The sequence below is a fragment of the Streptomyces sp. NPDC029122 genome, assembly GCF_055569445.1.
Genome location: NZ_JBVHWK010000015.1, coordinates 87,786 through 138,997, shown reverse-complemented (window position 1 = coordinate 138,997; position 51,212 = coordinate 87,786). Strand labels below are relative to the sequence as shown.

Below are 51,212 nucleotides of genomic sequence, written 5' to 3'. Positions count from 1 at the left end.
CCGGCCTCCATGTCACCACCACCCCCATCCTGCAGAAAGACCCCGACCCCCCCCCCCCCCCCCCTTTCCGGGGGGCGTCCGTGCCCGGCCCCCCCCCCCCCCCCCCCCCCCCCCCCGTCCCGCGTTCCCGGGCGGCTCGGGCCCCTCACTTAAATGATCGCGACTGTTGTCAGGGGCGGCGGGTAGGCTCGAGAGCAAGATGACCGAAGAACTCTCACCCGCCGAGCGGTACGCCGCTGCCCGGATCCGCGCCGCCGAAGAGGCCTCCGCCCTGGCCCCCTTCCGCGAGATGTACGCATTCGACCTGGATCCGTACCAGATCGAGGCCTGTAAGGCACTGGAGGCCGGCAAGGGCGTCCTGGTGGCCGCCCCGACCGGCTCGGGCAAGACCATCGTGGGCGAGTTCGCCGTGCACCTCGCCCTCCAGCAGGGCCGCAAGTGCTTCTACACGACCCCGATCAAGGCCCTGTCGAACCAGAAGTACGCCGACCTCGTCAAGCGCTACGGCGCCGCGAAGGTGGGCCTGCTGACCGGTGACAACAGCGTCAACGGCGACGCCCCCGTGGTCGTGATGACCACCGAGGTGCTCCGCAACATGCTCTACGCGGGCTCGCAGGCGCTCAGCGGCCTCGGCTACGTCGTGATGGACGAGGTGCACTACCTCTCCGACCGGTTCCGCGGCGCCGTGTGGGAGGAAGTGATCATCCACCTCCCCGAGTCGGTGACGCTGGTCTCGCTCTCCGCGACCGTCTCCAACGCCGAGGAGTTCGGCGACTGGCTCGACACCGTGCGCGGCGACACGGAGGTCATCGTCTCCGAGGAGCGGCCCGTACCGCTGTGGCAGCACGTCATGGCCGGCCGCCGGATCTACGACCTCTTCGAGGAGGAGTCCGACCACGGAGGCCGCGGCTCCGCCCGCCGCGAGGTCAATCCCGACCTGCTGCGCATGGCCCGCGAGGAGAACAGCCGCGGCTACAGCCCCAAGGACCGGCGGCGCGGCAAGATGGTCCGCGAGGCCGACCGCGAGCGCGAGCGCCGCTCCCGCAGCCGGATCTGGACCCCCGGCCGCCCCGAGGTGATCGCGCGGCTCGACAACGACGACCTGCTGCCCGCCATCAACTTCATCTTCAGCCGGGCAGGGTGCGAAGCCGCCGTCCAGCAGTGCCTGTACGCGGGCCTGCGGCTCAACGACGACACCGCGCGCCTGAGGGTCCGGGAGATCGTCGAGGAGCGGACCGCCTCCATCCCCGCCGAGGACCTGCACGTCCTGGGCTACTACGAGTGGCTCGAAGGCCTGGAGCGCGGCATCGCCGCGCACCACGCGGGCATGCTGCCCACCTTCAAGGAGGTCGTCGAGGAGCTGTTCGTACGCGGCCTCGTCAAGGCCGTCTTCGCCACCGAGACCCTCGCGCTCGGCATCAACATGCCCGCGCGCACGGTCATCCTGGAGAAGCTGGTCAAGTGGAACGGCGAGCAGCACGCCGACATCACCCCCGGCGAGTACACGCAGCTCACCGGCCGGGCCGGGCGGCGCGGCATCGACGTCGAGGGCCACGCGGTGGTGCTGTGGCAGCGCGGCATGGACCCGGTGCAGCTCGCCGGGCTCGCCGGAACCCGCACCTATCCGCTGCGCTCCAGCTTCAGGCCCTCGTACAACATGGCCGTCAACCTGGTCTCCCAGTTCGGCCGGCACCGCTCCCGGGAACTGCTGGAGACCTCCTTCGCGCAGTTCCAGGCGGACCGCGCGGTCGTCGGGATCTCCCGGCAGGTCCAGCGCAACGAGGAGGGCCTGGAGGGCTACCGGGAGGGCATGACCTGCCACCTCGGCGACTTCGAGGAGTACGCGCGGCTGCGCCGCGAGCTCAAGGACCGGGAGACCGACCTCGCCAAGCAGGGCGCGGCCCAGCGCCGGGCGCAGGCGGCCGGTTCGCTGGAGAAGCTGAGGCCGGGCGACGTCATCCACGTGCCGACGGGCAAGTTCGCCGGGCTGGCCCTGGTCCTGGACCCGGGCGTGCCGGGCGGGCGCGTCAACGGACACCGCGGGCACGACTACCACGAGGGCCCCCGCCCGCTGGTGCTCACCGCCGAACGGCAGGTCAAGCGGCTCGCCGCGATCGACTTCCCGGTGCCGGTCGAGGCCATCGACCGGATGCGGATCCCCAAGTCCTTCAACGCGCGCTCCCCGCAGTCCCGCAGGGACCTGGCGACGGCGCTGCGCAACAAGGCCGGGCACATCCACCCGCAGCGGCACCGGCCGGGCCGGGCCGCCGCGGCCGACGACCGCGAGATCGCCCGGCTGCGGACCGAGCTGCGGGCGCACCCCTGCCACGGCTGCGACGAGCGCGAGGACCACGCCCGCTGGGCGGAGCGCTACCACCGCCTCAAGCGGGACACGCAGCAGCTGGAGCGGCGCATCGAGGGCCGGACGAACACTATCGCCCGCACCTTCGACCGGATCCACGCCCTGCTGACCGAACTGGACTACCTGCGCGAGGACGAGGTCACCGCGCACGGCAAGCGTCTGGCCCGGCTCTACGGGGAGCTGGACCTGCTGGCCTCGGAGTGCCTGCGCGAAGGCGTCTGGGAGGGGCTGAGCCCCGCCGAACTGGCCGCCTGTGTCTCGGCGTTGGTCTTCGAGGCCCGGCAGTCCGACGACGCGGTCCCGCCGAAGGTGCCGGGCGGCGCGGCGAAGGCGGCGCTGGGCGAGATGGTCCGCATCTGGGGCCGGCTCGACGCGCTGGAGGAGGAGCACCGCATCAACCAGGCGGAGGGCGTCGGCCAGCGCGAGCCGGACCTCGGATTCGCGTGGGCGGCCTACCAGTGGGCCTCCGACAAGAGCCTGGACGAGGTGCTGCGGGAGGCGGAGATGCCGGCCGGTGACTTCGTGCGCTGGTGCAAGCAGGTCATCGACGTCCTCGGGCAGATCGCGCAGGCGGCCCCCGCCTCCACGGCCCCGCCCTCCTCGGCGGGCGGCAGCACGGTGGCGCGCAACGCCCGCAAGGCCGTCGACGCCCTGTTGCGGGGTGTCGTGGCCTACAGCTCCGTCGGGTAGCCGGGTCTTGGGGCTTCCTCCGAAGCCCGTGAAGGCCCGGTCTCATCTCCTGCCATGATCGTCGCCGCGTTTCCTGTGCGACGATCGGCGTATGAGCGGGGGAACGGGCGAAGGCCCGAGACGGGTCGGCCGGCCGCGCGCCGACCGGCTGAGAGCGGACAGCGGCCGGCCGCCGCGCGAGGAACTCCTCCGCGCGGCGGCCGAACTGTTCACGGTCCGCGGGTACGCCGCCACCACCACCCGGGCGGTGGCCGAACGGGCCGGAATGCGCCAGGCCACGATGTACCACTACTTCGGCGGCAAGGAGGAACTCCTCGCCGAACTCCTGGAGTCCACGGTCGCGCCCTCGCTGGAGCTCTCCCGCCGGCTGCTGGCCGACACCGCCCGGCCCGCCGCCGTACGGCTGTGGGAGCTGTGCCGCTCGGACGTGCTGCTGCTGTGCGGCGGACCGTACGACCTGGGCGCCCTCTACCTGCTGCCCGAGCTGCGGGGCCGGCGGCTGGCGGGGTTCCGGCGGATGCGCGGGGAGCTGCGCGACGGCTACCGGGCGTTGCTCGCGGCGACCCCGGCCGGGGCCGCACTGGCCGCGGACGGGGACGGGGCCGGGCTGGCCCTGCGCAACGACCTGGTCTTCGGCCTGATCGAGGGCGTCATGCTGGTCCGCCGCTCCGATCCGGGGCGCCCGGTCGCGGCCTTCGCGGAGGCCGCCGCCGATGCCGCCCTGCGGATCGCGGGGCTCACACCGCCGGCCCCGCTTCCCAGCCCGCGCGGTCCCGCCAGGCCCGGAGGGTGAGTCCGCTCTCCAGCCGGTGCCGGGCGCCCGTGACGGGGTCGGTGAAGGCCAGGACGCGGGCCAGCAGCTGGAGCGGGCGCCGGTAGTCCGCCGGGCCGGCCGCCTCGGCCACCACCGGGTAGACGGGATCGCCCAGGATGGGCAGGCCCAGACCGTTCATGTGCACCCGCAGCTGGTGGGTGCGCCCGGTGTGCGGGGTGAGCCGGTAGCGGCCCAGCCCGTCGCGGGCCTCGGCGAGCTCGATCAGGCTCTCGGCGTTCGGCTCGGCACCCGGCACCTCGACCGCGGCCATCACCCCGCGGGTCTTCTCGATGTGGCTGCGGACCAGCCGGGGCAGCTCCAGCGACGGGTCGTGGGCCGCGAGGGCCTCGTACTCCTTGTGCACCCGCCGCTGCTGGAACAGCGTCTGGTAGGCGCCGCGGTCCTCGGGCCGGATGCTGAACATCACCAGCCCGGCCGTCATCCGGTCCAGGCGGTGCGCCGGGCTCAGGGCGGGCAGGTCCAGTTCCCGGCGCAGCCGCGCCAGGGCGGTCTCGGTGACGTGGGTGCCGCGCGGGGTGGTCGCCAGGAAGTGCGGCTTGTCCACCACCAGGAGGTGCCGGTCGCGGTGGACCACGCGGATCGGGAAGGGCACGGGCGGCTCGGGCGGCATGTCCCGGTGGAACCAGAGCCAGCCGCCCGGCTCGTACGGGTCCTCGTGCCGCAGCACCCGGCCGCCCTCGCCGAGCACCCGGCCGTCCGCGAGCAGCCGCGCCATGGACTCGGAGCCGCGCGTGCCGGCGTACCGCTCGGTCAGGTAGTCGCCGAGCCGGGGCCACCTGCCCTCGTGGTCGGGGGGCAGGCGCATCCGGACCGGGTCGATGCCGGCCTGCTGGGGGAGGGGTGCGGGCGGGATGTGGGATCTGCGGCTCATCGGGACCAGGGTAGGCGGCTACTTCCGGGTGAAGGTGCCGAGGCGGTTCTGGTCGAGGTACTCGACGCGGACCGTCCCGTCGGAGAAGAACACCCCGGTGCGGCCGACGGCGTTCTCGCCGGCCGTCTCGAAGCTGAACGTGTCGCCGTCGTAGTGGGTCAGGGGGAAGCGCATCGGCTTCGGTCCGAGGGAGAGGACCAGACCCTTGCCGGAGGGGTCGGCGGCGACGGTGAGGGGGCCGTAGTACGGGTTCTCGTAGGTACCGGTGTAGACGCTGTCGTCGCGGGCGGGCTTCGCGCCGGCCGGGGGGCGGGAGTAGTCGGTGTCGGACCGGGCCGCGGCGTCGAGCTGCTCGTACGTGGCGGCGACGAGCGCCAGCCAGTCGGTGGTCGGCTTGCCGTGCTCGGCGATGTCGAAGAAGTCCAGGGCGACGGAGTCCGCCAGGCCGACGGGGGAGCCGTTGGTCAGGACGACGATGCCGAGGCGCTCCAGCGGGACCATCGTGACGTTGGTGTTGGCGCCGAGCTCGAAGCCCCCGGAGTGGCTCAGGCGCAGCCGGCCGGCGTCGTCGTAGCTGACGTTCCAGCCGAGCCCGTAGAACTGCGGGGTGCCGCGGGGGGTCCGGGCCTGGGAGACGATCTGGGGCAGGCGGGTGTGGTCGAGGGTGTCCTCGGGGATGACGCGCTTCCCGTCGAGGGTGCCGGTGTTCAGCTGGAGCCGCAGCCAGCGGGCCATGTCGCGGGCGGTGGAGCTGGTCCCGCCCGCCGGGGTCTGGGCGTCGGCGTCGCGGACGTAGCGGGGGCTCCAGGTGCCGTCGGCGTTCTTCACGTGGCCGGAGGCCCGGTCCGGGGCCTTGGCGTAGGCGGAGAACTCGGTGCTGGTGCGGGTCATCCCGGCGGGCTTGAAGAGGGTGTCCTCGCTGAGCTTCTGCCAGCTCACGCCGTGGTCGCGGGCGACGGCCTCGGCGGCGGCGGTGAACCCGAAGTTGGTGTACGCGTAGCTCGCGCGGAAGGGGGTCAGCGGCTCCTCGCGGAGGTGGCCGAGGATGTACGCCCGGTCGTAGCCGAGGTCTTCCAGGAGGTCCCCGGCGTGGTCGGGGAGGCCGCTGCGGTGCGAGAGCAGGTCGGCGGCCGTGACGTGTGAGGTGACCCAGGGGTCTTTGAGGGCGAAGCCGGGGAGGGTTCCGGCGAGGGGTTCGTCCCAGGCCTCGGGGGAGGTGAGGGTCCCGGCGATGACGGTGGAGGTGACCGGCTTGGAGACGGAGGCCAGCTGGAAGACGGTGTCGGGGCCGACCCTGGCGGTGTCGCCGGTGCGGCGGAGCCCGAAGCCCTTGAGGTAGACGACCTTGTCGTCGTGGACGACGGCGACGGAGACGCCCGGGACGCCGGTCCGGCGCATGCCGGCGGCGACGGTGGCGTCGAGCCGGGCGATCGCGGCGGCGACGGCGGCGTCGGTGAGGCGCGGCGCGGGGGGCGGGGGCGGAGCGGGCGCCGCCGACGCGGCCGCGGTCACCACCAGCACCGCGGCTGCGGCGAGTCCGGCCGCGCGGAACGTACGCATGGGGCCATTGTCCGCCCGGCGCCGCCGCCGTGCCGCTCGGGCGGGGGCGGCCGTACCGGACTCCGGCCGGCGGGGGCGGTGCGGGACCGCGTCGTGCCAGGGGCCCTGTCCTGGCCGTCCTCGGGGGTGCGGCCCGCCCTGGTCCGGCGGACGGCCCCGCGGCCGGCACGGGGCGTCGTGCGGTCCGGCGCCGCGGCGGGGGTGCCGTGCCGGGCGGCATCGGCCCGCGAAGACCGCCCGGACAGGGCTTAGGCGGCGGCCCGGGCCGGGAGGTCCTGTTCGGCTTCGACCGTGGCGTTCCAGTCGCGCTTGATGGCGCGCCAGCCCTCGTCCGTCTCGCCCAGGCGCCAGTAGCCCGAGATCGACAGCCGCTCGCGCGCCACGCCGCGGTCCAGGCGGAGGTGGCGGCGGAGCTCCTTGACGAAGCCCGCCTCGCCGTGGACGAAGGCGTGCACGTCGGTGGAGGGGAAGTGCAGGGAGGTGACCGCCTCGACCAGGGCCGCGCCCACCGGGCGGTCGCCGCGGTGCAGCCATACCGGGGAGACGCCGTCCGGGGTGCGGATGTCCTGCTCGTCCGCCGGGCCGTCGATCTCGATGAAGGCGTGCACCAGCGCGCCCCGCGGCATGCGTTCCATCGACGCCGCGATCCCCGGCAGTGCGCTCTCGTCGCCGGCGAGGAGGTGCCAGCCCGCCAGGGGGTCCGGGGCGTAGGAGCCGCCGGGGCCGAGGAAGTGGACCCGTTCGCCGGGCTGTACGCGGGCCGCCCAGGGGCCGGCCAGGCCCTCGTCGCCGTGGACGACGAAGTCCAGGGTCAGCTCCCGGCGGGCCGGGTCCCAGGCGCGGACCGTGTACGCGCGCTGGCGGGGCCAGGCCTCGCGGCGGTGGGTCGCGCGGATGACGTCGAGGTCCCAGGGCTCGGCGTACCGCACGCCCTCGGGTGCGAAGAGGAGTTTCACGTAGTGGTCCGTGTGCGCGCCCGCGTCGAAGCCGGCCAGCCCGTCGCCGCCGAGTACGAGGCGGACCATGTGCGGCGTGAGTCGTTCGGTGCGTACGACGACTGCGGTGCCGACGGTGCGGGCGCGTCCTTCTGCCACGGTATCTCCCCTTACGCCTACGAAGCTTAGGATTACCTAACTTAGCATCTCAGGGGCGCAGCGCGCTGCTCAGACGTGACACCGCTCCTCCCAGACCCCACCGATGGGCGAGTGCCTCGACCATCTCGGGCCGGGCGGGCGCCTTCGGGAGGGCCGCTTCGAAGGCCGGGAGCGGGACGTCGGAGGCCACCCGGACCACCTTGGGGGCGACCTCGAGGTAGGCGCGGGACTCGTCCAGGCGCTTGCGCTGGGTGGGGGTCAGCCCCGACTTCGGATCGCCGACCGCCGCGATGATCCCGGCCAGGTCCCCGTACGCGTCCAGCAGCTTGGCCGCCGTCTTCTCGCCGATGCCCGGCACGCCCGGCAGGCCGTCGCTCGGGTCGCCGCGCAGCAGCGCGAGGTCCGCGTACCCGGGGCCGTCCACCCCGTACTTCTCGCGCAGCCAGGCCTCGTCCGTCACCTGGAGGCTGCCCACGCCCTTGAGCGGGTACAGGACGCGGCGCCGGCGGGCGTCGTCCACCAGCTGGTAGAGGTCCCGGTCACCGGTGACGATGTCCACCGGGCCGGTGGCGCGGGCCGTGAGCGTGCCGATCACGTCGTCCGCCTCGTACCCGGCGACCCCCACCCGGGCGATGCCGAACGCGTCCAGTGCCGCCTCGATGATCGGCACCTGCGGGGCCAGGGTGTCCGGGGTCTCCTCCACGTCCGGGCCGGTCTCCGTCGCCTCCGCGACCCGGTGCGCCTTGTAGGAGGGGATCAGCTCCACCCGCCAGTGCGGCCGCCAGTCGGCGTCCATGCAGGCCACCAGGTCGTCCGGGCGGTGGTCCTGCACCAGCCGGCCGATGAAGTCGAGCAGTCCGCGCACGGCGTTGACGGGGGTGCCGTCGGGGGCCTTCACGGAGTCGGGCACGCCGAAGTAGGCGCGGTAGTAGAGGGAGGCGGTGTCCAGGAGCATCAGGCGTCGTGTCGTCACGCAGACGATGATGCCGCACCGCCGTCGAGGTGCGGGGGTCACCCAAAGTGACGCGACGGTCACTCAAACAGTCGCTCCGGCGCGCGCGTTCGCGATCGCTCGCGGAGGGTTTGATCACCGGCCGGGTCCGGTGCCCGTCCGGTCCCGGTCGGTCCCGCCCGCCCCCGTCCTGTGAGGGTTCCGCATGCCCCGTCGCGGAGTCGCCCGCGCCCTCGTCGCGAGCACCGTGCTGTCCCTGCTGCCCGCCGGACCCGTCGCCGCCCACGACGGTTCCCCCGGTCCGGCCACCGCCACCGCCACCGCCGCCGTCCGGCAGGGCCCCGGCGAGGTGCGCGAGCGGGTCCGGCGGGAGGTCTTCCCGGCGGAGGCGCGCGCCCTCGGCCCCGAGCGTGCCGAGGCGCACGCGCGCACCCGCCTCGCGGTGCGGGAGGAGGCCGGCCGTCCCGACACCGTCAGGGCCGCGCGCCTCGCGTCCCTGACGGAGTCTCAAGCCCGGGCGAACGCAGGTTTCCGCCCCGCCCTCTACGGCGCGTTCACGGAGTACTTCGACTCGCCGGAGTCCGGCGCGCACACCGCCCTGCTGCCCACCGGCAAGGTGCTGCTGTTCTCCTTCGAGCACACCGGCGCCGGCCGTGCCTTCCTGTGGGACCCGGCGAAGGGCACCGGTGCCGGGTCGTTCGAGAAGGTCACCCCGCCCCGGGCCGCCGCGCCCTTCTTCCCCACCGGCCACGCGCTCCTCCCCAGCGGCAGGCTCGTCGTGCGCGGGGCCCCCGGCGCGCACGCGGACGGCGGGCCCACGCTGGTCTTCGACCCCTGGACCGAGGCCTGGAGCCGCGGCCCGGCGACCCCCGCCGGCCGGGCGCCCTTCCCGGACGGGGCCGGGCCGCTCTGGGGCACCCGGGCCCCGGCGGTGGAACGTTTCCCCGCGCGCGTCCATCCCGTGGCGGCGGGCGGCCCCTCGTACGCGCCCTCCGCCGGCCGCCCCCACGACAACACCCTCCTGACGCCCGACGGAACCCTGCTGACCGTGAGCGGCGCGTACGACATCCACGACTACGCGAGCGGCCTGCTCAGCCCCGCCCCCGACCCGAAGTACCGGCAGCTGGAGCTGCGCGACACCAAGGGCGGCTGGCGGCTGGGCCCGTTGCAGCGGCTGCCGCGCGGCCACCACTCCAACGCCCTGGTCCTGCCCGACGGCCGGGTCGCGATCACCGGCGACGAGCTCCAGCAGACCGCCCACGACGCGGACCCCGGCGACGGCGCGCACGGCACCATCGAGATCTACGAGCCCGCCTACCTGCACCAGGGGCCCCGGCCCGTGCTCGACGAGGTGCCCGCCGTGCCCCTCGCCCCCGGCGACCGCTTCCGGGTCCGCACCAGCACCCCGGACCGGGTCCGCAGGGCCGTGCTGCTGGCGCCGGCCGGCGCCCCCCGTCCCGCCGGGGCCTCCCGGCGGCAGGTCGAACTGCGCATCGAGCGGCGCCAGGGCGGACTCCTCACCCTCCAGGCCCCGCCGACGCGGGCGGCCGCCCCGTCCGGCCACCACCTGCTCTTCCTCCTCGACGAGAAGGGCGTGCCCAGCGTCGCGCGCTGGGTCCGGCTGACCTGACCCACCCCGCCCCGGCCCGCTCCCCGCCCTCCCGCCCCGCACCCTGGAGACCCGATGGACGACGCGGCCCCTCACCCCCGCCCGCAGGAACGTCATCAGGGCCGGGGCGGCGGCCGCCGCCTCGCTCGCCGTGTGCCCGTACGCCGCCGGCCCGGTCGGCGACGCGGTGATCCTCGCCGGTGACCGTGCGCTGTGGCGCCAGGGCGGCGGACACGTAGGGTGACCGGGTGGCCACGGGAATCCACCGGGTCGCGGGCCGGTGGCCTCCTGCGCGCGAATCACGGGGCGGTTGCTGCGTAAGGTGCTTACAGCACACCGATGTGCGTTGAGGACAGGGGAGGGCAGCCCCGACATGAACGACAAGGAAGACGGAAGCATCGCGGACGCCACGGACGGCACGGAGTACGAGCCCGCGCGGGCGGGCTCGGCCGAGAGCCACGACAAGGAGAAGGACTCCAAGGAGCCGCTGCGGGTGGGCATCGCCGTACGCAAACGGCGCCGCGCGCTGCACCTCACCCTCGCCGCCGTCTCGGCGCGCAGCGGCCTGTCCGTCCCCTTCCTGAGCCAGATAGAGAACGAGCGCGCCCGCCCCAGCATGCGTTCGCTGGAGCGGGTCGCCGACGCGCTGGAGACCACGGCCGTGGAGCTGCTGGCCGCCTCGGACACGGCGCGCACCGTGGACCTCGTGCGGGCCGGTGACGAGTCCGGCTTCGCTCCGGTGATGGGCGTACGCCCCCTCGTGCGCGGACACCACCAGCTGCACGCCCTGGAGTTCACCGGGGACCAGGACGCCGGCCGCGAGTACCAGCACCGCAACGACGAGCTGATGTACGTGGTCTCCGGCGCCTGCCAGGTGGAGGCCGAGGGGCGGGCGTACCGGCTGGAGAGCGGGGACGCGCTGTTCCTCTCCGGCGGGGTGCGCCACCGCTGGCGGGCGGTCAGCGAGGACACCCGGCTGCTGGTGGTCGCCGTCGGGGACCACATCCACGCCACCTCCGAGCCGCCCTCGCCGGGACGCTGAGCGGGTGCGCGTCGTCTCGCTGGTGCCGTCCCTGACCGAGGCGGTGGCCGTCAGCGCGCCCGGCCTGCTGGCGGGGGTCACCGACTGGTGCACGCACCCCGCGGACCTGGGGGACGCGGTGCGGATCGGCGGCACGAAGAACCCCGACGTACGGGCCGTCGCGGAGCTGCGCCCGGACCTGGTGATCGCCAACGAGGAGGAGAACCGGGCCCCGGACCTGGAGGCGCTGCGCGCGGCCGGACTGGAGGTGCTGGTCACCGTGATCCGGGACCTGCCGCAGGCCCTGAGCGAGCTCGACCGGCTGCTGGTGGGGGCCCTGGGGCTGGAGCGGCCCGAGTGGCTGGACCGGGCCGGGGAGGCCTGGGCGGACGTGGAGCCCGTCGGCCCCCTCACCGCCTTCGTGCCCGTCTGGCGCCGTCCCTGGATGGTGCTGGGCCGCGACACCTTCGCCGGTGACCTCCTCGCCCGGCTCGGGGTGCGCAACGTGTACGCCGGACACCCTGAGCGGTACCCGAAGGTGCCGCTCCCCGAGCTGACGGCGAGCGGCTGCGACCTGGTGGTGCTGCCCGACGAGCCCTACGCCTTCACGGCCTCGGACGGCCCGGAGGCCTTCCCGGGCCTGCGGGCCGCCCTGGTGAGCGGCCGTCACCTGACCTGGTACGGGCCTTCGCTGGCCGAGGCCCCGGCGGTACTCGGCAGGGCGCTCAGCGGGTAGCGGGCAGCAGCCGGCCGGTGAACAGGCCGCGCAGGGTGTGGGCGGCGGCGACCACCCAGGCGGTGACCAGGGCCAGGAAGAGGGCGGCGGCCAGCCGGCCGAAGGCGTCGAGCCCGGTGTGGCGGGCCAGCCCGGCAGCGCCGGTGGCGCAGGTGCCGACGGGGAAGGTCAGCGCCCACCAGGTCATCGCGAAGCCCATGCCGGCGCGGGCGGCCCGGACCAGCATCGCGGTGGCCAGCGCCAGCCACAGCAGCGCGAAGCCCATCACGGGCACCCCGTAGACGACCGCGAAGGCGCCGAGCGCGTGGGCGTAGGGGGCGTCGATGGCGCCGGGCGCCACGTCGGCGAGCTGGTTGACGGCGGTGGTCGACTGTCCGAGGGGCCCGAGGACCAGGAACAGGGCGGGCGTCAGCGCCAGGGGCAGGGGGCCGCTCACGATCAGCCGGCCGAAGACCAGGGGGAGCAGCAGCAGGGTGGCCATCAGGCTCACGCCGAACATGGCGTAGCAGGCCAGCAGCAGCGCCTCGCGGGGCTGGCCGGCGGGCAGGTGGGGGACCAGCAGGGGGCCGACGGCGGCGGAGACCATGGGGGAGACCACGGGCAGCAGCCACACGGGGGTGGCCTGGGCGGCCTCGACCTGGTGGCGGACCACCATCAGGTAGGGCACCACCACGGCCATGACCAGGCCGATCACGGTACCGGCGGTGAACAGCACGGTGTCCGCGGCCAGGGCGGCGCCGGTCCCGATCAGGTCCTTGCCGACGATCATGGTGCCGCCGCCGACGGCCAGCAGCGCCATCGCCAGGCAGCCGTAGAAGGGGGCGACGGCCGGGTCGAGGAGGTGCGCGCGGGCCTGGTCGCGGTGGTGCAGCCAGTGGCCCGCGCGGGCGGTGAGCAGGACGGCGAGGGCGACGGCGGACAGCGCCCAGACGATCTGGCAGGCCACCCGCTGGCCGGGGAGCTGGTACGGGAGGGTGGCTCCGGCGTTCGCGATGATCGCCGTTCCCATGACGGGGGCGTACCAGTTGGGGCCGAGGTGGCGCAGCGCGGGGGCCTTGTGGGTCCGGGGCGCGGGTTCGGTGAAGGTGCGGGGTCGCACGACGGTGGTGGCCATGGATCCAGCGTCGCCCCAGGTGGGAGCCGGTGGCAGGGGTCATCACCCTATGAGGCCATAAACTGATGTTATGGGTAATGAGGAGACGGTTCCGCTGGCGCACCGCGTGCCGGACCTGGGCGCGCTGGAACTGCTGCTCACGGTGGCCCGGGTCGGCAGCCTCAGCGCCGCCGCCCGGCACCTGGGCATCACGCAGCCGGCGGCGAGCAGCCGCATCCGGGCGATGGAGACACGTCTCGGCGTCGCCCTGGTGGACCGCTCCCCGCGCGGCTCGACGCTGACGGCGGAGGGCGCGCTCGTCACGGACTGGGCCCGGCGGGTGGTGGAGGCCGCCGAGGCCTTCGACGCCGGGGCGCAGGCGCTACGGGGACGGCGGGATTCGCGGCTGCGGGTCGCGGCCAGCATGACCATCGCGGAGTACCTGCTCCCGGGTTGGCTGATCGCCCTGCGCGGGGAACGGCCCGACACGGCGGTGTCCCTGCACGCCGGGAACTCGGCCGACGTCGCCCAGCGCGTCCTCGCGCACGAGGCCGACCTCGGCTTCGTGGAGGGGCTGTCGGTCCCGGACGGCCTGGACTCGGTGGTCATCGCCCAGGACCGCCTGCTGGTGGCGGTGGCGCCGGGGCACCCGTGGGCGCGGCGCTCGCGCGGGGTGGACCCGGCGGAGCTGGCCCGCAGTCCGCTGATCCTGCGCGAACGGGGCTCGGGCACCCGCCAGGTCCTGGACGCCGCCCTGGCCGCGTCCGGGGGGCTGGCCCAGCCGCTGCTGGAGCTGGCCTCGACCACCGCCGTCAAGGCGGCGGCGCTCAGCGGTGCCGGGCCGTGCGTCCTGTCGGAGCTGGCGCTGCGGGACGAGCTGGCGGCCCGCCGGCTGGTGGAGGTGCCGGTGCCGGGCGCCGCCCTGGCCCGCGCCCTGCGCGCCGTCTGGCCCACCGGCGCCCGCCCGGCGGGCCCGGCGCGCGACCTGCTGTCGCTGACCCGGCGGAGGGCGTAGGCCGTCCGGACGCCGGACCCGGAGGCGCGGTCCGGGACGCGCGAGGGCCCCGGCGCCCGGGAGGAGGCGCCGGGGCCCCGTGGGGGGATCCGGGGTCAGGACACCGGCACCGGCACCGGTACCGCGCGACGGTCGGCGGCGGCCTCGATCAGGGAGTCCATCACCCGGGTGTCCTTGTCCCGCTCCGGGTGCCACTGGACGCCCAGGACGTAGCGGGAGCGGTCGGGGTCCTCGATGGCCTCCACCGTGCCGTCGTCCGCGTACGCCGAGACGACCAGCCCCCGGCCCAGGAGGTCCACGGCCTGGTGGTGGTAGGTCGGGACGTCCGCCTTCTCGGGGACCAGCTCCGCGTAACGGGTGCCCGCGACGGGGGTGACGGGGTGCCAGGAGGTGACGCCCGGGGTGTGGACGTGCCCGTCGATGTGCTGGATCAGCGTTCCGCCCAGGGCCACGTTCAGGGCCTGCATGCCCCGGCAGATCCCGAGCACGGGCAGGTCCGCCTCCAGGGCCGCCCCGATCAGGGCGAGTTCCCACTCGTCGCGGACGCGCGCGGGGGGACCCGTACGGGGGTCGCGCGCGGCTCCGTAGAGGCGCGGGTCCACGTCCGGGCCGCCCGAGACGATCAGTCCGTCCAGCCGGCCCAGCACCTCCGCCGCCCGCTCCGGTTCGTCCGGCGGCAGCAGGACGGCCGCCCCGCCCGCCGCCTGGACGAGCTCGTAGTACCCGGAGGGCACGAGCGACGTGGGCAGGTCCCACACGTTGTAGCGGGTGGATTCCTCCACGTAGGTGGTGATGCCGATGAGCGGCCTGGGCACGGATTACCTCCAGGGTGGTGCCGGACAGCGTGCGGGGTAAAGGATTTCAGTCGCGGGTCAACTCCGCCTCGGCTTCCGCCAGCGCGGCGGCTTCTTCCTCAGGTGCCGAGGCCACGAGGCGGTGGCGGCTGTAGAAGGCGAAGTAGGCCAGGGCGACGGCGTACACGGCGAGGGCGATGAGCGCCGCGTCCTGGTCCACCAGGAAGGTGGCGACCAGCGCCGACAGGGCCAGGACGAAGGCGACGGACGAGGTCAGGACCCCTCCGGGGGTGCGGTACGGCCGCTGCAGGCCGGGCTCCCGGCGGCGCAGCACGATGTGCGAGAGGGCCATCAGGGCGTACGAGATGGTCGCCCCGAACACCGCGATGTTCAGCATCCGCGCACCGTTGCCGGTGGCCGCCGCCAGGGCGAATCCGATGGCGCCGGGGATCACCAGTCCGAGGTACGGGGCCTTGCGCTTGGAGGTGAGCGAGAGGAAGCGCGGCAGGTACCCGGCCCGGGAGAGGGCGAAGAGCTGGCGCGAGCCCGCGTAGATGAGGGAGAAGAAGGAGGCGACCAGGCCGGCGAGTCCGGCGTAGTTGACGAAGCGGCTGAGCACGGTCGGTCCGCCGTCCCCCTCCAGGGCCACGACCAAGGGGTTTCCGGCGGTCCTGACGGCGTCGGCGCCCTGGGCGCCGGTGGCGGCGAAGAAGGTGATCAGGGCGAGGAGGGCGAGGACGCCCATGGAGATGGCGAGGGCCTTCGGCATGGCGCGGACCGGATCCTTGGCCTCCTCGGCGGCCAGCGGCACGCCCTCGACACCGAGGAAGAACCACATGCCGAAGGGGAAGGCCGCCCAGATGCCGAGGACCCCGAAGGGCAGCCAGGAACTGGAGCCGAACGCGCCCGTGTCCACGGCGATGTCGTCCAGCGAGCCCGCGTCGAACTCGGTGAGGGCCCCGAGTGCGAAGATCAGCAGCGCGGCCACGGCCACGGCGGTGACGACGAGGCTGAAGCGCAGCGCCTCGCCCACGCCCCACAGGTGCACGCCGATGAAGACGACGAAGCAGCCGAGGTAGACCGGCCAGCTGGAGGTCAGTCCGAACAGGCCGAGCGATTCGACGTAGTCGCCGATGAAGATGACGATCGCCGCCGGGGCCAGGATGTACTCGATGAGGATGGCCGTGCCGGTGAGGAAGCCGCCCCACGGGCCGAGCGCGCGGCGGGCGAAGCCGTAGCCGCCGCCCGCCGTCGGCAGGATCGTGGACAGCTCGGCGAGGGAGAACACCAGGCAGGCGTACATCGCGCCCATGAGGACCGTGGCGATGGCCAGCCCGCCGAAACCGCCCTTGTCCAAGCCCACGTTCCAGCCGGAGAAGTCGCCGGAGACGACGTACGCGACGCCGAGCCCGGTCAGCAGCAGCCAGCCGGCGCTGCCGCGGCGCAGGGTGCGGCGCTCCAGGTACTCCGCGTCGGCGTCCTTCGCGGAGGCCGGTGGTGCGGATACGGGCACGGGTGCGGTGTCGTCGGCCATGTGCGCTCCTGCCTAGGGCAATGCAATGGTTGTGAGGCGTACCTTTGCGTCATGGGCGGGGAACGCGCAAGACCCCCGGCGTTAAACGGGGGTTACGAAAACCTCTCCGGCCCCGCCGGAACCACCGGCTCTGCCGGCCCCGCCGGACCCGTCGCCCCCGCCCGCGCGCCGCCTCAGGCCAGGAACCCGCGCAGCAGGGCCGCCGTCCCGCAGCAGTGCTCGCGCATCACCGCGCGGGCGCCCTCGGCGTCGCGTTCGAGCACCGCCTCCACCAGGGCCGTGTGCTGCTGCTGCGAGTGCTCCAGGTTGCGCACCAGCAGCGGGATGCAGTCCAGCAGCTCGTTCACCGTCGCCCGGACGGCGGCGTACTGGGCCGTCAGGGTGGCGGAGCCGGCCAGCTCGCACAGGGTCAGGTGGAAGAGGGTGTCCTGGCGGCGGTACTCGGCGAGCGGGGCGTCGTGGGTGGCGGCGAGCGCGGTCAGCAGCCGTTCCGCCTGCTCCTCGGAGAGCCCCTGCGAGGCGCACAGCCCGGCCGCGCCCACCTCCAGCACCTCGCGGAAGCGCAGCGCGTCCTCGATGTCCACTCCCGCCACGCGCCTCCGCAGCTCCTCCTCGGCGCCGCCGGCCGGCGTGTCGGGACGGGCCAGCACGAACGTTCCGCCGTACCGTCCGCGCCGGGCCTCCACCAGTCCCTGGTCCTGCAGCACCTTGAGCACCTCGCGCAGGGTGACCCGGCTGATCCCCATCCGCTCCGCCAGCTCCCGCTCGGGCGGCAGGCGCTCCCCGCCCGGCACCAGGCCCAGCCGGACCACCTGGAGGATCTGCTCCAGCGCCTCCTCGAAGCCGTTGCCCGCCCGCACCTGGCGCAGTACGGGATTCAGCCGCGCGATCGCGCCACCGCCATCCGCCGTGTCGGTCATCTCGGCTCCTCCCCTTCCCAAGCAATGGTTCTATTCAATACCTTAGGCCTCCTCGGCTCACCGAAGGAGAGATTCCAGTGGTAGACCGCATGCCGCCGCTCGCGCCCGAGGAGCTCCGTGCCCTCGTCGCGAGCGGTGAGATCGACACAGTCGTCCTGGCCTTCCCCGACATGCAGGGACGTCTTCAGGGCAAGCGGTTCGCCGCACAGTTCTTCCTCGACGAGGTCCTCGCCCACGGCACCGAGGGCTGCAACTACCTCCTCGCCGTCGACACCGACATGAACACCGTCGACGGCTACGAGATGTCCTCCTGGGACCGCGGCTACGGCGACTTCGCCATGCACCCCGACCCCGCCACCCTGCGCCGCATCCCGTGGAACCCCGGCAGCGCCTTCATCATGGCCGACCTGGCCTGGAGCGACGGCACGCCCGTCGTCGCCGCACCCCGCCAGATCCTGCGCCGCCAGCTGGAGCGCCTCGCCGAACTCGGCTACACCGCCATGGTCGGCACCGAGCTGGAGTTCATGGTCTTCCAGGACACCTACGAACAGGCCTGGAACGCCAACTACCGCGGCCTGACCCCCGCCAACCAGTACAACATCGACTACTCCGTCCTCGGCACCGGCCGCGTCGAACCCCTCCTGCGCCGCATCCGCAACGAGATGCAGGCCGCCGGCCTGGTCGTCGAGTCCGCCAAGGGCGAGTGCAACCTCGGCCAGCACGAGATCGCCTTCCGCTACGACGAGGCGCTCACCACCTGCGACCAGCACGCCGTCTACAAGACCGGCGCCAAGGAGATCGCCGCCCAGGAGGGCGTCTCGCTCACCTTCATGGCCAAGTACGACGAGCGCGAGGGCAACTCCTGCCACATCCACCTCTCGCTCGCCGACACCGAAGGACGCAACGCCATGGCCGGGGACGGCCCGGACGGGATGTCACCGCTGATGCGGCACTTCCTGGCCGGCCAGCTGGCGGCGCTGCGCGACTTCTCCCTTCTCTACGCCCCGAACATCAATTCGTACAAGCGCTTCCGCCCCGGATCCTTCGCCCCCACCGCCGTCGCCTGGGGCGTCGACAACCGCACCTGCGCCCTGCGCGTGGTCGGCCACGGCCGCTCCACCCGCTTCGAGAACCGCCTCCCCGGCGGCGACGTCAACCCGTACCTCGCCGTCGCCGGCCTGGTCGCGGCCGGACTCTACGGCGTCGAGAACCGCCTCGAACTGCCGGACGCCTGCGCCGGCAACGCCTACACCGCCGACTACGCCCACGTCCCCACCACCCTGCGCGAGGCCGCGGAACTGTGGGAGAACAGCGAGATCGCCAAGGCGGCCTTCGGCCCCGAGGTCGTCGCCCACTACCGCAACATGGCCCGCGTCGAACTCGACGCCTACGACTCCGCGGTCACCGACTGGGAGCTGCGCCGCTCCTTCGAACGCCTGTAGAAGCCACCCCCAACCGAACATCAGGAAGGCACCCACGTGTCCGATGTGCTGGAAGTACTGAATCCGGCCACCGAGGAAACCGTCGCCACCGTCCCGGCCGCCACACGGGACGATGTCGACGCCGCCGTCGCCCGGGCCGCCAGAGCCCAGCGCGCCTGGGCGGCGGCACCCCCCGCGGACCGGGCCCGACTCCTGCGCCGCTTCGCGGCGGTGGTCGACGGACACATCGAGGAACTGGCCCGCCTGGAGGTCGCCGAGGCCGGCCACACCCTCGGCAACGCCCGCTGGGAGGCCGGCAACGTACGCGACCTCCTCGACTTCGCCGCCGGGGGAGTGGAACGCCTCTCCGGCCGCCAGATCCCCGTCGCCGGTGGCATCGACGTCACCTTCCTCGAACCCCTCGGCGTCATCGGCGTGATCGCGCCGTGGAACTTCCCCATGCCGATCGCCGCCTGGGGCCTGGCACCCGCCCTCGCCGCGGGCAACGCCGTCATCCTCAAGCCCGCCGAGACCACCCCCCTCACCGCCCTGCGCCTCGCCGAACTCGCCCTCGAAGCCGGGATCCCCGAACACCTCTTCCAGGTGCTCCCCGGCCACGGAGCGGTCGCCGGCGACGCGCTGGTCGAACACCCCGGCGTCGCGAAGATCGTCTTCACCGGCTCCACCCGCGTCGGCAAGCAGATCATGGCCAAGTGCGCCGACCGCGTGAAGCGCCTCACCCTCGAACTCGGCGGCAAGAGCCCCAACATCGTCTTCGCCGACGCCGACCTCGAGGCCGCCGCCGCGGCCGCGCCCATGGCCTTCCTGGACAACACCGGCCAGGACTGCTGCGCCCGCACCCGGATCCTCGTACAGCGCTCCGTCCACGACCGCTTCCTGGAGCTCGTCGCCCCCGGCATCGAGTCCGTCGTCGTCGGCGACCCCCTGGACGAGAAGACGCAGATGGGCCCGCTCATTTCCCGCGGCCAGCTGGAGCGCGTCCGCTCGTACGTCACCGACGACCTCACCACCATCCGCGGCAAGGCCCCCGAGGGCCCCGGCTTCTGGTACCCGCCGACCCTCGTCACGGACGTGGACCCCACCGCGCCCGTCGCCACCGAAGAGGTCTTCGGCCCCGTCGCCGTCATCCTCCCCTTCGAGGACGAGGAGGACGCCGTACGCCTGGCCAACGCGACCGAGTACGGACTCTCCGGCTCCCTCTGGACCCGCGACGTCGGCCGCGCCCTGCGCGTGTCCCGCGCCGTCCGGGCCGGCAACCTCTCCGTCAACTCCCACAGCAGCGTCCGCTACTGGACCCCCTTCGGCGGATACAAGCAGTCCGGACTCGGCCGCGAGCTCGGACCCGACGCCCTCACCGCTTTCACCGAGACCAAGAACGTCTTCATCAGCACGGAGGCCTGAACCCCATGACCGACCGCACCGAAGAGATCGTCTGCCGCCGCCTGGTCGGCCGCACCGCCGTCATCACCGGAGCCGGCAGCGGCATCGGCCTCGCCACCGCCCGCCGCCTCGCCTCCGAAGGCGCCAACGTCGTCTGCGCCGACATCGACCCGGCCGCCGGCAAGGCCGCCGCCGAGGAGGTCGGCGGCACCTTCGTCCAGGTCGACGTCACCGACAAGGACCAGGTGGAGGCCCTCTTCAAGACGGCCTTCGACACCTACGGCTCCGTCGACATCGCCTTCAACAACGCCGGCATCTCGCCCCCGGACGACGACTCCATCCTCACCACCGAGCTCGACGCCTGGCGCCGCGTCCAGGACGTCAACCTCACCTCCGTCTACCTCTGCTGCAAGGCGGCCCTCCCCTACATGCAGCGCCAGGGACGCGGCTCCATCATCAACACCGCCTCCTTCGTGGCCATCATGGGCGCCGCCACCTCCCAGATCTCCTACACCGCCTCCAAGGGCGGCGTCCTCGCCATGTCCCGCGAACTCGGCGTCCAGTTCGCCCGCGAGGGCATCCGCGTCAACGCCCTCTGCCCGGGTCCCGTCAACACCCCCCTGCTCCAGGAGCTGTTCGCCAAGGACCCCGAGCGCGCCGCCCGCCGCCTCGTCCACATCCCGCTCGGCCGGTTCGCCGAACCCACCGAGATCGCCGCCGCCGTCGCCTTCCTCGCCAGCGACGACTCCTCCTTCATCAACGCCACCGACTTCCTGGTCGACGGCGGCATCTCCGGCGCGTACGTCACCCCCCTGTAGGCCGGCTCACCCCCTCGACGGCGGCCGGGCGTCCACGACGCCCGGCCGCCGTGCTCCACCGTCCCCGGCGATCCCGTACGAGAACAGGAGCACCAGCCCCCGTGACCCGTCCCTCCCCCGCCCGACGGCTCCAGACCCTCGCCGCCGCCGTCGCGACGGCCGCCGCGACCCTCACCGCCGCCGCCCCCGCCCAGGCCGCACCCACCGCCTGCACCACCCCGAAACCCGCCGCGGGCTGGTACGGGGACAACCAGGCCCGCCTCCAGCAGCTCATCGACCGCTACGGCGACTGCGACCCGCACCGCCCGCGCCGGGCCAGACCCGTCGCCGTCTTCGACTGGGACAACACCGTCGTCAAGAACGACGTCGGCGACGCCACCATGTTCTGGCTCCTGCGCAACGGGAAGGTCCGCCAGCCCGCCGGCGGCGACTGGAGCACCACCAGCCGCCACCTCACCCCGGCCGCCGCCCAGGCCCTCGCCACCGCCTGCGGCCCCCTCGCCCGCCCCGGCGCCCCCCTGCCCACCGGCACCCCCGAGGGCGCCGCCTGCGCCGACGAACTCAACGCCGTCTACGGCACCTCCGCCACCCGCACCGGCGCCGCCGCCTTCGCCGGCTGGGACCGCCGTACGACCGACCCCGCCTACGCCTGGCTGCCGCAGCTGATGCAGGGCTGGACCGCCCACGAGGTACGCGGCTTCGCGGCCGCCGCCCGCACCGAGAACCTCGCCGCCCCCATCGGCGCCGTGCAGCGGGTCGGCACCGGCACCGCCACCGCCTGGATCCGCTACTACGACCAGCAGCGCGACCTGATCGAGAGGCTCCGGCGCGCCGGCTTCGACGTCTGGATCAGCTCCGCCTCCCCGCAGCCCGTCGTCGAGGTCTGGGCCCAGGACGTCGGCATCGGGGCGGACCACGTCATCGGCATCCGCAACACCACCCGCGACGGCAGGCTGACCAGCCACCTCCAGGGCTGCGGATCCGTCCCCGACGGCGCCGACACGATGACCACCTACATCGACGGCAAGCGCTGCTGGATCAACCAGGAGGTCTTCGGCGTCCGCGGCCGCGCCGCCGAGAAGGTCCAGCCGCCCTCCCGCCGCCAGGTCTTCGCCGCGGGCGACTCGGACACCGACATCTCCTTCCTGCGCGACGCCACCGCCCTGCGCCTGGTCATCAACCGCAACAAGAACGAACTCATGTGCCGCGCCTACGACAACAGCGACGGCAAGTGGATCGTGAACCCGATGTTCATCGAGCCCAAGAAGCAGAAGCCCGGCCCCTACCCCTGCTCCACCACCGGCTACACCGACCACGACGGCACACCGGCCCCCGTCCGCCGCCCCGACACGAGCATCGTCCCCGACCAGACGGACACGGTCTTCTAGAGGAAGGTCCGCCCCTCACCCCGGTACGTCGGAACGGACCCGGTCACCCGGTCCCCCTCCACCAGGTGCAGGGTGTCGAACCGCTCGCACAGCTCACCGGCCTTCGCGTGCCGGAACCAGACCCGGTCGCCGATCAGCAGGTCGTCGGCCGGGCTCCCCAGCAGCGGGGTCTGCACCTCGCCCGCGCCCTCCCGCGGGTCGTAGCGCAGCCCGGCCGGCAGGTACGGCACCGGCAGCCGGTCGGCCCCCGCCGCCCCGGAAGCCGGATAGCCACCGCCCAGCACCGTCACCACACCCACCCCCGGCCGCCGGACCACCGGCTGCGCGAACAGCGCCGCCGGACGCCCCCGGAACGTCGTGTAGTTGTCGAACAGCCGGGGCACGTACAGCCCCGACCCGGCGGCGATCTCCGTCACCGCCTCCTCCGCCGCCGTCTCCGCGACGCTCCCCGTCCCGCCGCCGTTGACGAACTCCAGCTCCCCCACCACCGCCCGGACGGCCCGCACCGCCTCGGCGCGCCGCACCGCCAGCTCCTTGCGCGCCGCGCCCTGCATCAGCCGGATCATCCGCGAGCGCACCGGCCGCCCGGCCAGCGCGTCCCCGACGCCGGCCACGTGCCCCTCGTAGCCCATCAGCCCCACCACCCGGAACCCCGGCCGCGCCGCCACCGCCGCCGCCAGCTCCGCCAGCTGCCCCGGCTCCCGCAGCGGCGACCGCCGCGCCCCGACCCGCACCCGCCCGCCGAGCAACCGCAGGGCCGTGTCCAGCTCCAGGCAGACGCGCACCACCTCGGCCCCGCCGCCCCGCGCCCGGTCGATGAGGTCCAACTGCGCGGGGTCGTCCACCATCACCGTCACCGCGGAAGCCAACTTCGCGTCACCGGCCAGCTCCGCGAATCCGCCCCGGTCGGCGGACGGGTAGGCGAGCAGCACGTCCTCGAACCCGGACCGGGCGAGCCACAGCGACTCGGCCAGGGTGTACGACATGACCCCGGCGAACCCCGGCCGGGCCAGCACCCGTTCGAGCAGCGCCCGGCACCGCACGGACTTGCTGGCGACCCGGACGGGCTTCCCGCCGGCCCGCCGCACGAGATCGTCGGCGTTGGCGTCGAAGGCGTCCAGGTCCACGATGGCCAGGGGCGCGTCGAGATGCGCGGTCGCCCGGTCGTACCGGGCCCGGTCCGAAGTCATGGGCGGCAGCTTGCCAGACGGCTTTACCGGTGGGTAGGCCCTTGCCCTCGCCCTGGCCGGGCGGTGTGCCCGCCGCCCCTGCGCGGCCCCCCGTGCCCCGGAGCTCCGCCCCGGCCCCCTCCTGGGGGCCAGCCCCCAGACCCCCGCGCCTCAAACGCCGGCGGGGCTGAAGTCGCCGACCAGGCTGGAGTTGCAGGCCAAACCGGAGTTGCAGGTCAAGCCGGGACTGCAGACGAGGAGGCCGGCGAGGCGGAGTCGCCAGCGGCAGCACGCCGGCGCCGGCAAAGACACGGGCGGCCGGAGAACCACGTGAGGGGGCGGGGACGGGGTGGGGTGCCGTCCGGGGCCAAAACGAGATGAATTCGGCGCCCGGTGCCCCGTACAACCGGACCCTGAACGGGCGCCGAACATCGAAGCCCGCCCCGGACGACACCCCCACCCCGGCACCGCCCCCGACCCGAAACCACCCCACCGAACCCCGCCCGACGGGGCAACACCCCACCCGCACCCCGCCCGAACAAGGCCACCCCGCCGCCCCCCAACCGCCCGGCCAGGGCAACGGCCCGGCCAGGGCAACGGCAACCGCCCCGTAGAGTACGGGCAGGCAGCCGTACGGAACGGGGGGCGGAGCCGCCGGATGACCACGACGACACCACGGACCGAGGTCCTGGGCGACCCCGAGCAGCCGCCGGCCCCGACACCACTGCACCGACCGCCCCGCCGCCACCCCGCCCGGGTCGTCAGCGCCACCCTCTGCGCCCTCCTCGGCACCGCCCTCCTCGCCGGCGCCGCCACCACCGCCTGGCGCGACCACCGCGCCTCGCACCGCCCCCTGCCCCCCGACGCGGCCTACCGCCAGGCCGCCTCGCTGTGGCGGTCGGCCCCCGTGGACGGCCTCCTGCCCCCCGTGCTGGACGCCCCCGGATCCGGCCCCGGCGGCGCCGACCGCAGCTGGATCCGGATCGCCCTCGCACCGGACGCCGACTGCGCGGCCGTCCTGCCCGCCGACTGGCGGGCGGCTCTCGCCGCCACCGGCTGCACCCGCGTGCTCCGCGCCACCTACACCGACGCCACCCGCAGCTCCCTCGTCACCGTCGGCCTGGTCTTCACCCCCGCCGACGCCACCGCCATGGACGGCCTCCGGGGCCGGCTGACCGTCCCGCCCGCCTACGAGTACGCCGACGCGCGCCGCGCCGCCTGGACCGCGACGGTCTCCGCCGAGGCCCCCGCCGTCGTCTACGCCGTCTCCGCCTTCGCCGACGGCCGCACCGTCGACGCGCCGGTCCCCGCCGAGGAGGCGGTCCGGTCCGGCGCCACCGGGACCGTCGCCGAGGCGGGGCTCGGCCACACGGCGAAGGCCGCCGCCGACCGGGCCGCACAGGCCCTCACCGGCCTCGCCGCCCCCGCCTCGAGCACGGCCCCCGTCCCGCCCCCGCCGACGAAGGGGTCCGCCCGATGAAACCGGCCCCCCTGCGCACGGCGGCCGCCGCCGCCCTCGCCGCCGCCCTCCTCGCCGGGTCCGCCGCCCACCCCGCCGCCGCCGACACCATCCGCGACCGGCAGTGGGGCCTGCTCGCCCTGCGCGCCGAGGAGGCCTGGGGCACCACCCAGGGCGACGGGGTCACCGTCGCCGTCCTCGACACCGGCGTGGACGCCAGCCACCCCGACCTCGCCGGCCAGGTCCTCGAGGGCGCCGACCTCGTCGGCATGGGCGCCGGCCGCGGCGACCGCGCCTGGGCCCGCCACGGCACGGCGATGGCCGGCATCATCGCGGGCCGGGGCCACGGCCCCGACCGCTCGCAAGGAGTCCTCGGGATCGCGCCCCACGCGAAGATCCTGCCCGTCCGCGTCATCCTCGAAGAGGGCGACCCCGGCCGGGCCGAGGCCCGGGACAGCAAGGCCGGCGCCCTCGCCGAAGGCATCCGCTGGGCCGCCGACCACGGCGCCGACGTGATCAACCTCTCGCTCGGCGACGACAGCGACTCCGCGCACCACGAGGCCGCCGAGGACGAGGCCGTGCGGTACGCCCTCGGCAAGGGCGTGGTCGTCGTCGCCTCCGCGGGCAACGGCGGCGAGCGCGGCGACCACACCTCCTACCCCGCCGCCTACCCCGGCGTCATCGCCGTCGCGGCCGTGGACCGCCAGGGCCGCAAGGCACCCTTCTCCACCCGCCACTGGTACGCCACCGTCAGCGCCCCCGGCGTCGACGTGGTCATCGCCGACCCGGACCGCTCCTACTACGAGGGCTGGGGCACCAGCGCCGCCGCGGCCTTCGTCTCCGGCGCCGTGGCCCTCGTCAGGGCCGCCCACCCGGGCCTGTCCCCGGCACAGGTCAAGAAGCTGCTGGAGGACACCGCCGCCGACCGCCCGCCCGGCGGCCGCGACGACGCCCGGGGCCACGGCACGGTCGACCCCGTCGCCGCACTCCAGGCCGGCGCCGCGCTGCGCCCCGAGGCGGCCGTCCCCGCCGCCGTCCCGGCCGGGCGGCGGTACTTCGGCCCGGGACCCGAACCGGTCCGGCCGTCCGGGCGCCGGACGGTGCCCGGTGTGCCGGCGGCCGCGGCCGGGGGAGCGGCCCTGCTGGTGCTGGCCGCCGTACTGGCCCGGCGTCCGCGCGCCGCACGGCGGGATAGAGTCGCGTAACTGTGGCGACCAAGAACATTCCAGACCCCGGTTTCTCCGACGACGACGGCACCGCCGACCCCCGGCTGAGCGCCGCCCTGGCCGCCTGGGCGGCCGACCGGGCGGCCGAACCGCAGCTGCTGGCGGCGCTGAAGGACGCCCGGCTGCTGGTGCCCGTCGTGGCGATGCTCGGCGAGGTCGAGACGGACCCCGAGACCGGCCTCAAGCGCGAGAAGACCAGCGACATGGCCGTGCCCACCCTGACGGCGGGGAACCGCCGGGCGCTGCCCGCCTTCACCTCGATCGCCTCGCTGGCCCTGTGGGACCCGGCGGCCCGCCCGGTGGCGGTCCCGCTGCACCAGGCGCTCGCCGCCGCCGCGCACGAGAAGGCCGACACGGTCGTCATCGACCTGGCCGGCCCGGTCCCGTACCAGCTGACGGGCCCGGCCCTGCTCGCGCTGGCCGAGGGCCGCACGGACGCCGACCCGCTGGCCGACCCGGCCGTGCGCGAGGCCGTACGGGCGGCCGTGGCCGCCGAGCCCGCCGTGCTCCGCGCCCACCTGGGGCGGGGCGGAGCCGACGCCGACGGCACCCTGGCCGTCGTGCTCTCGGCCGACGCCGAGCCCGCCCCGGCGGCCCGCCGCGTGGCCGAAGCGCTGGCGGCGGACGAGACCCTGCGCGGCCGGCTCGTACGCGGCCTGGACCTGGCCCTGCTCCCGGCCGGCGGCCCGGTCCCGCCGGGGGAGCCGCTCTTCGCGCGCTGAGGTCAGCCCGCCCGGATCCCGTACGCCGAAGGGCCGCCGCGACGCGTCGCGGCGGCCCTTCGGCGTACGGAAGCGGAACGTGCGGGAGGACGGTCAGGCGTAGACCGGGCCCGTGAACTTCTCGCCCGGGCCCTGGCCCGGCTCGTCCTGCACGATCGAGGCCTCGCGGAAGGCCAGCTGGAGCGACTTCAGGCCGTCGCGCAGCGGGGCCGCGTGGAAGGAGCTGATCTCGGTGGCGCTGGCGGTGACCAGGCCGGCCAGGGCGGTGATCAGCTTGCGGGCCTCGTCGAGGTCCTTGTGCTCGGAGTCCGGCTTGTCCAGGCCCAGGTTGACCGCCGCGGCGCTCAGCAGGTGGACGGCCACCGTGGTGATGACCTCGACGGCCGGGACGTCCGCGATGTCGCGGGTCATCTCGTCGTAGTCGGGAGGGGTGGAATCGGAGGGCGTCGCGTCAGTCATGCGCTCCACGATAGGTCGTGCGGCGGCCTTGCCATGCGTGGGGTAGTATGGAACTCGACCGGCCGGACACATGCGTGCCCGGCCCACAAGTGGAGGCTCCGATCTCCCACCCGACCACCCTCCGGGGAGGCGGGTCATCCGGTCAGACGGTATCCATCGTTCCGTACGGACGATGGAAAGCCGTCGATCTGCGCCCCGCGGTTCGCACGCGGCGGTGCTCCGGTTGTTTTGGAGCCCCTGCCTGTGCCCGGCGGGGCATTTTTCATTCTCCGCCGCGGTTGAGGTCTGACGACAAAAGACGTCAGCGGTTGTCTGCCAGGCAACCGTGTGGTGCTACCGAGGAGGATCCATCAGCACCGAGCCCCGCATCAACGATCGGATTCGAGTCCCTGAGGTGCGACTCGTCGGTCCCAGCGGCGAACAGGTGGGCATCGTCCCGCTTGCGAAGGCGCTTGAGCTCGCACAGGAATACGACCTGGACCTGGTCGAGGTCGCGGCTTCCGCGCGCCCGCCGGTCTGCAAGCTCATGGACTACGGCAAGTTCAAGTACGAGTCGGCCATGAAGGCCCGTGAGGCGCGCAAGAACCAGGCGCACACGGTCATCAAGGAGATGAAGCTCCGGCCGAAGATCGACCCGCACGACTATGACACCAAGAAGGGTCACGTCGTTCGGTTCCTCAAGCAGGGCGACAAGGTCAAGATCACGATCATGTTCCGTGGTCGCGAGCAGTCCCGGCCGGAGCTCGGCTACCGACTGCTGCAGCGTCTCGCCTCCGACGTCGAGGACCTCGGCTTCATCGAGTCGAACCCGAAGCAGGACGGCCGAAACATGATCATGGTTCTCGGTCCGCACAAGAAGAAGACCGAGGCGATGGCCGAAGCCCGCGAGGCGCAGGCCGCGCGCAAGGCCGAGCGCCAGGGCACCGCCGCCGAGGCCGCTCCGGCCGAGGAGGAGGCCCCGGAGGCCGCCGCCGAGGCCGAGGTCGAGGCCGAGGGCTCCGCCGAGGCGAACGCCGAGGCCTGATCCCGGACAGCCCGTCCCGGATCACCCAACAACATGACGCTCCCGCGAGCCGGTCCCGCCGGACCGGCGGGGGCGCCACCGACGAGGAGATAACGGCGCCATGCCGAAGAACAAGACGCACAGCGGTACCAAGAAGCGCTTCAAGGTCACCGGCTCCGGCAAGGTGCTCCGTGAGCGCGCCGGCAAGCGCCACCTGCTCGAGCACAAGTCGTCCCGCATCACCCGTCGCCTGACCGGCAACGCGGAGATGGCTCCCGGCGACGCCGCGAAGATCAAGAAGCTTCTCGGCATCTGATGTCCTCCGCTCCCCCCGGGGGAGCGGGACGTCAAGACCGGGACCCCATCGAATTTCGGGCCGTGTGAAGACAACCACGGCCCCGCTACAAGGAGTAAAAAGTGGCACGCGTCAAGCGGGCAGTAAACGCCCACAAGAAGCGCCGGGCGATCCTCGAGGCGGCCTCCGGCTACCGCGGTCAGCGTTCGCGCCTGTACCGCAAGGCCAAGGAGCAGGTCACCCACTCGCTGGTCTACAACTTCAACGACCGCAAGAAGCGCAAGGGCGACTTCCGTCAGCTGTGGATCCAGCGCATCAACGCCGCTGCCCGCCAGAACGGCATGACGTACAACCGCCTCATCCAGGGTCTGAAGGCCGCCAACATCGAGGTGGACCGCAAGATCCTCGCCGAGCTGGCCGTCAACGACGCCAACGCGTTCGCCGCGCTGGTCGAGGTCGCGCAGAAGGCCCTCCCGGCCGACGTGAACGCGCCCAAGGCCGCTGCCTAAGGCGCCTGGCCGGCCCGCTCCACGCGGCCGGCACCCCACGGACCCGCAGGCTTCCCGCCTGCGGGTCCGTGTGCTTTCGCCCCGCCACGCAGAACCCGAGAGAGAACCGCAGACACCATGGGTCACCCCACCGAGCTGATCTCCCCCCGATCCCCGCGGGTGGCCGCCGCCCGCCGGCTGGCGCGGCGCAACTTCCGCACCAAGGAGCGCCGGTTCATCGCCGAGGGCCCGCAGGCCGTCCGGGAGGCCGTCGAGCACCGCGGGGCCCAGGGCGCGACCCTGATCGAGCTGTTCGCCACCGTCGAGGCGGCCGAGCGCTACGCCGACATCGTCGAGGCCGCGCTGCTCGCCGGGGCCCGGGTGCACTACGCGTCCGACGAGGTGCTCGCCGAGGTCTCGCAGACCGTGACCCCGCAGGGCCTGGTCGGCGTCTGCCACTTCCTGGACTCCCCCTTCGAGGAGATCCTCAGGGCCGGGCCCCGGCTGGTCGCCGTCCTCGCCCACGTCCGCGACCCCGGGAACGCCGGCACCGTGCTGCGCTGCGCGGACGCCGCCGGCGCCGACGCGGTGGTGCTGACCGACGCCTCCGTCGACCTGTACAACCCCAAGTCCGTACGGGCCTCGGTGGGCTCCCTCTTCCACCTCCCGGTGGCCGTCGGCGTCCCCGTCGAGCAGGCCGTGGAAGGGCTGCGGGCCGCCGGAGTACGGATTCTCGCGGCCGACGGGGCCGGGCAGGACGACCTCGACGCCGAGCTGGACGCGGGCACCATGGGCGGCCCCTCGGCCTGGGTCTTCGGCAACGAGGCCTGGGGCCTGCCCGAGGAGACCCGCGCCCTCGCGGACGCCGTCGTCCGGGTCCCGATCCACGGCAAGGCCGAGAGCCTGAACCTCGCGACGGCCGCAGCCGTGTGCCTCTACGCGTCCGCGCGGGCACAGCGGGCGCCCGGAGGGTGCCGCTCCGTGACCCCCAGCTAGTAATGTGGCCGCCCGGGGGCCCACTGAGCTACCCGGAGATGCGGGGTACGGGGACATGACCGTCGGTACGAACAGCTCACCAGGGGCCGCGGACGCGGCCGAGGAGCGGTTCGGGGACGCCGCCCGGCCCCCGGGCGGCGCACCGCCCGTTCCGCCGCCCGCCCCGGACGCCCCGGCCTCCGTACCGCCCCAGGCGGGCCCCGCCGGCCGTGCCCCCGGCCAGGGGCCCGGCGGAGCCCCCGGGCAGGGGGACGGCGCCTTCCGGATGGACCCCGACGAGCTGCCCGACGGGCTCGTCGTCGCCGACCACACCGGGCACGTCGTCTGCTTCAACCGGGCCGCGTCCAGGATCACCGACATCGCGGCCGGCCGGGCCATCGGTGCCCGCATCGAGCGCGCGCTGCCGCTGGAGGACCTCGAAGGCCGCCGCTGGTGGGCGATGACCGACCCGTACGGGGGACTCGCCACCCGGCGCGGCCAGCCCGAGCGGAACCTGCTGCTGCCCGGCGGGCGCGAGGTGCTCGTCTCCGCCCGCTACGTACGCACCCACCCCACGGGCCCGCTCAGCCGCCTCGTGGTCACCCTGCGCGGCACCGAGGCCCGGCGCCGCACGGAGCGCAGCCACGCCGAGCTGATCGCGACGGTGGCGCACGAACTGCGCTCCCCGCTGACCTCGGTCAAGGGGTTCACCGCGACCCTGCTCGCCAAGTGGGAACGGTTCACCGACGACCAGAAGCGGCTGATGCTGGAGACCGTCGACGCCGACGCCAACCGCGTCACCCGGCTCATCGCCGAGCTCCTCGACATCTCCCGCATCGACTCCGGCCGCCTGGAGGTGCGCCGCCAGCCCGTAGACATCGCCGCCGCCGTGGGCCGCCACGTCCAGGCACTCACCGCGAACGGGCAGGCGCCCGAGCGGTTCCTCGTACGGGTCAGCAGCCCGCTGCCGGACCTGTGGGCGGACCCGGACAAGATCGACCAGATTCTCGGCAACCTCCTCGAAAATGCGGTGCGCCACGGTGACGGAACGGTCACCATCGACGTAGCGCCGCACGAGAAGGGAACAGCCGTCACCGTGACCGACGAAGGCCCCGGGATCCCCGAGGAGTCGATGGGCCGCGTCTTCACCCGCTTCTGGCGGGGGAGCAAGCGCGGCGGCACCGGCCTGGGCCTGTACATCGTCAAGGGCATCGTGGAGGCCCACGGCGGGACCATCACGGTCGGCCGCGGCCCCGGAGGCGGAGCCGAGTTCCGATTTATCCTGCCCGTGAGCGCCCCGGCCTACCTCACGCAGTAACCCTGCGGACGGTCTCGCCAGGCGGCCCACGGGCTCCTCCACCCCCGGCGGCCCTTAGACTCGTCCTTTGGCACCTTTGTGTCCTTGTGCCGATCGATCCGAGCCGTTTCGATCCAGGTCGCGCGGGGACCCACCAGCCAGCCATCGGAAGTACGGGAAGAGATGTCGGCACCGAACAAGTCGTACGACCCTGTCGAGGTCGAGGCACTGAAACCGGAAGAGATCGAGCGCATGCGGGACGAGGCGCTCGCCGCCTTCGCGTCCGCCGGCGACCTCGACGAGCTCCGCGAGGCGAAGACCGCGCACATGGGCGACCGCTCGCCCCTGGCGCTCGCCAACCGCGAGATCGGCGCCCTGCCGCCCCAGGCCAAGGCCGAAGCGGGCAAGCGCGTCGTACAGGCCCGCGGCGCCGTGAACAAGGCCTTCGGGGCCCGCACGGTGCAGCTGGAGGCCGAGCGCGACGAGCGGGTGCTGGTCGAGGAGGCGGTGGACGTCACGCTGCCCTACGACCGTGTGCCCGCCGGCGCCCGCCACCCCCTGACGACGCTGATGGACCGCATCGCGGACATCTTCGTCGGCATGGGCTACGAGGTGGCGGAGGGCCCCGAGGTGGAGGCGGAGTGGTTCAACTTCGACGCCCTCAACTTCACGCCCGACCACCCGGCGCGCCAGATGCAGGACACCTTCTTCGTCCAGGGCCCCAAGGGCACCGAGGGCGACGAGTCCGGTGTCGTGCTGCGCACCCACACCTCCCCGGTGCAGGCGCGTTCGCTGCTGGAGCGCAAGCCGCCCGTCTACATCGTCTGCCCGGGCCGCGTGTACCGCACCGACGAGCTCGACGCGACGCACACCCCGGTCTTCCACCAGGTCGAGCTGCTCGCCGTGGACGAGGGCCTGACCATGGCCGACCTCAAGGGCACCATCGACCACATGGTCAAGGAGCTCTTCGGGGAGCAGACCACCACCCGGCTGCGCCCGCACTTCTTCCCCTTCACCGAGCCGTCCGCCGAGATGGACATGCAGTGCTACGTCTGCCGCGGCGAGTCGGTGGGCAACCCCGACCGCCCCTGCCGTACCTGCTCCAGCGAGGGCTGGATCGAGCTCGGCGGCTGCGGCATGGTCAACCCGAAGGTGCTCGTCGCCTGCGGTGTGGACCCGGAGAAGTACAGCGGGTTCGCCTTCGGCTTCGGCATCGAGCGGATGCTGATGTTCCGTCACAACGTTGAAGACATGCGAGACATGGTCGAGGGTGACGTGCGCTTCACCCGGCCGTTCGGGAGTGAGATCTGATGCGCGTCCCGCTTTCCTGGCTGCGGGAGTACGTCGACCTCCCCGCGGGCGAGACCGGCCGTGACGTGGCCGCCAAGCTGGTCGACGCCGGCCTCGAGGTCGAGACCGTCGAGCAGCTCGGCGCCGGCCTCAAGGGCCCCCTCGTCGTCGGCCAGGTGCTGACCATCGAGGAGCTCGAGGGCTTCCGCAAGCCGATCCGGTTCTGCACGGTCGACGTCGGCTCCGCCAACGGCACCGGCGAGCCGCAGGAGATCGTCTGCGGTGCCCGGAACTTCTCCGTCGGCGACAAGGTCGTCGTGGTCCTGCCCGGCGCCGTCCTGCCCGGCGACTTCGCGATCGCCTCGCGCAAGACGTACGGCAGGACCTCGCACGGCATGATCTGCTCCGGCGAGGAGCTGGGCATGGGCGACGACGGCACGCACGGGATCATCGTGCTGCCGCCGGAGTACGAGCCCGGCACCGACGCGATCGAGCTGCTCCAGCTCGTCGACGAGGTCCTCGACATCGACATCACCCCGGACCGCGGCTACTGCATGTCCATGCGCGGTGTGGCCCGCGAGGCCGCCACCGCCTACGGCCTGCCGCTGCGCGACCCGGCGCTGCTCGACGTGCCCGCGCCGAACTCGTACGGCTACGCCGTGCAGATCTCCGACCCGCAGGGCTGCGACCGCTTCACCGCCCGCACGGTGACCGGCCTCGACCCCGAGGCGCGGTCCCCGATCTGGCTGACGCGCCGCCTCCAGAAGGCGGGCATGCGCCCGATCTCGCTGGCCGTCGACGTCACCAACTACGTGATGCTGGAGCTCGGCCAGCCGCTGCACGCCTACGACCGCTCGCGCCTCGACGGCGCGATCGGCGTCCGCCGTGCCGAGCAGGGCGAGAAGCTCACCACCCTCGACGGGGTCAAGCGCACGCTCGACGCCGAGGACCTGGTGATCACCGACGGCAGCGGCCCCATCGGGCTCGCCGGTGTCATGGGCGGCGCCAACACCGAGATCGCCGACTCGGTCACCGACCCGGAGACGGGCGCCGTCACCGGCACCACCGACGTCGTGATCGAGGCCGCGCACTTCGACTCCGTGTCGATCTCCCGCACCGCCCGCCGCCTGAAGCTCTCCTCCGAGGCCTCCAAGCGCTTCGAGCGGGGCGTCGACCCGCAGGCCGCCGCCGCGGCCGCCCAGCGGACCGTCGACCTGCTGGTGCTGCTCGCCGGCGGCACCGCCGAAGCCGGCGTCACCGAGCTCACCGCCCCGGGAGCCCCACGCACCATCGCGATGCGCGCGGACCACCCGGACCGGGTCGCGGGCATGGAGTACGGCCGCGAGACCGTCGTGCGCCGCCTCCAGGAGATCGGCTGCGACGTCTACGGCCAGGACGAGCTCGTCGTCACCGTCCCCTCGTGGCGGCCCGACCTCGCCGAGCCCAACGACCTCGCCGAAGAGGTCATCCGGCTGGAGGGCTACGGCAACCTCCCGTCCACCCTCCCGCAGGTGCCCTCCGGCCGCGGCCTGACCGCGCGCCAGCAGCTGCACCGCCGGGTCGGCCGCGCGCTGGCCGGAGCCGGCTACGTCGAGGCGCTGAGCTACCCGTTCATCGGCGAGGCCGTCTTCGACCAGCTCCAGCTGCCCGCGCACGACGCGAGCCGCCAGGTCGTCAAGCTGGTCAACCCGATCTCCGACGAGGAGCCGGCGCTGCGCACCACGCTGCTGCCGGGTCTGCTCGGCGCGCTGCGCCGCAACGACAGCCGGGGCAGCCACGACCTCGCGCTCTTCGAGACCGGCTCGGTCTTCCGTGCCGCCGCCGAGCCGGGTGTCGCCGTACGGCTGCCCGTCGACCGGCGTCCCACGGACGAAGAGGTCGCCACCCTCGACGCGGCCCTGCCCGCGCAGCCGCGGTACGCCGCGGTCGTGCTGGCCGGTGCCCGCGAGCAGGCCGGCTGGTGGGGCAAGGGCCGTCCGGCGGGCTGGGCGGACGCCGTCCAGGCCGCCCGCGCGCTGGCCGTCGAGGCCGGTGCGGAGCTGGTCGTCCGCCAGGGCCAGTACGGCCCCTGGCACCCGGGCCGCTGCGCCGAGCTGGTCGTCACCGTCGACGGTGTCGAGCAGGTCATCGGCCACGCCGGCGAGCTGCACCCGCGCGTGGTCAAGGCCATGGGCCTGCCCGCCCGCACCAGCGCCATGGAGCTCGACCTGGACCGCCTCGCGGCGGCCGGCGGCGGCGCCGTGCAGGCGCCCCGGATCTCCACCTTCCCGGTGGCGACCCAGGACGTCGCGCTGATCGTGGACGCCTCCGTCCCCGCCTCGGCGGTGGAGGACGCGCTGCGCAAGGGCGCCGGCGAACTGCTGGAGTCCCTGCGGCTGTTCGACGTGTTCACCGGTGAGCAGGTCGGCGAGGGCAAGAAGTCCCTCGCGTACGCGCTGCGCTTCCGGGCGCCCGACCGGACGCTGACCGCCGAGGAGTCCACGGCCGCGCGCGACGCCGCGGTGGCCCTGGCCGGCGAGCGGACCGGGGCGGTGCTGCGGGGCGCGTGACGCCGCCGCCGCTTGAATCGCTCTGAGGGGCGCGTCCGGATCGCCGGGCGCGCCCCTCACCCGTTCGGGTGGCACCCGGGGCCCTGCGGGGCCGGCCCCCTACCCGCCCTTCCACCGTTCCCAGGGGCTCCGCCCCAGACCCCGCGCCTCAATCGCCGGCGAGGCTGGGCATTCGCCGCGCGCATTCCAGCCCGCGCGGCGATCGAGCGCGCTCCGCGCAGCGGTGCACCCGCGCACACCCGCGCGGCTGGCTGCGGGCGTGCGCGCCGTGCACGGCACCGGGAGGGCGGCCCCACCGCCGACGCCGCCCCCAGGGTGCCGCGCCGCGGCCGACCGGTGCGGGTCCGCCCGTCCCGGGGGGAGTGGAACGGCTCGGGCGGACCCGGGTCACCGGCGGAGCCGCTCCGCACCGGGCCGGTGGACGGACCCGGTGCGGAACCGGCCCGGCTCCGGCGGGCCCGGCGACCAACCGGACCCCTCGGAGCCGTGGTGCGCCGCCCGCGCCTGCCATGGAGTGTCGGGCAGACAGCAGGGGCGGGCGGCGCGGTGCCGGGTCGTCGCACTGTACGAGGGGGAGCCGACGACCGGGCTGCCTCCTTGGCGAGGCTCTTCAGTGAACCGCCCCCGGGGCCCCGCGCGGCAGGGTGCGCAACGCATTTATGCGCGCACTCACTTCACACCCCGTGTGAAGGAAACGAGGAACGCCCCCGCGCCCACCGCTCAGCCACTAGCCTGATGGCGACGAGCCCTTGGAGGGGCCCATGCAGCCCAATGCCCTGCTCGACGCCCTCCTCGCCGAGGCGGGCATGTCCCACGCCGGACTCGCCGCGCACGTCAACCAGGCCGGCCGGTCCCGTGGACTCGCGCTGCGCTACGAACACACCGCCGTCTCCCGCTGGCTGAAGGGGCAGCGCCCCCGCGGCCAGGTGCCCGACCTGATCTGCGAGGTGCTGGGCGGGCGGCTCCACCGTCCCGTCGCCCTCGACGACATCGGGCTCGGGATCCCCGGCCGGCAGAGCCCGCACACCACCCGGCTCAGCGGGTTCGTCGACCGTGCCACCGCGCTGTGGCGCTCCGACGAGCTGGGCCGGCCCGCACAGCTCACCGCGCACGCCCTCACCGGCACCCCGGCCGTCATCCCGGTGTGGGAGTGGGAGAACCCGCCCGAGGACGCCGACGTGTCCCGGGAGGGCCCGCACCGCATCGGCCCCGAGCACATCGAGATCCTGCGTGCGGCCCGGGCGCACTACGAGCTGATGTACCGCCGGGCCGGCGGGATGGCCACCCGGGCCCGGATCGTGCGCTTCCTCGGCAGCGAGACCGCGCCGATGCTGCGCGGGAGTTACTCCGACGAGGTCGGCCGGCCGCTGCACCGGGCCGGTGGCTCGCTGGTGGCGGTCGCGGGGATCTGCGCGTACGACTCCGACGCCCACGGTCTCGCCCAGCGCTACTTCCACCAGGCGCTGCGGCTCGCCAAGGCCGGCGGGGACCGGGGGCTGGGGGCGTACGTGATCGCCCTGCTCGTCAACCAGTCGCTGCACCTGAAGGACTACCGCCAGGCCGTGGCCTTCGCCGAGGCCGCGCTGCGCGCCGCCGGCCGGGACATCACCCCGGCGCTGGGCGCCGACCTGTACGCGATGCAGGCCAAGGCGTACGCGCGACTCGGCGACCGGCGGGCGGCGTTGGCCTGCATCCGGCGCGCCGAGGCGGCCGCCGGGCGGATCGAGCCCGGTGCCGAGCCCGCCGAGACCGGCTACGTACAGCCCGGGCTGGTCAACGTACAGGTGGCGGAGGCGCTGCTGAGCCTGGGCGACCTCGCCGGCGCGCACGAGCAGGCGGCCGAGGCGGTGGGGACCCCGGCGCACGACCGGGGGCGGGTGCACCGCCTCGCGATGCTGTGCGAGATCCAGCTGCGGCGGGGCGAGGCCGAGCGGGCGGTGGCCTCGGCGGCCGAAATGGCCGAACGCGCCCGGGGGATGGAGTCGCTGCGCCTGCGGGACCGGCTGCGGGCCGTCCGGGATCAGCTGCTGAGCAGCGGGTGCGCGGGCGCGGAGGAGACCGCGTACGTCATCGACGGGGCGCTGCGCGTCCCCCTGTGAGGGCGTCGATGAGGGCGTCGGCCGCTGCCGTGCCCCCGTCGGCGGACGCGGAGGGGCGGGGCGGCGGCCCGGCCCGGCCCGCGGACACGATCGCGCGGGAGGGCCCGGCCGCCGACGGGGCGGCCGGGCCCTCCCGCCGCACCACCCGCGGCCGGGCCGCCCCGGGCGGTTCAGCCGTACGGGTAGAAGCCCGAGCCCGTCTTGCGGCCCAGGCGGCCCGCGTCGACCATGCGCTGGAGCAGCGGGGGAGCGGCGTACAGCGGCTCCTTGTACTCCGCGTACATCGAATCGGCGATCGAGGCGATGGTGTCCAGGCCGATCAGGTCGGACAGCTTGAGCGGGCCCATCGGGTGGGCGCAGCCCAGCTCCATGCCGTTGTCGATGTCCTCGCGGCTCGCGATGCCCGACTCGAACATCCGGATCGCGGACAGCAGGTACGGCACGAGGAGCGCGTTGACGACGAAGCCGGACCGGTCCTGCGCGCGGACGGCGTGCTTGCCCAGCACGCTCCGCACCAGGGCCTCGGACCGCTTGACCGTCTCCTCGCTCGTGGTGAGCGCCGGGATCAGCTCGACGAGCCGCTGGACGGGCGCCGGGTTGAAGAAGTGGATGCCGATGACCTGGTCCGGCCGCGAGGTCGCGACGGCCAGCTTGACCAGCGGGATCGAGGAGGTGTTGGAGGCGAGGATCGCGTCCGGGCGGGTGATCACCTGGTCCAGGACCTGGAAGATCTCCGTCTTGACCTGCTCGTTCTCGACGACGGCCTCGATGACGAGGTCGCGGTCGGCGAACTCGCCGAGGTCGGTGGTGAAGCTGAGGCGGGCCAGGGTGGCGTCCCGCTCCTCCTCGCTGATCTTGCCGCGTTCGGCGGCCTTGGTCAGCGAGTTGTGCAGCCGGGTGCGCCCGATCTCCAGGGCCTCGCCGGTGGTCTCGGCGACCTTCACCTCAAGACCGCTGCGGGCGCACACCTCGGCGATGCCAGCGCCCATCTGGCCACAGCCCACCACGCCGACCCGTGCGATGTCGGTCGGGAGGGTAGAGAGGTCCGTCACATCGTGCCTTTCGCTGCTCATCCATCGCGGGTCCCCCGTGTTCGGCAGTGGTAACTGCACCCCGGCGCCCGCCACGCCCCACGACGTTACTCCGGCGTTGCCTCCGGTGGCGGGCCGGGGCGGGCATGCTGTGCCCACGCAGAGCGATGTCACGGAGCGGAACGGAGTCTTCACATGGCGTACATCGGACGGCGGGGGCTGCTGACGGGGGCCGCGGGCGTGCTGGCCGCGACGGCGGCGGGCCCGGCAGCGGCGGCGGGCACCGCGGCGCGGGTGCCGGAACCGGCGGGGCCGCCAGGGGTGCTCCCGGCGCGGGCCGCCACCGGAGGCCGGGCGGGGGCCGCGGAGTTCCGCGGGATGTGGATCGCCTCCGTACAGAACGTGGACTGGCCCTCCAGGAGCGGTCTGCCCGCCCGGGAGCAGCGCGCCGAGCTGATCAGGCTCCTCGACACGGCCGTGGCGCGCCGGCTCAACGCCGTGGTCCTCCAGGTCCGGCCGGCCGCCGACGCCCTGTGGCCCTCGGCGTACGAGCCGTGGTCGCAGTGGCTGACCGGGGTGCAGGGCCGCGACCCGGGCTGGGACCCGCTGGGCACGGCGGTCGCCGAGGCGCACGCGCGCGGGCTGGAGCTGCACGCCTGGTTCAACCCGTACCGGGTGGCCCACCACACCGATCCCTCCCGGCTCGCGGCCTCGCACCCGGCGCGCCGCAACCCCGGCTGGACCGTCGCGTACGGCGGCAGGCTCTACTACAACCCGGGGCTGCCGGAGGTGCGGGCCTTCGTGCAGAAGGCGATGCTGGACGCCGTTTCCCGCTACCCCGTCGACGCGGTGCACTGGGACGACTACTTCTACCCGTACCCCGTCGCCGGGGAGCACTTCGACGACGACGGGGCCTACGCGGAGTACGGCGGCTCCTTCTCCTCGCGCGCCGCCTGGCGCCGCCACAACACCGACACCCTCGTCCAGGAGATGTCGCGGCGGCTGCGCGCCGACCACCCGGCGGTGCGGTTCGGCGTGAGCCCCTTCGGGGTGTGGCGCAACCGGAGCACGGACCGGCTCGGCTCGGCCACGCGGGCGCTCCAGGCGTACGACGACCTCTACGCGGACACGCGCAAGTGGGTGCTGGAGGGCTGGGTCGACTACATCGCGCCCCAGGCGTACTGGCACATCGGGCACCCGCAGGCCGACTACGCGACGGTCGTGCCCTGGTGGGCGAAGACGGTCGCGGGCACCGGCGTGGACCTGTACGTGGGCGAGGCCCTCTACCTGTGCGACGCCCGCAGCTCCGTCGCGGCCTGGCGCGACCCCGCGGAGCTGTCCCGGCACCTGACGTTCGCCCGCCGGTACGCGGAGGTCCGCGGCCACGTGTACTTCTCGGGGAAGCACGTGGTCGCGGACCCCAATGGAGCGCTGGCCAGGGTCGTCGCCGACCACTACCCGACGGAGGTGCCGCCGAGCTGAGCCCCTACCGGGCGGCGGACTTGCCCCCGGACTCGTCCGGGTGGCGTACGACGCAGTCGGGGCCGGGGGACATGACGGCGTCGTGCCCGTCCGGGAAGTGGACCCGGTACGGGGGAGCGCCGTTCTCACCCAGGACCTCGACGATCTCGCCCACCCTGTCGTGCTGGCCCACGATCCTGCCGTGCTGCACCAACTGGTCGCCCTCGGTCGCGCGCATGTGCTGACCTCCCTCGGAGCCGGTCCGATCCGGTGCTAGAAGTTTAGGCCGATCCGTAGCTATTTGACCCGTTGGGTCACGGTGATGCAGACCAGGACGGCGCAGGCGGCCAGCGGGGTGGCCGGGGACAGCCGCTCGCCCAGCAGCGCCACCGACCACACCAGGGTGAGCAGCGGCTGGGCGAGCTGGAGCTGGCTGGCGCGCGGCGCGCCGATCTCGGCCATCCCCCGGTACCAGACGTACAGCCCGAGGAAGGTCGAGCCGGCCGCCGCCCACACCAGGCCGGTCACCCCGTGCCAGTTCAGGTGCACCGGCTCCGAGGCGAGCGCCACCGCCGAGCCCGCGAGCGTCAGCGGCAGGCACAGCACCAGCGCCCAGCCGATCACCTGCCAGCCCGGCATGGCGCGGGCCAGGCGTCCGCCCTCGGTGTAGCCGGCCGCGCACACCAGCAGCGCCCCGAACAGGTAGACGTCCCCGGTCGAGACCGAGCCGCCGCTCTGGGCCAGGGTGAAGCCGAGGATCACCGCGGCGCCGGCGACGGCCGCCGCCCAGAAGCGGCCCGACGGGCGGGCGCCGGTGCGCAGGGCCGAGAGGGCGGCCGTGGTCAGCGGCAGCAGGCCGACGACGACGGCGGCGTGCGAGGTGGTGGAGGTCTGCAGGGCGAGGGTGGTCAGCAGCGGGAAGCCGGCCACCACCCCGGCGGCGACGACGGCCAGGCCCGCCCAGTGTTCGCGGGCCGGCAGGGGAACCCGTCCGGCCAGCAGGAAACCGCCGGCGATCACCGCCGCCAGCACGCTGCGCAGGGCGACGAGCGACCAGGGGCCGAAGCTCTCCAGCCCCCAGGCGGTGGCGGGGAAGGTCAGCGAGAAGGCGACCACCCCGAGCAGGGCCAGAGCGGTACCGCTGCGCGTGCCCGTGCGTCCGCGGGTGCCGCCGTCCACCTGGAGTGCTATCGGGGCGAGGCCAGTAGCGCTATTCTGTGCTGTCATGTACGAGCGTAGCAGTGTGGCCGAGCTGGCAGAATCCCTGCGATCTGAGCTCGACCGCTACCCGGTGGGTGGAAAGCTCCCCTCCAGCCGGGCCATGGTCGAGCGCTACCGGGTCAGCCCGGTCACCGTCTCCCGGGCCCTCGCGCAGCTCGCCGCCGAAGGCCTCGTCGTCACCCGCCCCGGCGCCGGCGCCTTCCGCGCGCATCCCCGTACGAACGACCCCGCCCCCGGGGACACCTCCTGGCAGGCCCTCGCCCTCAGCTCCGAGGGCGCCGGGGAGGTGGTCCCGCGCTCCGTGGACGCCGCCGGGGTGGTGAACTCCCTCGCCGTACCGCCGGCCGGGGTCATCGAGCTCAACGGCGGCTACCTGCACCACTCGCTCCAGCCCGAGCGGGCCATGGCCGCGGCCCTGGCCCGCGCCGGACGCCGCCCCGGGGCCTGGGGGCGGCCGCCCATGGAGGGGCTGCCCGAGCTGCGCGACTGGTTCGCCCGGGAGATCGGGGGCGCGGCCGGGTCGGTGGGCGCCGCCGACGTGCTGATCACCGCCGGCGGGCAGAGCGCGCTGACCACCGCCGTACGGGCGCTGGCCCCGCCCGGCGCGCCGATCCTGGTCGAGTCGCCCACCTACCCCGGCCTGCTGGCCATCGCCCGCGCGTCCGGCTGCCGGCCGGTGCCCGTCCCGGTGGACGCCGACGGGGTCCGGCCGGAGCTGCTGGCCGCCGCCTTCGAAGCCACCGGCGCACGCGTCTTCGTATGCCAGCCGCTGTTCCAGAACCCGACCGGCGCCGTACTGTCCGCCCCGCGCGCCACCGAGGTGCTGCGCATCGCGCGGGCCGCCGGGGCCTTCGTGGTCGAGGACGACTACGCGCGCAACCTCGCCCACGAGGACGCCGGGCCGCTGCCCGCGACGCTCGCCGCCCAGGACTCCGACGGGGTCGTGGTCCACGTCCGTTCCCTGACCAAGGCCACCTCGCCCAGCCTGCGGGTCGGCGCGCTCGCCGCCCGCGGCCCGGTCCTGGACCGGCTGCGCGCGATCCAGGTCGTCGACACCTTCTTCGTGCCCCGGCCGCTCCAGGAGGCCGCGCTCGAACTGGTCGGCGCGCCCGCCTGGCCGCGCCACCTGCGGACCGTCGCCGCCGAGCTGCGCCACCGGCGCGACGTGCTCGTCGGCGCCCTGCGGCGGGAGCTGCCCGGCACCGGACCCGCCCACCTGCCCTCGGGGGGCTTCCAGCTCTGGGTGCGCCCCGCCGGGGGCGGCGACGACGCCGGCTTCGCGGCGGCGGCCCTGCGCGCCGGGGTCGCCGTCACCCCGGGGCGCCCGTACTTCTGCGCCGAACCGCCCGCCGCGCACGTCCGGCTGAGCTTCGCCGGGGTCTCGGGCCCGGGGGAGCTGGTGGAGGCGGTGCAGCGGCTGCGGGGCGCGCTGCCCGGGGGCGTGCCGGGCGCGGCGGCCGAGGCGGCGCAAACCCGTTGAGGGGACCGGGAAGCCGCCCCTAGCCTGCGGGTATGACCCGCATAGAGATCACCTCCCTCGCCCGCCGCCCAGAACTCGCCCCCCGGCTCTGGGACATGGAGGACTCCTGGCCGGAGTTCGCCCTGCAGGACCCGATCGGGTGGCTGCTGTACCCGCGCCTGGTCGCCGAGTTCCCCGAGTACGTCTTCATCGCCACCGAGGGCGCGGCGGTGGTGGCCCGCGCCTTCAGCGTGCCCTTCGCGCTGCACACGCCCGAGCGCGGCGGGGTGCTGCCCGGGCAGGGCTGGGACCGGGTGCTGATGTGGGCCTTCTCCGACCAGCGGCGGGGGGTCCGGCCCGACACGGTCAGCGCCCTGGAGATCTCCGTCGCGGCGGGCCGGCAGGGCGAGGGCCTCTCCGGCCGCATGCTCACCGCCATGCGCGAGGGCGCCCGGGCGGCCGGGTTCGCCGAGGTGGTGGCCCCGGTCCGGCCGAGCGGCAAGCCCGCCGAGCCCGACACCCCGATGGTGGAGTACGCGTACCGGACCCGCGGGGACGGACTGCCCCACGACCCGTGGCTGCGGGTCCACGTACGCGCGGGGGCGGTCATCGACTCGGTGGCCCCCGCCTCGATGACCATCAGCGGCACGCTCGACCAGTGGCGGCAGTGGACCGGCCTGCCCTTCGACGAGCCGGGCCCGGTCCGCGTACCGGGAGCGCTCACCCCCGTGCACTGCGAGCCCGCTCACGACCGCGCGGTCTACGTGGAACCGAACGTATGGGTCCGCCACCCGCTCGGCGCCGTCCCGGCGGTCTCCGCGTGATCACGGTCCGCGCCGCCGGCCCGGGCGACGGGGACGCCGTCGGCGAGATCCACGCCGCCGCCTGGGAGGCCGCGTACGCCCCCTTCTTCACCCCGGAGTTCGCCGCCGAGGGCATCCGCAGCCGGCGCACCCGCTGGCATGCGCGGCTCGCGGAGGACCCGAGGACGGTCCTGCTGGCCGAGGCCGGCGGCCGGCCCCTGGCGATGTCCTGGTCCCGCCCCTCCGGGACCCGGCCGGGCCTCGCGGAGATCCTCAGCTTCTACGGCCACCCCGACGGCTGGGGCAGTGGCGTCGCCGCCGTGCTGATGGAGGCGACGCTGGGCCGCCTGCGCGGCGACGGATTCGCCCGCGCGCACCTGTGGACCCTGCGCGACACCCCGCGCTCGCGCCGCTTCTACGCCAAGTGCGGCTTCGCCGCGACCGGCGCCACCCGGCCCCTCGACTTCGGGGACGGCCACCCGCTTGAGCAGGTCGAGTACGAGCGGGAGTGTTGAGTCAGGCGCCCTTCCGGACCGGGCGCCGCCGGATCGGAGGGACGTCGCCGGACGAGGTGGAAGGCTTTGCATAAAACTGCATAGGTACGTATAGTCATGCCATCGAGGAGGAGGGTCCGATGGTGGTACGTGTTGCGGTGGCCGGAGCGAGCGGATACGCGGGCGGTGAAGTCCTGCGCCTGCTGCTCTCGCACCCCGAGGTGGAGATCGGCGCGCTGACCGGGCACTCCAACGCCGGGCAGCCCTTCGGCCCCCTCCAGCCGCACCTGGTCCCGCTCGCCGGACGAACCCTGGAGGCGACCACCCCCGAGGTCCTCGCCGGCCACGACGTCGTCTTCCTGGCCCTGCCGCACGGACAGTCCGCCGCCGTCGCCGCCCGGCTCGGCGAGGACGTGCTCGTCGTCGACATGGGCGCCGACCACCGGCTGAAGGCCTCCGCCGACTGGGACGCGTTCTACGGCGCCCCGCACGCCGGCACCTGGCCCTACGGGCTCCCCGAGCTCCCCGGCGGCCGGGCCGCACTGGCCGGGACCAGGCGCATCGCCGTCCCCGGCTGCTTCCCGACCGCCGTGTCGCTCGCCCTCTACCCCGCCTACCAGGCGCGCCTCGCCGAGCCGGAGGCCGTGATCGTCGCCGCCACCGGCACCTCCGGCGCCGGCAAGGCCCTCAAGCCGCACCTGCTCGGCTCCGAGGTCATGGGCACCGTCACCCCCTACGGCGTCGGCGGCGCCCACCGGCACACCCCCGAGATGGTGCAGAACCTCTCCCCGCTGGCGGGGGAGCGGGTCTCCGTCTCCTTCACCCCGCACCTCGTGCCGATGCCGCGCGGCATCCTCGCCACCTGCTCCGCGAAGGCGCTGCCCGGCACCACCGCGGAGTCACTGCGCGCCGCGTACGAGAAGGCCTACGCCGACGAGCCCTTCGTCCGGCTCCTTCCCGAGGGCCAGTGGCCCACCACCAAGGCCGTGTACGGCTCCAACGCCGTCCACGTCCAGGTCGCGTACGACGGGTCCGCCCGCCGGATCATCGCCATCAGCGCGATCGACAACCTCACCAAGGGCACCGCCGGCGGCGCGGTGCAGAGCATGAACATCGCCCTGGGGCTCCCCGAGGCGCTGGGTCTTTCCACGATGGGAGTGGCGCCGTGAGCGTGACGGCTGCACAGGGATTCACGGCGGCGGGCATCGCCGCCGGGATCAAGGCGAACGGCAACCCCGACCTGGCCCTCGTGGTCAACAACGGGCCGCGACTGGCCGCCGCGGGCGTCTTCACCTCCAACCGCGTCAAGGCCGCCCCCGTGCGCTGGTCCGAGCAGGTGCTGCGCGGCGCGACCGTCAGCGCGGTCGTCCTCAACTCCGGCGGCGCCAACGCCTGCACCGGCCCCAAGGGCTTCCAGGACACCCACGCCACCGCCGAGAAGGTGGCGGCCGTCCTGGGCGGCGAGCACAACGCCGGTGAGATCGCGGTCGCCTCGACCGGCCTGATCGGCGTCCTGCTCCCCATGGACAAGCTGCTCCCCGGCATCGAGACGGCGGCCGCCGCCCTCAGCACCGACGGCGGCGAGGCCGCCGCCATCGCCATCAAGACCACCGACACCGTCCACAAGACGGCCGCCGTCTCCCGGGGAGGCTGGACGGTCGGCGGCATGGCCAAGGGCGCGGGCATGCTCGCCCCCGGCCTGGCCACCATGCTCGTCGTCCTCACCACCGACGCCGACCTGGACAGCGCCACCCTCGACAAGGCCCTGCGGGACGCGACCCGCACCACCTTCGACCGGGTCGACTCCGACGGCTGCATGTCCACCAACGACACGGTGCTGCTGCTCGCCTCCGGCGCCTCCGGCCAGGTACCGGCGTACGAGGACTTCGCCGAGGCCGTACGGAGCGTCTGCGACGACCTCGCCCGCCAGCTGATCGGCGACGCGGAGGGCGCCAGCAAGGACATCCGCATCGAGGTCGTCGGCGCGGCCAGCGAGCAGGACGCGGTCGAGGTCGGCCGGTCCATCGCCCGCAACAACCTGCTCAAGTGCGCCATCCACGGCGAGGACCCCAACTGGGGCCGGGTCCTGTCCGCCATCGGCACCACCAGGGCGGCCTTCGACCCGGACCGGCTCAACGTCGCCATCAACGGCGTCTGGGTCTGCAAGAACGGCTCCGTCGGCGAGGACCGCGACCTGGTGAGCATGAAGGACCGCGAGGTCCGCATCACCGCCGACCTGTCCACCGGCTCCGAGTCCGCGGTCATCTGGGCCAACGACCTGACGGCCGAGTACGTCCACGAGAACAGCGCGTACAGCTCATGAGCACCGCGAGGCGCCACACCGCGCTCCCCAAGGCCGAGATCCTCATCGAGGCCCTGCCGTGGCTCACCCGGCACAACGGCAAGATCGTCGTCATCAAGTTCGGCGGCAACGCCATGATCGACGAGGATCTGAAGGCCGCCTTCGCCCAGGACGTGGTCTTCCTGCGCCAGGCCGGCCTGCGGCCCGTCGTCGTCCACGGCGGCGGCCCGCAGATCAACGCCCAGCTCGACAAGCAGGGCCTGGTCAGCGAGTTCAAGGCCGGCCTGCGGGTCACCACCCCGGAGGCCATGGACGTCGTACGCATGGTCCTGGCGGGCCAGGTCCAGCGCGAACTGGTCGGCCTGCTCAACCAGCACGGGCCGCTCGCCGTCGGCATGACCGGCGAGGACGCCCACACCATCACCGCCACCAAGCACACCCCGCTGATCGAGGGCGAGGCCGTCGACATCGGCCGGGTCGGCGAGATCACCGCCATCGACACCGGCGCCATCGAGGCCCTGCTCGGCGACGGCCGGATCCCGGTCATCTCCTCCATCGCGCGCAGCGCCGACGACGGCCACGTGTACAACGTGAACGCCGACACGGCGGCCGCCGCGCTCGCCGCCGCGCTCGGCGCCGAGACGCTGATGGTCCTCACCGACGTGGAGGGCCTCTACGCGGACTGGCCCAACAGCGACGAGGTCATCAGCCGGCTCACCGTCAGCGAGCTGGAGAAGCTGCTGCCCGAGCTGTCCAGCGGCATGGTGCCGAAGATGGAGGGCTGCCTGCACGCCGTGCGCGGGGGCGTCAGCACCGCCCGGGTGATCGACGGGCGGGTCCAGCACTCGATCCTGCTGGAGATCTTCACCGACGAGGGAATCGGCACGATGGTCGTGCCCGACGCACAGGGAGGGGACGGCACGTGAGCGGCAACCAGGAGTACGCGGCCCGCTGGCAGGGGGCGCTGACCAACAACTACGGCACCCCCGCGCTCGCCCTCGTACGCGGTGCGGGCGCGCAGGTCTGGGACGCGGACGGCAAGCAGTACACCGACTTCGTCGGCGGCATCGCGGTCAACGCCCTCGGCCACGCCCACCCGGCCGTCGTCTCCGCCGTGACCGGGCAGATCGCCACCCTCGGACACGTCTCCAACCTCTACGCCTCCGAGCCCGTCCTCGCGCTCGGCGAGCGGCTGCTCCAGCTCTTCGGCCGAGAAGGCCGCGTTTTCTTCTGCAACTCCGGTGCGGAAGCGGTCGAGGCCGTCTACAAGATCGGTCGGCTGACCGGACGGAACCACATGGTCGCCACCGGCGGCGGCTTCCACGGCCGGACCATGGGGGCCCTCGCCCTGACCGGCCAGCCGGCGAAGCAGCAGCCCTTCCTGCCGCTGCCCGGCGAGGTCACGCACGTCCCGTACGGTGACGTGGAGGCCCTCCGGGCGGCCGTCACCGAGGACACCGCCTTCGTCCTCGTCGAGCCCGTCCAGGGTGAGAACGGCGTGGTCGTGCCGCCCGCCGGCTACCTGACCGCCGCCCGCGAGATCACGCGGGCCACCGGCACGCTGCTCGCCCTCGACGAGGTGCAGACCGGGATCGGCCGCTGCGGCAGCTGGTTCGAGCACCAGCAGCACGAGGGCGTCGAGCCCGACCTCGTCACGCTCGCGAAGGGCCTCGGCGGCGGCCTGCCCATCGGCGCCGTGGCCGCCTTCGGCCCGGCGGCGGACCTGCTCCAGCCCGGCCAGCACGGCACCACCTTCGGCGGCAACCCGGTCGCCTGCGCCGCCGGACTCGCCGTGATCGACACCATCGCCGCCGAAGGACTGCTCGACCAGGTCAAGGCGCGGGGAGAGCGGCTGCGCTCCGGAATCGAAGCCTCCGCCCATGGGCTGGTCTCCCACGTCCGCGGGTCAGGGCTGTTGCTGGGTATCGTGCTGACGGAGCCGCTCGCACCGCAGGTGCAGCTCGCGGCCCAGCAGGCCGGATTCCTGGTCAACGCGCCCGCCCCCGACGTCGTACGGCTGATGCCCCCGTTCGTCATCACCGAGGCCGAGGTCGACGCGTTCGTCCGGGCACTTCCCGGCATCCTCGACGAAGCGGGACGACCCGGAGAATGAGACGACGATGAGCCAGGCGCAGGAACCCGAGCAGAACGGCGGCCCCTCCGTTCCGCAGACCCGCACCGCCCGCCACCGCCGGATCGTGGACATCCTCAACCGGCAGCCGGTCCGCTCCCAGAGCCAGCTGGCCAAACTGCTCGCCGACGACGGGCTGAGCGTCACCCAGGCGACGCTCTCCCGCGACCTCGACGAGCTGGGAGCCGTCAAGATCCGCAACACCGGCGGCGAGCTGATCTACGCGGTTCCCAGCGAGGGCGGCTTCCGCACCCCGCAGGCCCCGCTCGGCGAGTCGGCGAAGGAGGAGCGCATGCGCCGCCTCTCCGGCGAACTGCTGATCTCGGCGGAGGCCTCCGCGAACCTCGTGGTCCTGCGCACCCCGCCCGGCGCGGCCCAGTTCCTCGCCTCGGCGATCGACCAGGCCGAACTCCACGCGATCCTCGGCACCATCGCGGGCGACGACACCCTGATGCTCATCAGCCGCGACCCGGCCGGCGGCCAGGCCCTGGCCGACCACCTGCTGCGCCTGGCGCAGAAGGAGGGCTAGGGCCTGTCGCGGCACGCGGCCCCCGGCGGGCGGCCCCTCAGTAGCGGGTGACCGCGAGGGCGCCCGTCTCCGTGCCGATCGCGATGTGCGGGCGGCGGCGGGGGTCCGCCCAGCGCAGGAGCTCGCGCATCGCGCCGTGCGGGACCGAGACGCAGCCGGCGGTGGCGCCCTTGCCGTTCACGTGCAGGAAGATGCCCGCGCCCCGGCCGCGTACGGGCCGGTCGTAGTTGAAGGCGACGACCAGGGCGTGCGCGTACTGCTCCGGATACCCCACCAGGTGTTCGGCCTCGCCCGGCGCGCAGTCGGCGGGCAGCGGCTCCGTCCAGCGGTTGTAGGCGGCGGACGCGTTGTCCTGGCACCACCACGAACGGTCCGTCACCCTCCGGTACCGGTACGCCGTCCCGGCCGGGGCGTGCGCGATGCCGAAGGCGTACGGCAGCCCGTACAGGCCCGCCGGGGTGGTGCTGGTGCCCTGGACCCGGGAACCGCCCTCGGTCAGGCCGTTCGCGCCGAACCGGGCGGGCGCGCTGCCCGCCTCGAACCAGCGGCCCGCGCGCCGGTCCCACCAGCTCAGCACCCCCGTCGTGGACCCCGGCGCGGGGGCGACGGCGGTGATCAGCTGGCTGCCGCCGCCGGTGTCGGCGAGACGGGCGGGCAGAGGGGCGGAGTCGTACGGGAGCAGCCCGGCGAGGACCAGCGAGCCGGCGAGCAGAGCGGTACGCAGCACACGTCAGACGGTACGTCCGAGGCGGGCCCCCGCAGCGCAGGCAGGCCGTGGGAGGACGTCACGGCCGCAGCTCCCGCACGTCCGGCAGCCGGGCCGACCGCGTCGGCAGCACGCCCAGCTCCGCGAGCAGGACCGCGTCCTCGACGGCGATGCCCAGCCGGCGCAGCGCGGGCGTCGATTGACGAAACATACGGAGCAATGCATAGTTATGCCTACTGCGGCCGGTCACGACGGCGCGTCGCGTCGCGCCGTGAATCGTTTGACGCTGTACCGAGACGGCCTCTCCGCTTCCTGCGCGGCGGGGAGACCGTCGCACCACCACCCTCATGAGGAGCAGTAGCTGTGAGCAGCAACAACGGTGACGTCCGGCTCTGGGGCGGCCGGTTCGCCGACGGCCCGTCCGAGGCCCTCGCGAAGCTGTCCGCTTCGGTCCACTTCGACTGGCGACTGGCGCCGTACGACATCGCCGGCTCGCGCGCCCACGCCCGCGTCCTCGCGAAGGCGGGCCTGCTCACGGCCGAGGAGCTCGACCGCATGCTCGCCGGGCTCGACCGGCTGGAGGCCGATGTGGCCGACGGCTCCTTCACCGGCACCATCGCCGACGAGGACGTGCACACCGCCCTGGAGCGCGGCCTGCTGGAGCGGCTCGGCCCCGACCTCGGGGGCAAGCTGCGCGCGGGACGCTCCCGCAACGACCAGGTGGCCACCCTCTTCCGGATGTACCTGCGCGACCACGCGCGGATCATCGGCGGGCTGATCGCCGACCTCCAGGACGCGCTGGTCGGCCTCGCCGAGGCGCACGCGGACGTGGCGATGCCGGGCCGGACCCACCTCCAGCACGCGCAGCCCGTCCTGTTCGCCCACCACGTACTGGCCCACGTGCAGTCCCTGTCCCGGGACGCGGAGCGGCTGCGGCAGTGGGACACCCGGACCGCGGTCTCCCCGTACGGCTCGGGCGCCCTGGCCGGCTCCTCGCTCGGCCTGGACCCGGAGGCGGTCGCCGCCGACCTGGGCTTCGAGCGGGGCTCGGTCGGCAACTCGATCGACGGCACCGCCTCCCGCGACTTCGTCGCCGAGTTCGCCTTCGTCACCGCGATGATCGGGATCAACCTCTCCCGGATCGCGGAGGAGATCATCCTGTGGAACACGAAGGAGTTCTCCTTCGTCACCCTCCACGACGCCTTCTCCACCGGCTCGTCGATCATGCCGCAGAAGAAGAACCCCGACATCGCGGAGCTGGCGCGCGGCAAGTCGGGCCGCCTGATCGGCAACCTGACCGGCCTGCTCGCCACCCTGAAGGCGCTGCCCCTGGCGTACAACCGGGACCTCCAGGAGGACAAGGAGCCGGTCTTCGACTCCTGCGACACCCTCGAGGTGCTGCTGCCGGCCTTCACCGGGATGATGGCCACCCTCACCGTCCACCGGGAGCGGATGGAGGAGCTGGCCCCGGCGGGCTTCTCGCTCGCCACCGACATCGCCGAGTGGCTGGTCAAGCAGGGCGTGCCCTTCCGCGTCGCGCACGAGGTCGCCGGCGAGTGCGTCAAGGAGTGCGAGGCGCAGGGGATCGAGCTCGACGAGCTCACGGACGAGCAGTTCGCGAAGATCTCGGAGCACCTGACCCCCGAGGTCCGTACCGTCCTCAACGTCCCCGGCGCCCTGGCCTCCCGCAACGGCCGCGGCGGCACCGCCCCGTCGGCGGTCGCGGTCCAGCTCACCGAGGTGAAGGCCGACCTGGTCATCCAGCACGCCTGGGCCGCCCACAAGCAGTAGCCGACGTGCCCGCGGGGGGGGGGGGGGGGGGGGGGGGGGGGGGCGCCCCCCCCCGGCGGGGGGGGGGGGGGGGGGGGGTTGGTGGTTTCGTTGGTTCTTTCCTTTTGTTTTATTCTTTTTTTTGCACCTCCTCTTTCTT

46 protein-coding genes are annotated in these 51,212 nt (G+C 74.0%); 31 read left to right on the top strand and 15 right to left on the bottom strand.

Annotated features, from left to right (window positions below):
* The first annotated feature begins 199 nt into the window (after positions 1-199).
* Both ACZ4WZ_RS19270 and ACZ4WZ_RS19265 read left to right on the top strand, forming a co-directional pair.
* On the top strand, positions 200-3,052 hold the full coding sequence (locus ACZ4WZ_RS19270) for a DEAD/DEAH box helicase (RefSeq protein WP_467891783.1): 2,853 nt from the start codon (positions 200-202) through the stop codon (positions 3,050-3,052).
* Positions 3,053-3,143: 91 nt separating this feature from the next.
* A complete protein-coding gene (locus ACZ4WZ_RS19265; protein ID WP_467891781.1) occupies positions 3,144-3,845 on the top strand; it encodes a TetR/AcrR family transcriptional regulator in 702 nt (233 codons plus the stop codon).
* On the opposite strand, the gene ACZ4WZ_RS19260 is transcribed toward ACZ4WZ_RS19265, so the two are convergent.
* From ACZ4WZ_RS19260 to ACZ4WZ_RS19245, 4 genes are all read right to left on the bottom strand, one after another.
* Entirely contained in the window at positions 3,790-4,758 is a 969-nt protein-coding gene (locus tag ACZ4WZ_RS19260) for a pseudouridine synthase (protein ID WP_467891779.1), read from the bottom strand. The two genes, ACZ4WZ_RS19265 and ACZ4WZ_RS19260, sit on opposite strands and share 56 nt — an antisense overlap.
* Positions 4,759-4,776: 18 nt before the next feature.
* Complete coding sequence (locus ACZ4WZ_RS19255) at positions 4,777-6,318, bottom strand: serine hydrolase (RefSeq protein WP_467891777.1); 1,542 nt, start codon at positions 6,316-6,318, stop codon at positions 4,777-4,779.
* A gap of 248 nt (positions 6,319-6,566) precedes the next feature.
* Positions 6,567-7,412, bottom strand: a complete 846-nt coding sequence (locus ACZ4WZ_RS19250; protein WP_467891775.1) for a siderophore-interacting protein — start codon at positions 7,410-7,412, stop codon at positions 6,567-6,569.
* Positions 7,413-7,461: 49 nt separating this feature from the next.
* Positions 7,462-8,367 (bottom strand): 5'-3' exonuclease, encoded by a 906-nt coding sequence (locus ACZ4WZ_RS19245; RefSeq protein ID WP_467891841.1) that lies wholly within the window; start codon positions 8,365-8,367, stop codon positions 7,462-7,464.
* A gap of 202 nt (positions 8,368-8,569) precedes the next feature.
* On the opposite strand from ACZ4WZ_RS19245, the gene ACZ4WZ_RS19240 reads away from it, so the two are divergent.
* The 3 genes from ACZ4WZ_RS19240 (at position 8,570) to ACZ4WZ_RS19230 (ending at position 11,730) form a co-directional block, all read left to right on the top strand.
* Positions 8,570-9,994 carry a galactose oxidase-like domain-containing protein gene (locus tag ACZ4WZ_RS19240; RefSeq protein ID WP_467891773.1) on the top strand — a complete coding sequence of 475 codons (1,425 nt, stop codon included), beginning with the start codon at positions 8,570-8,572 and terminating at the stop codon, positions 9,992-9,994.
* 472 nt (positions 9,995-10,466) lie between these two features.
* On the top strand, positions 10,467-11,015 hold the full coding sequence (locus ACZ4WZ_RS19235) for a helix-turn-helix domain-containing protein (RefSeq protein WP_467891839.1): 549 nt from the start codon (positions 10,467-10,469) through the stop codon (positions 11,013-11,015).
* Positions 11,016-11,019: 4 nt separating this feature from the next.
* Complete coding sequence (locus ACZ4WZ_RS19230) at positions 11,020-11,730, top strand: helical backbone metal receptor (protein ID WP_467891771.1); 711 nt, start codon at positions 11,020-11,022, stop codon at positions 11,728-11,730.
* Here the strand turns inward: ACZ4WZ_RS19230 and ACZ4WZ_RS19225 are convergent.
* Complete coding sequence (locus ACZ4WZ_RS19225; protein WP_467891768.1) at positions 11,720-12,844, bottom strand: TDT family transporter; 1,125 nt, start codon at positions 12,842-12,844, stop codon at positions 11,720-11,722. The two genes, ACZ4WZ_RS19230 and ACZ4WZ_RS19225, sit on opposite strands and share 11 nt — an antisense overlap.
* 70 nt (positions 12,845-12,914) lie before the next feature.
* On the opposite strand from ACZ4WZ_RS19225, the gene ACZ4WZ_RS19220 reads away from it, so the two are divergent.
* A complete protein-coding gene (locus ACZ4WZ_RS19220) occupies positions 12,915-13,838 on the top strand; it encodes a LysR family transcriptional regulator (RefSeq protein ID WP_467891765.1) in 924 nt (307 codons plus the stop codon).
* Between the two features lie 95 nt (positions 13,839-13,933).
* Here ACZ4WZ_RS19220 and ACZ4WZ_RS19215 read toward each other — a convergent pair whose 3' ends face one another.
* From ACZ4WZ_RS19215 to ACZ4WZ_RS19205, 3 genes are all read right to left on the bottom strand, one after another.
* The gene (locus tag ACZ4WZ_RS19215) at positions 13,934-14,653 is read right to left on the bottom strand and encodes a gamma-glutamyl-gamma-aminobutyrate hydrolase family protein (protein WP_467891763.1); all 720 of its coding nucleotides are present in this window, start codon (positions 14,651-14,653) and stop codon (positions 13,934-13,936) included.
* Between the two features lie 46 nt (positions 14,654-14,699).
* Positions 14,700-16,166, bottom strand: coding sequence for an ethanolamine permease (eat, locus tag ACZ4WZ_RS19210; RefSeq protein WP_467891761.1), 1,467 nt, complete (start codon positions 16,164-16,166; stop codon positions 14,700-14,702).
* Between the two features lie 173 nt (positions 16,167-16,339).
* Positions 16,340-17,086: a FadR/GntR family transcriptional regulator gene (locus ACZ4WZ_RS19205; protein ID WP_467891758.1), complete on the bottom strand. Its 747-nt coding sequence runs from the start codon at positions 17,084-17,086 to the stop codon at positions 16,340-16,342.
* A 77-nt stretch (positions 17,087-17,163) separates the two neighbouring features.
* Here ACZ4WZ_RS19205 and ACZ4WZ_RS19200 point away from each other — a divergent pair, with 77 nt between their 5' ends.
* The 4 genes from ACZ4WZ_RS19200 (at position 17,164) to ACZ4WZ_RS19185 (ending at position 22,114) form a co-directional block, all read left to right on the top strand.
* Positions 17,164-18,528: a glutamine synthetase family protein gene (locus ACZ4WZ_RS19200; protein WP_467891756.1), complete on the top strand. Its 1,365-nt coding sequence runs from the start codon at positions 17,164-17,166 to the stop codon at positions 18,526-18,528.
* Positions 18,529-18,564: 36 nt separating this feature from the next.
* Positions 18,565-19,929 carry an aldehyde dehydrogenase family protein gene (locus tag ACZ4WZ_RS19195; RefSeq protein WP_467891753.1) on the top strand — a complete coding sequence of 455 codons (1,365 nt, stop codon included), beginning with the start codon at positions 18,565-18,567 and terminating at the stop codon, positions 19,927-19,929.
* A 5-nt stretch (positions 19,930-19,934) separates the two neighbouring features.
* Complete coding sequence (locus ACZ4WZ_RS19190; RefSeq protein ID WP_388945339.1) at positions 19,935-20,726, top strand: 3-oxoacyl-ACP reductase; 792 nt, start codon at positions 19,935-19,937, stop codon at positions 20,724-20,726.
* Positions 20,727-20,827: 101 nt separating this feature from the next.
* Complete coding sequence (locus ACZ4WZ_RS19185) at positions 20,828-22,114, top strand: HAD family hydrolase (protein WP_467891750.1); 1,287 nt, start codon at positions 20,828-20,830, stop codon at positions 22,112-22,114.
* On the opposite strand, the gene ACZ4WZ_RS19180 is transcribed toward ACZ4WZ_RS19185, so the two are convergent.
* Positions 22,111-23,304, bottom strand: coding sequence for an amino acid deaminase/aldolase (locus tag ACZ4WZ_RS19180; protein WP_467891747.1), 1,194 nt, complete (start codon positions 23,302-23,304; stop codon positions 22,111-22,113). The genes ACZ4WZ_RS19185 and ACZ4WZ_RS19180 overlap by 4 nt on opposite strands.
* Before the next feature lie 637 nt (positions 23,305-23,941).
* On the opposite strand from ACZ4WZ_RS19180, the gene ACZ4WZ_RS19175 reads away from it, so the two are divergent.
* The 3 genes from ACZ4WZ_RS19175 to ACZ4WZ_RS19165 are packed head-to-tail and all read left to right on the top strand — an operon-like array spanning position 23,942 to position 26,690.
* On the top strand, positions 23,942-24,763 hold the full coding sequence (locus ACZ4WZ_RS19175) for a hypothetical protein (protein ID WP_467891745.1): 822 nt from the start codon (positions 23,942-23,944) through the stop codon (positions 24,761-24,763).
* On the top strand, positions 24,760-25,947 hold the full coding sequence (mycP, locus tag ACZ4WZ_RS19170) for a type VII secretion-associated serine protease mycosin (protein ID WP_467891743.1): 1,188 nt from the start codon (positions 24,760-24,762) through the stop codon (positions 25,945-25,947). Before ACZ4WZ_RS19175 ends, mycP begins: the two co-directional genes overlap by 4 nt.
* Before the next feature lie 2 nt (positions 25,948-25,949).
* Positions 25,950-26,690 carry an SseB family protein gene (locus ACZ4WZ_RS19165; RefSeq protein WP_467891741.1) on the top strand — a complete coding sequence of 247 codons (741 nt, stop codon included), beginning with the start codon at positions 25,950-25,952 and terminating at the stop codon, positions 26,688-26,690.
* Between the two features lie 93 nt (positions 26,691-26,783).
* Here the strand turns inward: ACZ4WZ_RS19165 and ACZ4WZ_RS19160 are convergent, their stop codons facing one another.
* Positions 26,784-27,149: a DUF1844 domain-containing protein gene (locus ACZ4WZ_RS19160; protein WP_361609715.1), complete on the bottom strand. Its 366-nt coding sequence runs from the start codon at positions 27,147-27,149 to the stop codon at positions 26,784-26,786.
* A gap of 325 nt (positions 27,150-27,474) precedes the next feature.
* On the opposite strand from ACZ4WZ_RS19160, the gene infC reads away from it, so the two are divergent.
* From infC to ACZ4WZ_RS19120, 8 genes are all read left to right on the top strand, one after another.
* The gene (gene infC / locus ACZ4WZ_RS19155) at positions 27,475-28,173 is read left to right on the top strand and encodes a translation initiation factor IF-3 (protein ID WP_467891739.1); all 699 of its coding nucleotides are present in this window, start codon (positions 27,475-27,477) and stop codon (positions 28,171-28,173) included.
* A gap of 100 nt (positions 28,174-28,273) precedes the next feature.
* Positions 28,274-28,468 carry a 50S ribosomal protein L35 gene (rpmI, locus tag ACZ4WZ_RS19150; RefSeq protein WP_007263144.1) on the top strand — a complete coding sequence of 65 codons (195 nt, stop codon included), beginning with the start codon at positions 28,274-28,276 and terminating at the stop codon, positions 28,466-28,468.
* A 101-nt stretch (positions 28,469-28,569) separates the two neighbouring features.
* Positions 28,570-28,956 (top strand): 50S ribosomal protein L20, encoded by a 387-nt coding sequence (rplT, locus tag ACZ4WZ_RS19145; RefSeq protein ID WP_007263143.1) that lies wholly within the window; start codon positions 28,570-28,572, stop codon positions 28,954-28,956.
* A 117-nt stretch (positions 28,957-29,073) separates the two neighbouring features.
* A complete protein-coding gene (locus ACZ4WZ_RS19140) occupies positions 29,074-29,931 on the top strand; it encodes a TrmH family RNA methyltransferase (protein WP_467891736.1) in 858 nt (285 codons plus the stop codon).
* Between the two features lie 55 nt (positions 29,932-29,986).
* Positions 29,987-31,228, top strand: a complete 1,242-nt coding sequence (locus tag ACZ4WZ_RS19135; protein WP_467891734.1) for a sensor histidine kinase — start codon at positions 29,987-29,989, stop codon at positions 31,226-31,228.
* A 162-nt stretch (positions 31,229-31,390) separates the two neighbouring features.
* The gene (gene pheS / locus ACZ4WZ_RS19130; RefSeq protein WP_467891732.1) at positions 31,391-32,518 is read left to right on the top strand and encodes a phenylalanine--tRNA ligase subunit alpha; all 1,128 of its coding nucleotides are present in this window, start codon (positions 31,391-31,393) and stop codon (positions 32,516-32,518) included.
* On the top strand, positions 32,518-35,046 hold the full coding sequence (pheT, locus tag ACZ4WZ_RS19125) for a phenylalanine--tRNA ligase subunit beta (RefSeq protein ID WP_467891730.1): 2,529 nt from the start codon (positions 32,518-32,520) through the stop codon (positions 35,044-35,046). The genes pheS and pheT overlap by 1 nt, the downstream gene beginning before the upstream one ends.
* A 761-nt stretch (positions 35,047-35,807) precedes the next feature.
* Complete coding sequence (locus tag ACZ4WZ_RS19120) at positions 35,808-37,145, top strand: transcriptional regulator (RefSeq protein ID WP_467891728.1); 1,338 nt, start codon at positions 35,808-35,810, stop codon at positions 37,143-37,145.
* A gap of 170 nt (positions 37,146-37,315) precedes the next feature.
* Here ACZ4WZ_RS19120 and ACZ4WZ_RS19115 read toward each other — a convergent pair whose 3' ends face one another.
* Positions 37,316-38,218 (bottom strand): 3-hydroxybutyryl-CoA dehydrogenase, encoded by a 903-nt coding sequence (locus ACZ4WZ_RS19115; RefSeq protein ID WP_467891725.1) that lies wholly within the window; start codon positions 38,216-38,218, stop codon positions 37,316-37,318.
* A 153-nt stretch (positions 38,219-38,371) separates the two neighbouring features.
* Between ACZ4WZ_RS19115 and ACZ4WZ_RS19110 the strand changes: the two genes are divergently transcribed.
* A complete protein-coding gene (locus ACZ4WZ_RS19110) occupies positions 38,372-39,658 on the top strand; it encodes a glycoside hydrolase family 10-like protein (RefSeq protein ID WP_467891723.1) in 1,287 nt (428 codons plus the stop codon).
* Between the two features lie 4 nt (positions 39,659-39,662).
* On the opposite strand, the gene ACZ4WZ_RS19105 is transcribed toward ACZ4WZ_RS19110, so the two are convergent.
* On the bottom strand, positions 39,663-39,875 hold the full coding sequence (locus ACZ4WZ_RS19105; protein WP_467891721.1) for a DUF1918 domain-containing protein: 213 nt from the start codon (positions 39,873-39,875) through the stop codon (positions 39,663-39,665).
* 59 nt (positions 39,876-39,934) lie between these two features.
* Positions 39,935-40,864 carry a DMT family transporter gene (locus ACZ4WZ_RS19100; RefSeq protein ID WP_467891718.1) on the bottom strand — a complete coding sequence of 310 codons (930 nt, stop codon included), beginning with the start codon at positions 40,862-40,864 and terminating at the stop codon, positions 39,935-39,937.
* On the opposite strand from ACZ4WZ_RS19100, the gene ACZ4WZ_RS19095 reads away from it, so the two are divergent.
* From ACZ4WZ_RS19095 to ACZ4WZ_RS19060, 8 genes are all read left to right on the top strand, one after another.
* Complete coding sequence (locus ACZ4WZ_RS19095) at positions 40,863-42,338, top strand: aminotransferase-like domain-containing protein (protein WP_467891716.1); 1,476 nt, start codon at positions 40,863-40,865, stop codon at positions 42,336-42,338. The genes ACZ4WZ_RS19100 and ACZ4WZ_RS19095 overlap by 2 nt on opposite strands.
* Before the next feature lie 32 nt (positions 42,339-42,370).
* Complete coding sequence (locus tag ACZ4WZ_RS19090) at positions 42,371-43,141, top strand: N-acetyltransferase (protein WP_467891714.1); 771 nt, start codon at positions 42,371-42,373, stop codon at positions 43,139-43,141.
* Positions 43,138-43,635, top strand: a complete 498-nt coding sequence (locus tag ACZ4WZ_RS19085; RefSeq protein WP_467891711.1) for a GNAT family N-acetyltransferase — start codon at positions 43,138-43,140, stop codon at positions 43,633-43,635. The genes ACZ4WZ_RS19090 and ACZ4WZ_RS19085 overlap by 4 nt, the downstream gene beginning before the upstream one ends.
* Positions 43,636-43,754: 119 nt before the next feature.
* Positions 43,755-44,783, top strand: a complete 1,029-nt coding sequence (gene argC / locus ACZ4WZ_RS19080) for an N-acetyl-gamma-glutamyl-phosphate reductase (protein WP_467891708.1) — start codon at positions 43,755-43,757, stop codon at positions 44,781-44,783.
* Complete coding sequence (gene argJ, locus ACZ4WZ_RS19075; RefSeq protein WP_467891706.1) at positions 44,780-45,937, top strand: bifunctional glutamate N-acetyltransferase/amino-acid acetyltransferase ArgJ; 1,158 nt, start codon at positions 44,780-44,782, stop codon at positions 45,935-45,937. The genes argC and argJ overlap by 4 nt, the downstream gene beginning before the upstream one ends.
* Positions 45,934-46,842: an acetylglutamate kinase gene (argB, locus tag ACZ4WZ_RS19070; RefSeq protein WP_467891704.1), complete on the top strand. Its 909-nt coding sequence runs from the start codon at positions 45,934-45,936 to the stop codon at positions 46,840-46,842. The genes argJ and argB overlap by 4 nt, the downstream gene beginning before the upstream one ends.
* A complete protein-coding gene (locus tag ACZ4WZ_RS19065) occupies positions 46,839-48,029 on the top strand; it encodes an acetylornithine transaminase (protein ID WP_467891702.1) in 1,191 nt (396 codons plus the stop codon). Before argB ends, ACZ4WZ_RS19065 begins: the two co-directional genes overlap by 4 nt.
* A gap of 7 nt (positions 48,030-48,036) precedes the next feature.
* Positions 48,037-48,576: an arginine repressor gene (locus ACZ4WZ_RS19060; RefSeq protein WP_007263124.1), complete on the top strand. Its 540-nt coding sequence runs from the start codon at positions 48,037-48,039 to the stop codon at positions 48,574-48,576.
* 37 nt (positions 48,577-48,613) lie between these two features.
* On the opposite strand, the gene ACZ4WZ_RS19055 is transcribed toward ACZ4WZ_RS19060, so the two are convergent.
* Positions 48,614-49,300: a L,D-transpeptidase family protein gene (locus ACZ4WZ_RS19055; RefSeq protein WP_467891837.1), complete on the bottom strand. Its 687-nt coding sequence runs from the start codon at positions 49,298-49,300 to the stop codon at positions 48,614-48,616.
* Positions 49,301-49,361: 61 nt separating this feature from the next.
* A complete protein-coding gene (locus tag ACZ4WZ_RS19050) occupies positions 49,362-49,493 on the bottom strand; it encodes a hypothetical protein (protein ID WP_467891699.1) in 132 nt (43 codons plus the stop codon).
* A 152-nt stretch (positions 49,494-49,645) separates the two neighbouring features.
* On the opposite strand from ACZ4WZ_RS19050, the gene argH reads away from it, so the two are divergent.
* A complete protein-coding gene (gene argH / locus ACZ4WZ_RS19045; RefSeq protein ID WP_467891697.1) occupies positions 49,646-51,073 on the top strand; it encodes an argininosuccinate lyase in 1,428 nt (475 codons plus the stop codon).
* The last annotated feature ends 139 nt before the right edge of the window (positions 51,074-51,212 follow it).

Bases quoted from the DNA above. Each gene is read 5' to 3' on its own strand.
- ACZ4WZ_RS19270 (WP_467891783.1), top strand. From the start codon at position 200: ATGACCGAAGAACTCTCACCCGCCGAGCGGTACGCCGCTGCCCGGATC.
- ACZ4WZ_RS19265 (WP_467891781.1), top strand. From the start codon at position 3,144: ATGAGCGGGGGAACGGGCGAAGGCCCGAGACGGGTCGGCCGGCCGCGC.
- ACZ4WZ_RS19260 (WP_467891779.1), bottom strand. From the start codon at position 4,758: ATGAGCCGCAGATCCCACATCCCGCCCGCACCCCTCCCCCAGCAGGCC.
- ACZ4WZ_RS19255 (WP_467891777.1), bottom strand. From the start codon at position 6,318: ATGCGTACGTTCCGCGCGGCCGGACTCGCCGCAGCCGCGGTGCTGGTG.
- ACZ4WZ_RS19245 (WP_467891841.1), bottom strand. From the start codon at position 8,367: ATGCTCCTGGACACCGCCTCCCTCTACTACCGCGCCTACTTCGGCGTG.
- ACZ4WZ_RS19240 (WP_467891773.1), top strand. From the start codon at position 8,570: ATGCCCCGTCGCGGAGTCGCCCGCGCCCTCGTCGCGAGCACCGTGCTG.
- ACZ4WZ_RS19225 (WP_467891768.1), bottom strand. From the start codon at position 12,844: ATGGCCACCACCGTCGTGCGACCCCGCACCTTCACCGAACCCGCGCCC.
- ACZ4WZ_RS19220 (WP_467891765.1), top strand. From the start codon at position 12,915: ATGGGTAATGAGGAGACGGTTCCGCTGGCGCACCGCGTGCCGGACCTG.
- eat (WP_467891761.1), bottom strand. From the start codon at position 16,166: ATGGCCGACGACACCGCACCCGTGCCCGTATCCGCACCACCGGCCTCC.
- ACZ4WZ_RS19205 (WP_467891758.1), bottom strand. From the start codon at position 17,086: ATGACCGACACGGCGGATGGCGGTGGCGCGATCGCGCGGCTGAATCCC.
- ACZ4WZ_RS19190 (WP_388945339.1), top strand. From the start codon at position 19,935: ATGACCGACCGCACCGAAGAGATCGTCTGCCGCCGCCTGGTCGGCCGC.
- ACZ4WZ_RS19180 (WP_467891747.1), bottom strand. From the start codon at position 23,304: ATGACTTCGGACCGGGCCCGGTACGACCGGGCGACCGCGCATCTCGAC.
- ACZ4WZ_RS19175 (WP_467891745.1), top strand. From the start codon at position 23,942: ATGACCACGACGACACCACGGACCGAGGTCCTGGGCGACCCCGAGCAG.
- mycP (WP_467891743.1), top strand. From the start codon at position 24,760: ATGAAACCGGCCCCCCTGCGCACGGCGGCCGCCGCCGCCCTCGCCGCC.
- ACZ4WZ_RS19160 (WP_361609715.1), bottom strand. From the start codon at position 27,149: ATGACTGACGCGACGCCCTCCGATTCCACCCCTCCCGACTACGACGAG.
- rpmI (WP_007263144.1), top strand. From the start codon at position 28,274: ATGCCGAAGAACAAGACGCACAGCGGTACCAAGAAGCGCTTCAAGGTC.
- ACZ4WZ_RS19140 (WP_467891736.1), top strand. From the start codon at position 29,074: ATGGGTCACCCCACCGAGCTGATCTCCCCCCGATCCCCGCGGGTGGCC.
- ACZ4WZ_RS19135 (WP_467891734.1), top strand. From the start codon at position 29,987: ATGACCGTCGGTACGAACAGCTCACCAGGGGCCGCGGACGCGGCCGAG.
- pheS (WP_467891732.1), top strand. From the start codon at position 31,391: ATGTCGGCACCGAACAAGTCGTACGACCCTGTCGAGGTCGAGGCACTG.
- pheT (WP_467891730.1), top strand. From the start codon at position 32,518: ATGCGCGTCCCGCTTTCCTGGCTGCGGGAGTACGTCGACCTCCCCGCG.
- ACZ4WZ_RS19120 (WP_467891728.1), top strand. From the start codon at position 35,808: ATGCAGCCCAATGCCCTGCTCGACGCCCTCCTCGCCGAGGCGGGCATG.
- ACZ4WZ_RS19115 (WP_467891725.1), bottom strand. From the start codon at position 38,218: ATGAGCAGCGAAAGGCACGATGTGACGGACCTCTCTACCCTCCCGACC.
- ACZ4WZ_RS19110 (WP_467891723.1), top strand. From the start codon at position 38,372: ATGGCGTACATCGGACGGCGGGGGCTGCTGACGGGGGCCGCGGGCGTG.
- ACZ4WZ_RS19105 (WP_467891721.1), bottom strand. From the start codon at position 39,875: ATGCGCGCGACCGAGGGCGACCAGTTGGTGCAGCACGGCAGGATCGTG.
- ACZ4WZ_RS19095 (WP_467891716.1), top strand. From the start codon at position 40,863: ATGTACGAGCGTAGCAGTGTGGCCGAGCTGGCAGAATCCCTGCGATCT.
- ACZ4WZ_RS19100 (WP_467891718.1), bottom strand. From the start codon at position 40,864: ATGACAGCACAGAATAGCGCTACTGGCCTCGCCCCGATAGCACTCCAG.
- ACZ4WZ_RS19090 (WP_467891714.1), top strand. From the start codon at position 42,371: ATGACCCGCATAGAGATCACCTCCCTCGCCCGCCGCCCAGAACTCGCC.
- argC (WP_467891708.1), top strand. From the start codon at position 43,755: ATGGTGGTACGTGTTGCGGTGGCCGGAGCGAGCGGATACGCGGGCGGT.
- argB (WP_467891704.1), top strand. From the start codon at position 45,934: ATGAGCACCGCGAGGCGCCACACCGCGCTCCCCAAGGCCGAGATCCTC.
- ACZ4WZ_RS19060 (WP_007263124.1), top strand. From the start codon at position 48,037: ATGAGCCAGGCGCAGGAACCCGAGCAGAACGGCGGCCCCTCCGTTCCG.
- ACZ4WZ_RS19050 (WP_467891699.1), bottom strand. From the start codon at position 49,493: ATGTTTCGTCAATCGACGCCCGCGCTGCGCCGGCTGGGCATCGCCGTC.